Source organism: Thalassospira sp. A40-3 (genome assembly GCF_015871485.1).
GTDB classification, from domain to species: Bacteria; Pseudomonadota; Alphaproteobacteria; order Rhodospirillales; family Thalassospiraceae; genus Thalassospira; species Thalassospira tepidiphila.
In genome coordinates, this window is the sequence record NZ_CP065428.1 from 57,672 (window position 1) to 115,342 (window position 57,671).

A 57,671-nucleotide genomic window follows, 5' to 3' on the forward strand; every position below is an offset into this window, starting at 1 on the left:
TCCGAGGAAGTTTCGTTTACCGATCGCAAGGACGAGATTGGCGTGATTGCCAATGGTCTTTTGCGTTGGCGTGAAACGGCGGAAAAAATGGGTGAGGCCGAGGCCGCCCGGGTGGAAGCCGAAAAACGTGCCGAAAAGGAACGTTTGGAACAGCGTAACCGTCTGGCCCACGAGCTTGAACAATCCATTGGTCAGATCGTTGCATCTGTACGTCAGTCGTCGACCGGCATGCAGAAATCGACCGAACTGATGCGTGAGTCGGCCAATCATTCCCTGACCCAAAGCCAACGAGTGTCCGAGGCCGCCAATGATTCGGCACAGAGCGTTCAGACGGTTGCAGCCGCGACCGAAGAACTTTCCGCCTCGATCAGCGGCATCGGTGATCAGGTCCGTGAATCCACAGCGATTGCCGAAACTGCCGTCGGTGAAGCATCGCGTGCCAACGAAATGGTTGGCGGTCTGGCCGAAGCAGCCGAGCGCATCGGTGAAGTTGTCAGCCTGATTAACGATATCGCGGCCCAGACAAACCTTCTGGCGCTCAACGCGACAATCGAGGCTGCCCGTGCGGGTGAAGCCGGCAAGGGCTTTGCGGTTGTGGCGCAAGAGGTCAAAAACCTTGCCAACCAGACCGCCAAGGCAACCGACGAAATCGCCCAGCAGATCGGGGCGATTCAGGGCGAGACCAGGGTCACGGTCGAGGCAATTGAAAAGGTCACGCATACGATTTCATCAATCAGCGAAATCGCAGCAGGCATTTCATCGGCAGTGAGCGAACAGAACGCCGCCGTCAATGAAATCGCCAACAGCGCGACCAGTGCATCGTCCGGTTCGAGCGAGGTTGTCGCCAACATTAACGAGATTCACGAAGCTGCGGCTAGCAGTGGGGCAGCCGCCAGTGAACTTGATCAGAATGTTGGTGCGATGGCTAAGCAGATCGACAGTCTGCAAAAGACCGTGTCGAACTTCCTGTCGCAATTGCGCGCAGGCTGATCGGATCACGTTTGCGGCGGGATACCTGCCGTGGAACCAAATAGAAAAAGGGTGGGCATATGCCCACCCTTTTTTGTTTAGCCAAATATCCAGTGCCACAGGAACGGGATGGTCAATGCGGTGGCAAGGGTATTGAGCCCCATGGCGAGGCCGGAAAAGGCCCCGGCGGTTTCATTGACCTGAAACGCCCGCGCCGTTCCGATGCCGTGTGATGCCACCCCCATGGCAAAGCCGCGTGCGCGCCAGTCCTTGAGGCGGGCCATATTCATCACCATCGGACCAAGGGTTGCGCCAACAATGCCCGTCGCGATTACGCAAACCGCGGTCAGGGCCGGAACACCGCCGATATTTTCCGCAATCCCCATGGCGACCGGGGTGGTGACGGATTTCGGGGCCAAGGATGCCAGTGTTTCCGGACTTGCGCCCAGTGCCCAAGCCAGAATGACCGTGCTGGCACTGGCAACCAGTGATCCGAACAAAACCCCGAACGCGATGACCGGAAGCGCACGTTTCAGCGTTTCGGTCTGACGAAACAGCGGGACGGCAAGGGCCACGGTGGCCGGACCCAACAGGAAGTGGACGAACTGCGCGCCTTCGAAATAGGTGGCATAGGGTGTGCCGGTGACTTTGAGCAACAGGGCAATCAGGGCAATGGCGATGACCACCGGATTGCAGATCGGGTTGCGGTCGCTTTTTTGATACAGCCAGAAGCCAATGGCGTAGGCGACAAGGGTGATGGTCAGCCCGGTCAGTGGTTTGGCCGACAGGTAAACCCAAAGCTGGGTGATATCGGTCTCGTTCATTGCCCGTCCTCCAGACTTTCGCCCGGTTTGGCCTTGGGCAGCAGTTTCGACATTAAAAGGGCGGTCAGCACCATGGCCAGCAGGGTGGAAATGATCAGGGCGGCGGCAATCGGCAACCAGTCACCCTTAAGACGATCAATCTGGGTGACCACGCCGACACCAGCAGGAACGAACAGCAAGGAGAAATGGATCAGCAGATTGTCTGCCGCATCTGTGAGTACCTTGGGCGGGTTGCGTTTGATCAGAAGGCCAACAAACAGCAGCACCAGACCAATGACCGGTCCGGGAACCGGCAGATCAAACAGTTCCGAGACCACTTCACCAAAGAGCTGGCAAACAAGGATCAGGGCAAAAGCAGCAATCATCAAAAACCTCCCCACAGGCACATGCATGTTTTTCTGCGTAAGACATAATAGGCTTCGGGAAGTTCGACTTTTATTAATTACGCAAAACGCCCGTGCCGAGCTGGCACAGGCGTTTGAATTCATATTGATTCCGATAGAAAAAATCGAAAATAATTACCGTAAAAGTTCATCAATCAATTGATTAAAGAGAAATTCTTATGCTTGATTTTACTGAGCTGTCTCGTGATGGAATTGGGTTAGAGTTGCTAACACGAGAACTTGCACTTCGAATTGGCTTGCATCCCAACTGGACTGGCAAAGGACCAGATAGTGGTCGTGATTTGTTGGTGGTTGAAGTTTTAAAGGGAACTTTGTCGGATGTTGAATCTCGCTGGTTAGTAGATTGTAAATATTCTTCTAGACCTACCAATGCAGTTAGTGTCGATGATGTAAAAGATATTAGAGATCGATGCGAAAGAGTTGCCGCTGACGGTTTTCTACTTGTTTGCAATACATGTCCGTCATCTGAGCTTGTGAAAAAACTTGATGAACTAAGTTCTCAGGGAAAAGTGAAGACAGCTATTTGGGATGGTGTGGCTCTGGAAAGAATGCTTTTGACGCCAAATTGTTTTTCATTGGCGCAACAATTTTTTCCGATTTCGTTGAATGGCTCAAAGTGGCAAATTTTCTTTACTGAAAAAGAAGAGCGTTGGTTGGCTCACTTTCGTGGATATTTCTTTTATCTTGAAAGTAGATCAGGTCATGAAGCACCTGCTTTCTCTGATCTGGAGAGAGTTCTGCAAGAAATAGAGAGTGTAACACTCAATCCGGGTGAGCAGTTGCGTCCTCGCGCAATTTGGCATGATACGCCTAATGGAGCGTTCTATAACGTAGCAGTCGATTACCTTGTTCCGTCCGACAGCGCACCTAGTATGGGGCCGAAAGATCTGTCGAAGTTATTGGACAGCGGATGCGTGTGCGGTGGGCAGGTGCTTTGGTTCATTATCCCGAGGATTGTGATTGTTCAATCAGACTATTTTTCCCCAGATGATCATAGGTACTACGACGAGTTTAATCGGCCATTGTCAGCTGCCTTTTTCCATCTAGAAGAACTAAGTGAAGACGGGGTTATGAATAAGTGGTGGAACATTTGTCCTCCACTGATTCGGACTTTCAATGACCAAGTAATATGGCAGAAAAATAAGGTGAACTTTGGATATCAAGATTTCCACGGAGTTGAAGCTGTGATTACAAATTTTGGTCAATCTAGTGATTAAATTATATCTAATACTCGTTCAGGCGGTCGACCAAGAATAGCTTTGTTGCCATTGACCACAATCGGGCGTTCAAGCGCGCGCGGATGGGCGCAGAGGGCCTCGATCAACTCGTCCCCGCGCAGATCGGCAATGCCTTCTTCTTTGGCTTCTTTTTTGCGCAGGATGTCCTCGGGTTTCATGCCGAGCATATCGAGCAGGCCAGAGAGTTCCTGCGGGGTTGGCGGGGTGTCGAGATAGGCGATCACGTCGGGCGTGATGCCCTGTTCTTCGATCAGGGCCAGGGTCTGGCGCGATTTCGAGCAGCGCGGATTGTGATAGATGCGGACCATCATGGTTGGGTCTCCGTATCAAAATGGATTTGTTCATTGATAGCGGTCTTTGCGGACGCAATCAAATCCCGTCGATCATTGAGAGCAGGTCTTCGAGCTCTTCGATCTCGCTATTGATGATGCGGGTGGCGGTGTCATAGCCAAAGCCCTGACGGGCGAGTGCGGCCATATCCTTTTCGCGTTTTTCTTCGCGGATATCGGGCCGGCGCCATGGGCCAAGACGACGGCGACGGGCATAGGCGGCGGCAGCGGCAATGTTTGGGTCCGTGCCACGCACTTCCTCATAGGCGGCGTCATCGGCCTCGGCGCGAAGTTCGGTAAGGGCAGCATCGACCTGATCGCTGGCAATGCCGCGCGATGACAAATCAGCGGCAATGACGCGAAGTGCCTTGCCGCGCCTGAGCAGGGATCTTGCCCGGCCCTTGGCATAGGCATCGTCATTTATGAAGCCGGCCTTTTCACAAGCCGACAAAACCGAATTCATCCATTGCACGGCTTCTTCGGGGTCAGTGCCGTGTTCGGCGACCGAGAGGCGGATTTTACCGCGCATCAATGTTTCAAGCCGGGCGCGCGATGCGGCGAAACGTTCGAGATACCAGGTGGCATAATTCATCAGATAGTCGCGGGTGACCTTGCGCGGGCGTTTGGGTTCGTGCGAGCGGGTTTTCGACTTTTTGCCGGACTGGTTGGAAAAACGCGCATTGCCGGCGGGCTTTTTTTCGCGCGCAGAGTCGCTGGTTTCCGGGCTTTGGCGATGTTTGTCGTGCATGACTGACACTATGAATGAATTCACACCCTTGCAAGTATGCCCCCACTCTCCCTATTTTACGCGCAATTGTCTGCATTTTTCCGAAGGAAATTCCATGAACGAGTCAGAGCAACCTGCTCTTGCCCCGCGTTATATGGGGGCTGTGAACTGGCTTGGACTTTGGACCCTTTATGCCAAAGAAGTCCGTCGGTTCCTGAATGTGCATTTGCAAACCATCGGTGCGCCGGTTGTCACCAGCCTGCTGTTTCTTGCTGTTTTCCTGCTGGCCCTTGGCCGTGCGGTTGAAATGGTCAATGGCATCCCGTTTGCAACCTTCCTGGCCCCTGGTCTGATCATGATGACCATGGTGCAAAACGCCTTTGCCAACTCCTCAAGCTCGATCACGATTGCCAAGGTACAGGGCAATATCGTTGATGTTTTGATGCCGCCGCTGTCGGCTGGCGAAATGGTTGCCGGTTTTGCCTTTGGCGCGGTAACGCGTGGCATGATCGTTGGTCTGGTCACAGCGATCTTCATGTCGTTCTTTGTCGATGTCGCGATCCATAACATCTGGGCGATCCTGTATTTCGGGATTTCGGCATCCTTGATGCTGTCGCTTCTGGGGATTGCTGGTGGTGTCTGGGCCGAGAAGTTTGACCATATCGCGGTTGTCACCAACTTCGTCGTGACCCCGTTATCCTTCCTGTCGGGCACGTTTTACAGTGCGGAAAGCCTGCCGGAAGCCGGTCAGGTTCTGGTGCATTTCAACCCGTTCTTCTACATGATTGACGGGTTCCGTTATGGCTTTACCGGGATTTCCGATGGCACGATCATGACCGGTGTGGTGGTTCTTGCCCTGGTCAATGCGGCCCTTTGGCTGCTGTGCTATCGCATGATCAAAACCGGCTACAAGCTTAAGGCCTAAGCGCCGATCCGATTGCCAAACCATAAAGGACGGTATTCTGATGCGGATGCCGTCCTTTTTCATTTTGATGACCATTTTTAAAACACCCCCGTACGTGCTTTTGCGGCGTTGACAGGGTCGGTGAATCTCTTGATACTCCTCGGCTTCCCGGTATTCTGCCGGGACCTGTCCAAATGGTCAGGAATGTGAATTTTACCCGAATTGAGGAATAAGAAAGTGATTACTCCCGTCATGCCGACCTACGCGCGGGCCGATTTGGCCTTTGAGAAAGGTGAAGGACCTTATCTCTATGCGCAGGACGGCCGACGATTCCTTGATTTCGGGTCGGGGATCGCGGTCAACACGCTTGGTCATTCGCACCCGCATCTGGTGGCGAAACTGACCGAGCAGGTTGGCAAGCTTTGGCATACCTCGAACCTGTATCAGATGCCGGGGCAGGAAAAACTGGCCAAGCGGCTGATTGAGAACAGCTTTGCCGATACGGTGTTTTTCTGTAACTCCGGTGCCGAGGCGAATGAAGCTGGCATCAAGATGCTGCGTCGGTATCAGTATGTGTCGGGCCATCCTGAAAAGAACCGCATTCTGGTTGCGACCAATGCGTTTCATGGAAGGACCCTTGGCACCCTGACCGCGGGTTATAGCGAGAAATACCGCGAAGGTTTCGGGCCGATGCCTGATGGCTTTGACCGGGTGGCGTTTGGCAACCTGAACGAACTTCGCAACGCGATCACGCCCAATACAGGCGGTATTATCCTTGAGCCGATCCAGGGCGAAGGCGGCATTTGCCGTGCGCCGGAAGGGTATCTTGAGGGTGTGCGCAAGGCGGCCGATGAATTCGGCATGCTGGTGATGTTTGATGAAGTTCAGACCGGTATTGGCCGAACCGGCAAACTGTTTGCCTATCAATGGTCGGATATGGAGCCTGATATCATTTCCTCGGCCAAGGGACTTGGCGGTGGCTTCCCGATCGGCGCACTGCTCGCCAATGAAAAGGCAGCCGCTGCCTTTACGCCCGGCATGCATGGCACGACCTTTGGTGGTAACCAGCTTGCAACGGCGGCCGCCAATGCGGTGCTGGATGAGGTCCTGAAACCCGGTTTCATGGACCATGTTCTGGAAATGAGCCGCCTGATTGTTGATGGCCTTGAGGTGATTGCACGCAAGCATCCGGGCTTTATCGAAGAAGTGCGTGGCATGGGCCTGCTGTTGGGGATGAAAACCAAACCGGCCAATGTTGATGTTGTTGCCAAACTGCGCGAGTTCAATCTTTTGACCGTGCCGGCAGGCGACAATGTGGTGCGTATCATTCCGCCGCTTAACATCACCAAAACCCATGTTGACGAAGCGCTGGTTGCCATTGATGCAGCCGCTGCCGCCCTTGGTAAATAATGCGCAAATAAGGGCGCGGAAGGAAATTTGACTATGACTGATATTCGCCATTTTCTCGATCTCGACAAAATGTCGGCAAGCGAGCTTAAGGATATTCTGGCCCTTGGCGACTCCGAGAAGGCCGGGAAGGCTCCGTTCGGGGTAAAACCGCTTGCGGGCAAGACGTTGGCCTTGATTTTTGAAAAGCCGTCGACCCGTACGCGCGTGTCGTTCGAAGTTGGCATGCGCCAGCTTGGCGGTGATGTGGTGACGCTTGATGCCGACAGCAGCCAGCTTGGCCGCGGGGAAACCATTGCCGATACCGCACGCGTTTTGTCGCGTTTTGTCGATGCGATCATGATCCGGACGACCGATGAATCCAAACTGCATGAGTTGGCGCAATATGCCACCGTGCCGGTGATCAATGGGCTTACCGATCAAAGCCATCCGTGCCAGATCATGGCCGATCTGATGACGGTCAAGGAACACAAGGGCAAGCTTGAGGGCCTCAAGTTCGCCTGGGTTGGTGATGGCAATAACGTCTCGGCATCGTTCATTCATGCATCGCCGAAATTCGGCTTTGCACTCGATATGGCGTGCCCGGCGGGCTATCGCCCCAATCAGGGGCTGATTGAAACCGCCAATGCCGAAGGCGGCAAAGTGCGTCTGACCGATATGGACAGTGCACTTGCGGGGGCCGATGTTGTGGTCACCGATTGCTGGGTTTCGATGGGCGATGAAGATTACGACGCCCGGATGGAAGCCCTTTCGCCCTATCAGATTAATGAGGCCACCATGGCACAGGCCAAGGATGATGCGATCTTCCTGCATTGTCTGCCAGCCCATCGAAACGAAGAAGTCACCGACGCGGTGATTGACGGGCCACAGTCGGTTGTGTTTGACGAGGCGGAAAACCGCCTGCATGCGCAAAAGGGTGTTTTGCTTTATTGCCTGAATGGTTTGCCGTCGTAAGGCTTGCCATCCGGGTTATGGCCCCTAAATAAGCCATATCGAATTTGAAGGGCGGCATTGGCCGCCCTTTGCTATGCTGTCAGGTGTTTTCGTCCAGGGTCTTTACCTTGGCACCTCGACAATGCGGGGGTGCAGTTGTTATACGCCCCGCAACACGTAAAAACGCGGAAGCTGAAAATGCAGATTGCTGTCGATTTTTGCCAGCCCTTCACGCTGGATCATTCCAACATCCGTGGCCGCTTCACGCGCCTGGGCCCGACGGTGCAGACCATCATCGGGCAGCACACCTATCCTGCGCTTGCCAACCATCTGCTTTCCGAGATCATCGGTCTTGCCGTGCTGTTGTCCTCGTCGCTTAAATATGAAGGCCTGTTTACCCTTCAGACCAGCTCCGACGGGCCGATCAGCATGCTGGTGGTTGATGTCGATAGTGATGGCAATGTGCGCGCCTGCCTTCGGGTCGATGAAGAACGCCTCAACGCCATGATCGCAGCCGAAGAAGGCGGCGAGGATGCATTGCGTGGTCAGGTCCTGAAACTGATGGGCCGGGGCCATATTGCCTTCACGGTCGATCAGGGCGATGAGCACGAACGCTATCAGGGGATTGTATCGCTTGAGGGCGAGACGCTGGCGCAATGTGCAGAGGCCTATTTCCGCCAGTCCGAACAGCTTGAAACGTCGTTCAAGCTTGAAGTGCATCGCGGCGAGACCGCAGATGACTGGTGGGTCGGCGGGCTGTTCCTGCAAAAAATGCCGGTCAGCGCATCGGGTGATGCGAGCACTCCGGAAGAGGCCGAAAAGGTATCTGAAGACTGGAACAGATCAACCATCCTGATGGCGAGTGCGACCGAGAACGAGCTGGTTGATATTTCGCTTTCGGCCCATGACCTGATCTGGCGCCTGTTCCATGACGAGGAACCGCGCGTGTTTGAACAGACCCAGCTTCAGTTCAAATGCCGTTGTTCGCGCGAGAAGATCGAAGGCGCGCTTGTGACTTATCCGCTTGATGAGCTTTTGTCGATGCGCGAAGCCGACACCGGCGAGGTTGGCGTATCCTGCCAGTTCTGTAACACGCGTTATGGCTTTAACGAGGCGGAGCTTCGCCAGCTCAAGGCGGATGATCCCGAAGCGGCATCGCCGAAAATCTAGTAACGGCGTCAGGGGCTTCGGCGCTTAATTGTTCGTCACAGCCTTGCCTTAATCATCAAGCAACGTCACCATGGAATTTGTACGCCATGGTGGCGTTGTTTTTTTATCTGTGTGATTGATCAAAGGAGATCGAAGACATGACGGTTATGTCCATCAAGGGCCTGCGCGCCGTTGTTGCCGGGGCGGCACTTGCGCTGATGGCGGCTTGCACAAGCGGCCCGGTTGCGACCTATCCCGATGTGACATGGCGCCATCTTGATCCGATTGTCTTTGCCGCCGGTCCGATTGAAAAGGTTGCGGCCTGGTCAAACAACGAGGACGGATCGATCCAGTCGTCCCTGCCGTTCAATCTGGGCCGCATGGCGATGAACTGGCCCGATGACCGCATCCAGACTGCCGGCACCAATGACATGCTGCGTTATAGCGTGACCGAGGCCTCGGTGACTTCGAACGCGCTTAAAACCACCAAGGGCATCAAGGGTGTCTTTACCGACGATCAGTCCGACAAGATTGACCTTAAGGTCGCAGCCAAGCTTGAGCTGCTCGACCCCAATGGCATGCAGAAGGGCGAGGTAACGGCGATGGCGGAACGGTCACGCACGCTTTCGGAATCGATGTCGGTCTCCGAACGCGAACAGGCGGTCTATGACGCGACCACGGCCCTTTTGATGGATCTTGATCGCGAAATGGAACGCCAGATCAACAACAATCTGGGACGTTTCCTGTTGCGGTGATCGACGTCCCGTTTGGGATTTAAACAAAATCCAAAGGCCGCGGTGATGTTTCATCGCGGTCTTTTTTGTTGCGCGTCCCTGCGACACGCGGGACAAACATCAGGTTACGATTGCCAATTGCCAGATTGTGCCAAGCCTTATGTTTGAAATCCCGTTGCCCTTTGTCGTTGCCTTGTTGCTGGCGATTTTGCTGGTGCGCCTGACCCTGCGCGGTCCGGCCGGGCCGGTTGGGCGGAGCATGCGGATCTTCGTTGCCGCCAGTCTGGCGCTGGTGATCATGGTCGGGCTGCGCTGGCAATTTGATCTGCTGATTTTCCGTTTCTTGCGCCCGTTGTTTGCCGCGATGCTGCCACCCATCGCCTGGATGTGCTTTGCCGCACTCGGTTCAAAGGAACGGTCGCAAACCAGATGGCGGTGGCTGCATGTTATCCCGGTTCTGGCGATTTTCATCGCCAGTCTGACCTGGCGACAATGGCATATCCAGGTGGATTTCCTGATTGCCGTGCAATTTATCGGATATGGTATTGCGCTGATGATTTTGGCCAGCCGCGGCGAAGACCGTTTTGCCCAGGCACGGCTGGGCGATGTCGGATCGGTTCGGGGTATTGTTGCCGTGGTTGGCGGGGCGCTGATTTTCTCAGGGCTCGTCGACGGGTTGATCGCCCTTGATTTCAGCATCACGCAGGGCACAAACGTCGCAACAATCGTTGGCACTGCGCAGTTGGTTGTTCTGGTGGTGCTGGCGTTGCTGATGGTCCGGTTGGAGCGTCTTAGTCCGCAGACCACGCAGCTGACTGATAGCGTGACCGAACCAGCACTTGCGCAGCACAAAGACGACCCGCAAGACAACAACGATATCGCCGAGGATGATGCCATTCTTGCCGCAATCGACGATGTCATGCGCGCGCAGCATCTGTATCGCGATCCTGATCTGACACTCGATCGGTTGGCGCGTCGTGTGGTGATCCCGGCACGGCAGATTTCCGGGGCGATTAACCGCCGGTTCGGGCGCAATGTGTCACAGGTCGTCAATGAGTACCGCGTGGCAGAGGCACAGATGCTGCTGCGAACGACCGACAAGCCGGTGACCGAAATCATGTTTGACTGCGGGTTTCAGACCAAATCGAACTTTAACCGTGAATTTGGCCGGGTGACCGGGATGGGTCCACGGGCTTATCGCGACGCGGACCCAAATCCTGATCAACGGGCCCCCGATCAACCGACCCCCGATCAACCGTTCGGCCCGATCAGGAAGCTGTTTTCAGAGAACGCAGAAAGTCGAGAATAAGGGTGATGGTCTGTTGATGCAGGTCTGATCGATCCGTTGCGTCATCGCCATCGATACAGATAATGCCATCACCCGGGACGTCCTGTTCAAGCAGGATCGCGGCATTTGGTTTGCATTCCGGCAGGAAGCTGAAATGCGCCGCACCGGGCAAATCATGGTAACGGGTTAAATCGGCCGACAGGTGGTCGATCAGATAACCCGATTCAAGGTCCTTGGGGATTTTCGGGTTGGGCGCACCGGCGGCAATGACCAGAACCGGGATATCGATGGCCGCCAGACTTTCGGGGGTAAAGCCACGGGCAAGGCCAAGATCAAGCGAGATTGCGCCACGGATCCGTTTGTCTTTAAGGTCGGCGGCCAGCTTTTCGCGATCTTCAATTGTGCGGCCAACCTCAAGTTCCGCGAGGCCGTCGCAGGCGGCGAATTCGGGATGCGCTTGGCATTCGTCGTCCATCCGATCCATGTTCATTCGCGCCCCGGCGAGCTCAAGCACCGTCCATCCGCCCAGTGAATGACCAATCACCGTGATGTTGTTTGGATCAATGTGGGGCGTCCATGTGGGATTATCGGTCAGCGATGTGATCAGGTGACTGATATCGCGCGGACGGAGCCACAAAGCCGATCCGACTTCGGCGGTGACATCGCGGCTGGTGGTGCCGGGGTGATTGATCGCGGCCACCACATAGCCCGCCCGGGCGAGTTCCGCGGCAAGCCATCCCTGATTGCGCCAGTTGCCACCAAACCCATGCGACATCACGACCAGGGGATGGCGTCCGTCCTGAATTTCGGCATCAGGCTGAACCATCTGACCGAAAAAGACCGGGTTTTCGCCAACAGCTACCGCTGGGTTTATATCGCTGGTCGGATACCAGATTGCACCAACCAATGCGCGGTTCCCATCACTTGCCGCGATGGTGGTTTCGGTGAAACCCACGGCATTGGGCGCGCCATGAGATGGCGTTGACATGACAAAAGCCGCCAAGATGGCCAGCGTGGTGACGGTAAAACGCAACATGTTTGATCCTTCGAACCAAATGAAAGGGTGCGATGAGTTTTACCGGTCGGGGGGCTGTTGGCGTCCTTGATCGCGATCAAGGACCTTTCAGGCACAAAAAAAGCCCCGGTCGGTTGGCCGGGGCTTGGTCTTTGATCGCGGATCACGATGGGTCTTAGCGGAACATCATCACCGGCACATGGCAGGACCGGACCATTTCGGTGGTGGTGCTGCCGATGATCAGGTTGCGGATGCGCGAATGGCCATAAGCGCCCATGACCAGAAGATCGATATTTTCCGCTTCGATCTTGTCCTTGATCACGTCTTCGGGTTCGCCCGAAGCAAAGCCTGCATCGACCTCATATCCCGCCTTGCGAAGGATGGTTGCCGCGTCATCAAGCTTTTCCTGCAACGTGTCGTTTGGCTTGCCAACCGACAGTAACGTGCAGGGCAGACCGGTAAACAGTTTGCCCGATGCGATGTGGCGCACGGCCTTCATCGCACTTTCGCCGCCGTCAAAGGCAATCAGGAATTTGTTGATCGGCTTGAATGCACGCGATGCGACAAGCACCGGTTTTTTGGCCGAACGCACAACCCGTTCAAGGTTGGAGCCCAGATGCAACTTGGCAAAATCGGCGGCCTCGCCGCGTTTGCCGACCAGGATCAGATCGGCATCACCTTCGAATTCGGCAATGGTTTCGATCAGATCGCCATGGCGCAGCTTGGTGGTCACCGTGGCAACGCCCTTTTCCTCGAGCCCGGTTTTGGCTTCTTCAAGCAGCAAACGACCGCGCTTGAGTTCGAGCTTGTTTTTCTGCTCATCGAGATCGGCCAGTTCTTTTAGCAGGGCCGAACGGGCACCGAGTTTGAGGCTGCCACTGAGGTCGGCCGGTTCGGAATCGGTATTGCGCCGGCCCAGCACATGCATCAGTTCGACCGATGCGTCGGTGCGTTCTGCCACCCAGCGGGTCAGGTCGCATACACTTTGCGAATAGCCTGATCCATCGATCAGTGCGATCAGATGTGTCATGGATCGTCTTCCTTTCCCAGTTTCCCTAGTGGCCCATCAGGCGTTCAAGCGCGCCGGGCTTGTCGTGGATGGCCAGTTTATCGACGATTGTCTCGCTGGCTTCATTGAGACCGATCAACTCGACCTCGGCCCCTTCACGGCGGAATTTGAGCACGACCATATCAAGGGCTGCAACACTTGAAATGTCCCAGATATGCGCGTGGCTGACATCAATCGTGACCTTGTCGAGCGCTTCGCGGAAATCAAACGCCTTGGTGAAGTCTTCGACCGAGGCAAAGAAGATCTGGCCGCGCACTTCGTAGGTGCGGTGCGTGCTGTCGGCCGACAGCGTGCTGGTAACACGGAAAATCTGCGCGATCTTCCAGGCAAAGAAGATACCCGACAGCAACACACCGACCAGAACACCGATTGCCAGGTTGTGCGAACCCACCACCGTGATCACGGTGGCCAGCATCACGATCGACGAGCTGCGCGGATGATCCTTGAGGTCCTTGATCGAGGACCAGCTGAATGTCCCGATCGACACCATGATCATGATGGCGACAAGGGCCGCCATCGGAATGATCGCCACCAGATCGCCCAGAACTACAATCAGGATCAGAAGGAAAATCCCGGCAAGGAAGGTCGACAGGCGGCAACGACCGCCCGATTTGACGTTAATCACCGACTGGCCGATCATCGCACAACCGGCCATACCGCCGATAAAGCCGGTAAAGAAGTTGGCGATCCCCTGACCATAGCATTCGCGCGTGCGGTTGGACGTGGTGTCGGTCAGATCATCAACGATCTGGGCCGTCATCAGACTTTCCAGAAGACCGACCGCCGCGACCGCCGCCGAATAAGGCAGGATGATCAGGAAGGTATCAAGGTTCAGCGGCACATCAGGGAAATAGATCGCCGGGAAGGCATCAGGAAGCGCGCCCATATCGCCCACGGTGCGTAGATCGGCATCGATAAAGAACGACAGGCCGGTCAGAACGATGATGCAAATCAGTGGCGACGGGATCACCTTGGTAATGCGCGGGAACAGATAAATAATGGCAAGGCCGCCTGCAACCATCACATAGGTCATATAGCTGACATTGGTCAGTTCCGGCAGCTGGGCCATGAAGATCAGGATGGCGAGCGCATTGACAAAGCCGGTCATCACCGACTTGGAGACAAAGCGCATCAGAGACCCCAGACGAAGCGCACCGGCCAGCATCTGAATGACGCCAGCCAGAACGGTCGCGGCCAGCAGATAATCAAGGCCATGTTCACGGACAAGCGATCCCATCAGAACGGCGGTGGCGGCGGTGGCCGCCGAAATCATGCCCGGACGGCCGCCAAAGATGGCGGTGATCACGGCAATCGAGAAGGAGGCATAAAGCCCGACCTTCGGGTCAACACCGGCAATGATGGAAAAGGCAATGGCCTCCGGGATCAGGGCCAGCGCAACCACAAGGCCCGAAAGCACATCGGCGCGAATGTTGCCAAGCCATTCAGCCCGCAAACGCGGCAGAAAATCGCTATTCACAGAAAATCTCCGTCTCGGTCAAGCCCGACCGCGCAATCGCCAGATCTGACGATTGATTGTCCCGCGGGCTGGAATGTCATCAGGCGGTCTTCATGATCCGTCAGCCGGAAATTCAGCGACAGGTCTCCCCAAGACCATCCCGTTCGTTGCTGCGTCGCAGCAGGCTGTACCTATACCAATTTAAGATTTTGCACAACCGTGGGACGGGCGACGTGGCGATCTGATGCGCCTACCCGATGCAAGCTTGCCGGCACCCGTTTGCCAAAAGAAAAGCCTGACCCCGGCAAAGCGGGGATCAGGCAACGTTTGAAATTTATCTGAACAGGCTCTGGCAATCAGGCGTTATCAAGAAGCGCCTTGGCGATTGCCTCGCCACAGGTGACGGTATTCGCCTTGCCGCCAAGATCGGCGGTGCGCAGGTTTTCATCGAGCAGGACGGCCTCAATCGCGCGCATGATCGCATCATGGGCATCGGTGTGACCGAGGTGATCAAGCATCATTGCCCCTGACCAGATCTGGCCGATCGGGTTGGCGATGCCCTTGCCGGCAATATCGGGGGCGGAACCATGGACCGGTTCGAACAGGGAGGGGAATTTGCGTTCCGGGTTGATGTTGCCCGATGGCGCGATGCCGATGGTGCCAGTACAGGCCGGGCCAAGATCGGACAGGATATCGCCAAACAGGTTCGACGCCACGACCACATCAAAGCGGTCCGGGTTCATGACGAACTGGGCGGTCAGAATATCGATATGGTATTTGTCCCAGGTGACGTCGGGATAGTTTTTCGCCATTTCGATCACGCGTTCATCCCAGTAGGGCATGGTGATTGAAATACCGTTCGATTTGGTGGCCGAGGTTACATGTTTGCGCGGGCGTTTCTGCGCCAGTTCGAACGCATATTTCAGGATACGATCAATGCCGGTGCGCGACATGACGGTTTCCTGAATGACGATTTCACGGTCCGTGCCGGGATACATCTTGCCCCCGACCGAGGAATATTCACCTTCGGTATTTTCGCGCACGACATAGAAATCAATGTCACCCGGTTTGCGCCCTGCGAGCGGCGATGGCACGCCGGGCATCAGTTTGGCCGGGCGCAAATTGACATACTGGTCAAAGTCGCGCCGGAACATGATCAGCGAGCCCCACAGTGAAATGTGGTCCGGCACCGTTTCAGGCCAGCCGACCGCACCAAAGAAAATGGCATCATGTGGTTCGATCTGTGCGCGCCAGTCATCGGGCATCATTTGGCCGTGCTTTTGATAGTAGTCGCACGAGCCGAATTCGAATTCATTAAACACCAGATCAAGGTCAAAGATTTCGCCGGCGGCCTTAAGCACGCGGATACCTTCGGGCATGACTTCGGTTCCGATGCCGTCGCCGGCGATGACTGCGATTTTGTGGGTGGGGCGTGTCACGGTGCTGTTCTCCGCTGATGTGAGTTTTTTGGTGGGCTTTTCAGATTGGGGATTATTGCGTTGATAGGACGTTTCGTCGAGCCCCGGAAGCGATCCGGATTACAGTCCTGATTGCAGCCCGAATGACAAGAAAGGCCCCCACCATTGGCAGGGGCCTTTCCGTGTAAGGGTATCTGGCGACGATCGGGCCGCCAGAGTTTTGGCCTTAGCGGTTCAGATCTTAACGATTCTGGCGGTTATCGATCAGGTCATCGACAACACCCGGATCGGCAAGGGTCGAGGTATCGCCAAGCTGATCATATTCGTTGGCGGCAATCTTGCGCAGGATACGGCGCATGATTTTGCCCGAACGGGTTTTCGGCAGACCCGGCGACCACTGGATGAAGTCCGGGCTTGCGATCGGGCCGATTTCCTTGCGGACCCATTTGACCAGTTCGGCGCGCAGCTCGTCGGTCGGTTCTTCGCCGGCATTCAGCGTGACATAGGCATAGATACCCTGACCCTTGATGTCGTGCGGAACGCCGACCACGGCGGCCTCGGCCACCTTGGAATGGGCGACCAGTGCGCTTTCGACTTCGGCGGTGCCCATGCGGTGACCCGATACGTTGATCACGTCATCAACACGGCCGGTGATCCAGTAATAGCCATCATCATCGCGACGTGCGCCATCACCGGTGGTGTAGACGTTTTTAAACGTGCTGAAATAGGTCTGGATGAAGCGTTCATGGTCACCATAGACCGTCCGCATCTGACCCGGCCAGCTGTCCTTGATGACAAGGTTGCCATCGGTTGCACCGGTCAGTTCCTTGCCTTCGTTATCAAGCAAGGCCGGCTGAACACCAAAGAACGGCAAGGTCGCCGAACCCGGTTTGAGGTCGGTCGCACCCGGCAGCGGCGTAATCAGGATGCCGCCGGTTTCGGTCTGCCACCAGGTATCGACAATCGGGCAGTTCTTTTTGCCGACATGCTCGTAATACCATTCCCAGGCTTCCGGGTTGATCGGCTCACCCACCGAGCCAAGGATGCGAAGCGAGGACAGATCGGCCTTGTTCACATAGCTCTCGCCTTCGCGCATCAGGGCACGGATGGCGGTCGGTGCGGTGTAGAAGATGTTGACCTTGTGCTTCTCGCAGACCTGCCAGAAACGCGATGCGTCCGGATAGCTCGGCACACCTTCAAACATCAGGGTCGTGGCACCGTTGGCCAGCGGACCATAAACGATGTAGCTGTGACCGGTGACCCAGCCCACGTCAGCAGTACACCAGTAGATGTCGCCTTCGTGGTAATCAAAGACATACTGATGGGTCATGGAAGCGTAAACGAGGTAACCGCCCGAGGTGTGCAGAACACCCTTCGGCTTGCCGGTCGAGCCCGAGGTATAAAGAACAAACAGCGGGTCTTCGGCATTGACTTCGGTTGGCGGGCAGTCGGTAGAGGCTGCTGCGCAGACTTCGTGATACCAGACGTCACGCGCATCGTTCCAGGCAACGTCCTTGCCGGTGTGCTTGACGACGACCATTTTCTCGACCGATTTGACGCCCGGGTGCGACAGGGCCTCATCCGCGTTGCGCTTGAGCGGGACCGAACGACCCCCACGCAGACCTTCGTCCGAGGTGATGACGACCTTGGCACCGCAATCTTCAACGCGACCGGCCAGTGCTTCGGGCGAGAAACCGCCAAAGACGATCGAATGGATCGCGCCGATACGTGCGCAGGCCAGCATGGCAACAGCGGCCTCGGGGATCATCGGCAGATAGATGACAACGCGATCGCCCTTGGCAACGCCCATCGATTTCAGCGCATTGGCGAAACGACAGGTGCGCTCATAAAGGTCGCGATAGGTGATGTGTTCGGAGACGTTGGGATCATCGCCCTCGAAGATAATGGCGGTCTGATCGCCGCGCTTTTCAAGGTGACGGTCAAGGCAGTTGGCCGCAACGTTCAGCGTGCCGTCTTCATACCATTTGATGTAGAGATCTTTGGCATCGTAGCTGACGTTTTTGACGGTTTTATAGGGTTTGATCCAGTCAATGCGTTTGCCGTGTTCGCCCCAGAAGCCTTCCGGGTCTTCGACCGACTGCTTGTACATGGCGTCGTATTTTGCCTTGTCGATCAAAGCGCCCTTCGCGATGTCGTCAGGTACGGGATAAACGTTCGCAGACATATGTGGCCTCTTGTTCGTTTCCTGTGGTCTCTAGGTCGGCACCGGGGTGCTTTCGATGACTTTTCCAACGGGCTCGAAAAAGGCATCCGTCCGATGCAGTAATTTCGGTGCGGTTCAGAACCTGCTTTGCCATGCTGCCCGGTCCGGTGTGTGATCGGTCCCGTTCAAAGGGGGCGGGCACGGCAAAGTTACTCCTGTCGCTTGCGCCCTATGCTAGTGCGCAGAGAGTATTGAGGGAATACAACTTAAGACGGGGGCGGGCCTGGCCGGGTGCGCCTTGGTTGGTGTAGGTTTGCCACACTGGCAGGCATGGTCGTCGTCTTTGACCTCCCTTGGGTGCCGATCCTTGGTTCTGTTCCCTTATCCAATTGAAATATATCCGAAATTCTTAGGCTCGCCAGTGAAGCCGATTACATTTTTTCTGTGCGTGGATGTGGGGCCAGCTTGGTTCGGTTCTGGATTTGACAGAACAAAACAGATACAAAGAAGCCAGCACGTAATCAAATGGTGGGATAATGGATCCGATTTCTTTGGCAGCAGGGGCGCTTGGCGCATCTGTTCTGGCACTTGTCTTTAGCATCATGATGGTCAAGCGCATCAAGGATGCCGCAGAGGCCGAGACGGAGTCGCGCACAGCCCTTCTGGCGTCCCAGCTTGAACATGCGGACAATACCCGGCGCGATCTTGCGACCGAGGTTGCCCAGATGCGTGAAAGGCTTTCCGAGGCATCGGAAAAGCGCGCCATTGCTGAAACCACGGCCAACCGGGTGCCGGTGCTTGAAGCCGAAATGAAGGAGCTTCGCACCGCCCTTGATCACTGGCGCGAAAAGGGGTCCGAGCTTGAAACCGCGCTTGAGAAAGAGCGCGAGGCGGCCAAGGAAAAGCTCGAGATGCTCGAAGATGCCAAGACCAAGCTGCTTGATAGCTTCAAGGCGCTGTCGTCCGATGCGCTTAAGGTCAATAACGACGAGTTCATGAAGCTGGCGCGTGAAAACTTTTCCCGCCTGCAGGAAGGGGCCAAGGGTGATCTTGAAAAACGCCAGCAGGCCATTGACGGGATCGTAAAACCCATCCGGGAACGGCTTGAGGCCTTTGATACCAAGGTTAACGAACTTGAAAAAAACCGCAAGGAAGCTTATGGCGAACTGCGTGAACAGGTCGGGACCCTGGTGCAATCGCAACACAAATTGTCCAAGGAAACCCAGACGCTGAGTTCGGCCCTTCGGTCGAGTTCCTCGGTGTCGGGCAAGTGGGGCGAATTGCAGCTTAAGCGCATTGTCGAACTGGCCGGGATGCTCAAGCATTGCGACTTTGACGAACAGGTGCATTTCAATACCGACGAAGGCGTTCAGAAACCCGACATGGTCATTCACCTGCCGGGCGGCAAGAATATCGTGGTCGATGCCAAGGCCCCGACATCGGCCTATCTTGAGGCGATTGACGAGAAATATGACGACGATCGCCGCGAAGCCTTGATGGCGACCTATGTCACCAATGTGCGCAAGGTGATCACGGATCTTTCGAAAAAATCATACTGGAAGTCGGTCGACAGTCCGGAATTTGTCGTTCTGTTCCTGCCCGGTGAAAGCTTCTTCTCGGCCGCCCTTGAACGCGACCCGCGTTTGATTGAGGACAGCTTCCGCGACGGGGTCATTCTGGCAACACCGACGACCTTGCTGGGCTTGCTTAAGGCCGTGTCATATGGCTGGCGACAGGAAGCGCTGGCCGAAAGCGCGCGTGATATCAGTGAAATCGGCTTGCAGCTTTATGATCGTCTGGGCGCGCTTGCCAAGCATTTCTCATCGATGGGAAAATCGCTTGAAAGTACGGTGAAGCATTACAACAAGACGCTGGGGTCACTCGAAGGATCGGTTCTTGTGTCGGCGCGCAAGCTTAAGGAAAAGCATATCGTCTCAGATGACCGCATGATCGAGGAACCGTCCCCGTCGGAAACCCATGTGCGCGAAATCACCAAGACGGAATTGCTGGCCGGGCCAGAGGATGCGACGCCAGACGCGGATGTGAAGCCAGACGCTAGGGATTGAACCAAACCGCTCTTGGCCGAGATCCCTTGTGCGCAACATGGCAGCCATCGCGGCTAAATCGGGCTGTTTGCTTGACTTGGGCGTGGGGAAACCTTATCTCGAAGCGCGAAATTCGCTATAATTATATATTGCATCAAGTTCGAAACCGGATCAGAGACCCATGGCCCTGCGTGAAATTCTTATCGTTCCAGACCCGCGCCTGAAAAAGGAATGCGAACCGGTCGAGGAAGTGAATGATGAGATCAAGACCCTTCTTAATGACATGCTTGAAACCATGTATGCGGCACCGGGCATTGGCCTTGCTGCGCCGCAGATCGGGGTGATGAAGCGCGTGGTGGTCATGGATGTGTCCGATGACAAGGACAAGCCGGAACCGCTCAAACTGATCAATCCGGAGATCATCTGGGAGTCTGAGGAAACCTCGATCTATCAGGAAGGGTGCCTGTCGATCCCGGAACAATACGCCGATGTCGAACGCCCGGCCGAAGTTGGCATGCGCTATATGGATGAAAACGGCGAAACGCACGAGATCGAGGCGGACGGGTTGCTTGCGACCTGCATCCAGCACGAGATCGATCATCTGGATGGCGTTCTGTTCACCGATTATCTCAGCGCGCTCAAGCGCAACATGATCCTGAAAAAAGTCCAGAAGCTGCAGAAAACCAAAAAGTCTGCCTGAGACGTCTGATCAGAAACGCATGCGAAGGGCCGGTTTTCCGGCCCTTTTGTTTTGCGTAGGTTCAGAGTTTGCGGGGTTTGATGTCTTTTGGGTCAAGCCCGACGATCCAGCCCTCCCGGTTCAGAACACTTGGCGTGCGGGGCAGATGTTCCGGGCGGCGGCCTTCGGCAATTTCGATCAAGCCCATTACGCCGATCAGCGCGTCAAAGGCATCGTCCTTGCCGTGGTCCGGCCCAAAGCCATCCTTGATGTCGTCCCAGACCGCAGGACTGATTTCAATGCCCTTGGTGCGGGCGGCATCGCGCAGTTTTTGCAAGAATTCCTTACGGCTTTCCTGATTTGATTTAGTCAACTCACTTGTATAGTCAAGCCAGCCATAAATTTCACCGGGATAGGTTTCAATCAGGGTGACGTCGGGGGATTTGCTGCAGGCTTCAAGATCGCCCGAAAACGGCCAGATGTTAAATCCATCGGCATATCCCGGCATGATCAGGTGTTTGAGGCCATGCAGCATGCCCTTGCCGACCTGATTGGCACCAAGCGTCCAAAAGGGCGGGCAGGCGGCATTGCGTTGGGTGGTTGGAAATTCGCAGGCGCGATGCAGGGCATCGAAATCGGTCAGGCCCAGTGCCTTGATCAGGTGGTCCCGTTTTACGCTGCCCTTGATGCCGGAGCTTTTCGGATAGAATGGCCGGGTGTGCCGGATTTGATCCGGCGATTGGCAGACATCAAAGAATTCCTGCCATTCATCACTTTCAAGCAATCCCAGCAAGGACTTGAAGTCTTTGACATTCGCGCCATCATACCACGTATCCAGAAATCCGATTGGCATATCAAGGCCAAGCCAGAGCACATCGTCCTTGCCATGGCTGGCAAGCGACTGGCGGAACTGATGGAGCATTCCGACCGGCTCAATGGCGTGGATTTGCCAACCAACTTCCGTGCGGGTGGCTTTGGCGACCCAGCGGCCCTTGGCCGACAGGCTCCAGTCCGCATGCCAGATGTGGCTGACCGGGTATTTCGGCGATTGAGGTAAGGCTTGGCTTGTCATTTCGGCAGGATAACGCCAAATTGCCGCCAGAAGAGTCAAAAGATGAATGGGATTGATATGACCAAGCTGCGCATTGCCTTTATGGGAACCCCGGACTTTGCCCTTGTGGCGCTAAAGGATCTGGTGGCGGCGGGGCATGATGTGGTTTGCGTCTATTCACAGCCGCCGCGTCCGGCGGGCCGCGGGCACAAGGAAACGCCAAGCCCGGTGCATGCCTGGTCGGCCGCGCAGGGGATCGAGGTCCGCCATCCGGTGTCGCTGAAATCGCCCGAAGAACAGCAGGCCTTTGCCGATCTTGATCTGGATGTTGCGGTGGTCGCGGCCTATGGCCTGATCCTGCCGAAAGCCATTCTCGATGCGCCGAAATTTGGCTGCTTGAACATTCACGCATCGCTTCTGCCGCGCTGGCGTGGCGCGGCGCCGATCCAGCGCGCCATTTTGGCCGGGGATGCTGCAACCGGTGTCACCATCATGCAGATGGATGTCGGGCTTGATACCGGTGATATGTTGTTGATTGGGGAGCTTCCGATTACGGCGGAGACCTATGCCAATGCCCTGCATGATGATCTGGCGGAACTTGGCGGCAAGATGATTGTCGAGGCGCTTGAAAAGCTGCCCAAGGGGGAGCTTGTTGCGACCAAGCAGCCCGAAGAGGGTGTGACCTATGCGGCAAAGCTTGAACGGGCCGAGGCCAAGCTTGATTTTACCGATGATGCCGCTGCACTCGAACGCAAAATTCGTGCCTTTACCCCTTGGCCGGGGGCCTATTTCGAGCTTGGTAAGGAACGCATCAAGGTGCAGGCGGCCGAGGTGGTTGATCAATCCGGCCCGGTCGGTGAGATCCTTGATGACAAGCTGACGATTGGCTGTGGCACCGGCGCGCTGCGTCCGACCCGCATTCAGCGACCGGGCAAATCGGTGATGGATACTGATGCGGTGCTGCGCGGCTATGATAAGCTTGCCAAGGGCGTAAAGCTCGGCTGATGGCAAATATCACGGCACATACGGGTGGTGATGTGACGATCCGGCCAGCTTTCAACCGTGATGGCGATGGCATTGCCGATCTGATCGCGCTGGTTTTTGCCGATTATACCGGCTGCGTGTTTGATCGCGCCGCCGAATTCCCCGAACTTGATGCGATTGCCGATGACTTCAAGGCCGATGACGGTCGGATCTGGGTTGCGGTCGATGACCACGACCGGGTTCTGGGCTGTTTCGGGGTTAAATATGACGTGGCCAGCCGCGAAGGCGAGCTTCACAAGGTCTATCTGCATCCGGCTGTGCGCGGGCGTGGCGTGGCGCAAAAACTGATGGCCAAGGCATTGGCCTGGCTTGGCCAGACGCATCCGGAATGCGAAGCGGTGATGCTGTGGACCGATACGCGGTTTGAGGCCGGGCATCGGTTTTATGAAAAATGCGGCTTTGCGCGCACAGGCGAAAGCCGCATTCTCGATGATCTTTCCAATTCGTCGGAATGGCAGTTCCGATTTGACTTCGCGGCCTATCAGAAGGCGCTTGGCTTCTAGGCCGGGTGCCTATCGGTTATTTGCCAACATCGCGGGCGGTTTTGCTGGTGTCGGTGGTGCCGTCACTGTTGCGACGCACCGCACGGGCATCGCGGAAGCCAAGCTCCCACGGCGGGACCGGGGTGAATTTTTCGGCCAGGAAGTCAACAAAGGCGCGGACCTTGGGCGACAGGTGGCGTTTATGCGGATACACCGCCGAAATCCACGCCTGGTCATGGACATATTCGGTCAGAACCGGGGTCAGACGGCCGGTGCGGATATCTTCGTGCACCAGATATTCGGCCAGGCGCGCCATGCCCAGCCCGGCCAGAACCGCTTCGTGGAGCACGTCACCGTCATTGGCCGAGAACGAGCCCTGTGCGCGGAACGCGACGTGACCATCGGGTGTTTCAAAGTGCCAGTCGTTAAAGCTTTCGCGTGACGAAAGATGCAGACAGTTATGGTTTTCAAGGTCTTGCGGTTTGCGCGGGATACCGTTCTTTTCGAGATATTCCGGCGATGCGACGATCATGCGCCGGTTGACCGCATATTTACGCGCAATCAGCGACGAGTCTTCGAGTGCCGAGAGGCGAATGGCAAGGTCATAGCCATCGTTGACCAGATCGGTGAATTTGTCATCAAGGGTCAGCTCGATCCGCACATCGGGATAGCGCGCAAGGAACTCCGGGATCAGCGGCACCACCTGCATCTTGGTGAAGGCGACCGATGCGTTGATGCGCAATGTCCCGCGCGGGGCGGCATAAAGCTGGGTGACGACTTCTTCGGCTTCCTCGATCTCATTCAGGATCGTGCGGGCGCGCTCATAAAAGGCGCGGCCTTCCTCGGTCAGACTGAGCTGACGGGTGGTGCGCATCAAAAGACGGGCCCCCAGACGATCTTCAAGGCGTGAGATGTATTTCGAAACAGCTGACGGTGACAGACGCATTGTCCGGGCAGCGGCCGAGAAACTGCCTTCCTCGACTGCATGGACAAAGATTTCCATTTCCGCGGCGCGATCCATATTCAGCTTTCCTATTTATGACGGACATTCACAAGTAATGTGCATATTGAGGTAATTCTCTTTCCCCGTAAAGGAAATTAGATTGAGTTCATCGAGAGCGACACGGCGTCGCAACGAACGAAATTTTAGGAGGTCACCATGGCCACTTACGAAGAAATCACCACCCGTTACATCTCCACCACCGAAATCGAGGCAGGTGTACGTAAAGGTCAGCAGCTCCGCGCTGAATTCGTAGGCTCCTTCTTCCGTAACCTGTTCAAAGGTTCCGAGAAATCAGCCGACGTAAACCATCCGGCCGGCACCGTTGGCGGTGCTGCCTAACTGACGAACTAACTGCATGCGGTCGAGCGCCGATTGATTTCCTCCCCAAGAGGTGCTCCCGCAGGCAGGGACTATGACGACGGTTTCTATCTAGCGTCTTCCTCCCTATTTGACGCTGTTTTCCCGACTGGCCCGGTCACTTTTGTGATCCGGGCCATTTTTTTGCCTAATCGGCCTCTTTGGGGGCGATGTTGGGCGGCATGTAAAAGCCCGGCCGTTCCGAGAACCACGACCCCAGGCTGACGATGGCGGCGGCAATCAGGGTCACCACCAGCATGGTGGCAATCGATATGTCGGCGGCAAACATCCAGCCATAAATCGCCGGGCCGATGGCCGAGGCCAGCACCATGACAGCGGTCAGCGTACTGCGCACCGCGCCAATTTCATCAAGCGGCACCAGTTCGGGGATGATGGCGGTGCGCAGTGTTGTGGCAAATCCGACCGTAATGCCGACCAGCCCCATATAAATCAGGATCACCCACGGCGTGGTTGTGAGCGCCAAAATGGCAATGCCAACCATCATCGGGATCAGATGCCAGGGAAACAGGCGGCGCGCCGAATGTTTGTCAATCAGCGGACCACTGCCAAATGCGCCCAGCACCGATGTAATGGCAAACACCGTAAACCCGGCGGCAAACCAGCCAAGCTCGATCCCCTTGCTGTTGGAAATCGCCCCCTGATGGAAAAAGAGGGCGGTCATGATCAAGGGGGGTGTCGCCAGCATCGGCATGCAGAACCAGACATAAAGCGATTTGAACAGACGCGGGTGATCACTTTGGCTGGTGTCTGTCGGGGACTCGGCGTGATCCGCGCTGTTCGGATCCGCAATGGTTGCCGACTCGGTTGATTTTGCCTGTGATCTTGTGGGCGCCTTGCGGAATTTCGCATCGCTTCGAATAAGCCAGATCGCAACCGGCAGCAGGACCAGCAAAATAAACACCGCCGACCCGGCATAGGTATATCGCCAGCCAAAGGCAGCAATCAGGGCCAGCAAGGTGGCGGGCATGATTGCCTCTGCCAGGGGAAAGCCGAAACTGGCAATCGCCAGCGCCCGTCCGCGACTGCGCGAAAAATAGCGCGCGATGCCGGTCATGCTGACATGGCTCATCAATCCCTGACCAGCCAGACGCAACACAAACAGGGCCGCAATCAGCATCCAGACATTGCCGGCGAGCGCAATCATCACACAGCCAAGTGCAAGAAGCGCCATGGTGGCGAGGCTGTAGGACAGGATATCGACCTTGTCGATCCAGCGCCCGACGACCGGCAGGCATAGTGCGCTGGCAATGGTGATGCCGGCATAGATATTGGCAAATTCGGTTTCATTGAGTCCCAAGCTTGCCGAGATGAAGGGCACAAACAGTGCGACCAGAAACGTTTGCCCGAACGAGGAGCCAAAACTGTGCAACGCGCCAAAGGCAAGTTGGCGGGGCGCTTGGCGAAGCAAGATCAAAAACTGCATGCGGATTCCGGCGAGGTATGAGTGGGGCGCAAAATTAAATAGTATGAGGAATGTATCTGGCGTGTGAACAGCTGTCTACCTGCCCGCATGGGTGGGATGGGATCAGGGGGTTCGGGAATGCGGCAAAGAAAAAGCCCGCAAGCATGACGCTTGCGGGCTTTGACTTTCGTCGGGACGGAGATGGTTTAGCTTGCGGCGACTGCCGGTGTCGGGGTGTTCTTTTTGCCCTGCCACCAGTTAAAGCCAAGAACCGCAAGAAGGACGATCGTGCCAGCGATTTCTGCCCGGATGTCGGGATAGAACACGCCGATGGTTGCCGGAACGATGATGATGCGTGAAAGCACATCCATCGGGGCAAACAGATAGCCTTCAAGGGCGGCGGCAAAGGCCACCAGACACAGAATCGCGGTAAAGCCGGTCCAAAGGACGATCTGGATCGAACCGCCTTCGATGATTTCCGGATTGAAGACCATGAAGGCCGGGATCAGATAGAGACCCTTGGCGAATTTCCACGCCTGAATACTGGTTTCCATCGGACTGGCGTTGGCAATTGCAGCCCCCGCGAAGCCCGCCAGTGCAATCGGCGGCGTGACGTTACTGTCCTGCGAGTACCAGAACACCACCAGATGCGCGATCAGAAGCGGAATGCCGAACTCGTTCGACAGTGCCGGACCCACCAGCACGATCAGGACGATATAGGATGCCGTGACCGGCAGACCCATACCGAGGATCAGGCTTGCGATCAGTACCAGAACAAGCGCCAGAACGATGTTGCCACCCGAAAACGCGATCATCATCGACGAGAATTTCAGGCCAAGACCGGTGACGCCGACCACGCCGACAATGATACCGGCAACCGCACAGGCCATCGAAACGGCAACGGCGTTTTTGGCACCAAGTTCAAGGGCGGCAATGGTGATCGCGATGCCCTTGCGAATGGCGGCGACCAGTTTTTCGTGGCTTGGTTTTTCACCCTGCTGCGGGGCGACAAAGAAGAACCACAGTGCATAACGCAGGGCAGCAACCGCCATCACAGACAGAATGGCCCAGAAGCCCACCCGCATCGGCGAGATATTAAGCACCAGCAGGTAAATCAGAATGCCCAGTGGCAGGATGAACTGCCAGCCTTCCTTGAGAACTTCTTTCCAGTCCGGAAGCTCTTCGACCGGCATGCCGCGCATGCCCTGTTTGAGGGCAACGATATGCACGAACAGATAAACCGTGCCGAGATAGAGGATCGCCGGGAAGATGGAGACCAGAACGATGTCGAGATACGGCACCTGGGTATATTCGGAAATCAGGAACGCTCCCGCCCCCATCAGCGGCGGGGTGATCTGACCACCGGTGGATGCCGCGGCCTCAACACCGCCCGCCTGTGCCGGTCGGTAACCGAGCTTTTTCATCAGCGGAATGGTAAAGGCGCCCGTGGTGACAACGTTGGCAATTGCCGAGCCACTGATCGATCCCATCCCGGCCGATGCCAGAACGGCGGCCTTGGCCGGGCCACCCGGTTTTCTGCCGGTGGCGGCATAAGCCATATCGATAAAGAATTTGCCAGCACCCGTGACTTCAAGAAACGCGCCAAACAGAACGAACATGAAGATATAGGTCGCAGCAACCCCCATCGGCAGGCCATAAATGCCTTCCTGACCGAGGTAAAGTTGCCCGACAAGGCGATCAACGTCGTTGCCGCGATGGGCAAGAATGCCCGGAAGCCATTCACCGACCCACGGCAGCGCACCGCGCGGACCCGACAGGGCGTAAATGATGGCAACAATGCCAATCACGGTCATGCCAAGGCCGACAGCACGGCGGCTGGCCTCCAGCACGGTGACGGTGGCAATCACGCCAATGATCAGGTCGGTTTCGCTCCAGAAACCGGCGCGGTTGATGATTTCATCAAGAAAGAACGTAAGATAGAAGCCCGTGGTAAAGGCACCGGCCAGGAAGGCCAGATCAATCACCCAGCCAAGGAAGCCGCGCTTTTTGTTGCTGCCGAAAATCGGGAACATCAAAAAGGCCAGGAACATCACGAACGCAAGGTGAATACTGCGTTGATAGAACAGGCCAAGCGGCTCGATCCCTGCGCCATACATCTGGAACAAAGAGAGTGCGACTGCGACAATCGAGATTGCCCACAGAACCAGTTTTGGCTGTGGCAATCTATCCGTCATGGATGGCAGCGTTGCCTGTTCGGACATGAAATTTATTCCCCGGTATCAAGGCGGATGGTGACACGGGTGTGTTCAGCCATCTTTGAAAGGTTGATTTCGTCACGGTCAGTGACGATGCGGTGGTTCACCGCAAGTGAGCCGACGCGCAACACATAGGCATTGCCGCGTACAGGTTCGTCGATATCTTCGATCCAGTATCCGCCGCCTTCTGCGCTGGTCAGGATCCCGCGACCGGGATAATGACCAAGTCCCGCCGCGAAGTCGGGCTGATAGGCGCGATGGAGAACCATCTTGCCAAGATCGTCTACATAACAGTCAATCACGCCATCACCGGTGACAGAATGGTTCCAATACAGGCACCAGCCGGTTTGACGCGGGATTTCGGTTCTGGCCAGAAGCGCCCCGTCCGCACCGATCACCTCAAGATGATCAATAACGGTGCCGGGTTTGACGTGATCCTGATAGGCTGGGCCAGCACATGCCGCGATCAGGAGAAGAAGGGCGGCCATTGCTGGCCGCCCGAACTTTTGCAGAAGCATCTTACTTGATCAGCTTCGGCGGAATCGGCATGCCGGTTTCTTCGTAGTAACGAAGGGCGCCCGGATGCATCGGGATCGGGGTCGAGTTCAGAGCGAAATCAACCGTGGTGTCGTTTGCCGCCGGGTGGATGGCAATCAGTTCGTCGACCTTTTCAAACAGGGTCTTGGTGATCTGGTACGCCAGTTCCTCGTCCATTTCTTCGTTCACGAACAGAACGTTCGGGGTCGAAATGGTGTTAACCGGTGCAGTTACGCCTTCGTAAACGCCTTTACGCAAGGCATACGGTGCGAAGGTCGGTTCTGCATCGAGGGCCGCCAGGATTTCATCGTCGGTCAGCGCGATCAGTTTGATTTCACGCGTGGTCGCGAGGTTCAGGATCGAGCTGGTGGGCGGACCAACGCTCCAGAAACCGGCATCGATGTCACCATCACGAAGAGCATCTGCGGTTTCGTTGAAGTTCAGGCGCTGTTCTTCGATGTCATCATAGGTGATGCCGTTAGCAGCAAGCAGGGTCTGTGCCGAAACTTCGGTACCCGAACCCGGTGCGCCAACAGAAACGCGCTTGCCTTTAAGGTCGGCAAGGCCGTTGATGCCGCTGTCGGCCATGGTGACGAGCTGAACAGCGTTCGGATAGATCGACGCCAGAGCGCGAACGTTATCAAGGGTGCGGCCTTCGAATTTACCGGTGCCGGTGTAACCAGCATAAACGGTATCAGCCAGACCGATTGCGATGTCACTGTCGCCACGGGCAATCAGGCCCATGTTTTCAACAGATGCGCCGGTGACTTCGGCAACGGCACTGGTGCCGTCGATGTATTTGGTGATCAGTTCCGCAAGGCCACCGCCATACGGATAATAGGTGCCACCGGTACCACCGGTTGCGATTGACAGTTGCTGTGCCGACGCGGGTGCGACGGTCAGCATCATGGCTGCGGCTGCTGCGGTGAGCAGGGTACGGAGCTTCATGATAGTCCTCCCTAGGGTTAAACACTTAAGCGACGAATAGATCCAAGAGATCGTAAAACAATATGGGTCTTCACGTTCGTTGGCGGCCTGTAAACCGGGCCTGTTGTTTTTGGGTTTTCGAAGATGCCAGATGTTGATCGCAACATGGTTGGCCGATCAAGCCAGACGGGCACCCTTCAAAGACCAATTCCAAGAGATGATTTTAAGTCAGCCGTTTGAACCGTCCGAACCGGACCGGCTGTCAGATTTCCTCCCTCGGATTTTTGTCAGTTTATCATTTTGGTGTTTTAAAATGCAATGAGTATGCCAAACAGGAAATAAAATTAACAATTACAAATCAATGACTTAGATTGCCTCGATTTGTCAATTCGGCATAATCTTGCCGATTTACCAAAATGGATCGGCGGATTCTTGCCGATTTATTGCGCATGCGAACAAAATATCGCAATGCAACAATAGCTTAGGCCGGTTTGTCGCGCCGGATGTTGAGCTTTTTCATTTTCTCGTTAAGCGTCCGGCGCGGGATGTCGAGTTCTTCCATCACCGATTTGACATTGCCGTCATGGCGATCAAGCGCATCGCGAATGATGCGTTCCTCAAACTCGCGGACCTGATCGGCAAGGGCGAGATCGCCGGTGGGGACTGATGTTGTTTCAAAACCACCCTTGAACAGCCGTTTGAAGCGTTCCTCAGGGCTTCCGACCAAAAGAACATACCGTTCGGCCATGTTTTTAAGTTCGCGGACATTGCCCGGCCATTCATGGGCCCTGAGTTGCGCGATCAATGCCGGGGACAGGCGTTCATACGGGCGTTCGAACCGCTCAGCGGCCCGTTCGGCAAAGATATCAAACAGAAGCGCGACATCATCCTGGCGTTCGCGCAACGGGGCGATGGACAGCTCGAACGTGTTGATGCGAAACAGCAAATCTTCGCGGAAATTGCGTTCGGCAACCGCGGCGACCAGATCTTCGTTGGTGGCACAGATCAAACGGAAATCGACCTTCACCGGTGCGTTGGAGCCCAGACGCACCACTTCGCGCTGTTCGATCACGCGCAGCAATTTGGCCTGAAGGGCAAGCGGCATGCTTGATATTTCATCGAGAAACAGCGTGCCGCCAATCGCATGTTCGATCCAGCCGATCCGTTGGCTTGCCGCCCCGGTAAAGGCCCCCTTTTCATGGCCAAACAGTTCGCTTTCGGCCGTGCTTTCGGGGATGGCGGCACAGTTTACCGCGATAAATTTTTCATCACGCCGGTCGCTTAGATCATGGATGGCGCGCGCGACCAGTTCCTTGCCGGTGCCGGTTTCGCCTGAAATCAGAACCGGGACTTCGGTTGGCGCAATATTGGCGATTTCATCCTTGAGGTTACGCATCGGCATCGAATTGCCGATCAGGCGGGATTCAAGGCTGCCGCGGCTTGCGATCTGACGCCGAAGGTTGCGGTTTTCAAGAACAAGGCGGCGCTTTTCAATGGCGCGTTCAAGGCTTTCGACAATGTCTTTGGGCTCGAACGGCTTTTCGACGAAATCATAGGCGCCGCTTTTCATCGCCTCGACCGCCATTGGCACATCGCCGTGGCCTGTCATCAGGATGATCGGGATGTCCGGGTCGGCGGCCAGAACGGATCGGGTAAAGGTAATGCCATCAAGCTTGGGCATTTTGACATCGGTCAGGATGACGCCGGCAAAATCGGGGCTGATGTCATGCAGGGCCTGACGGGCATCTTCATAGACCGTGACGTCAAAGTCGGAAAGTTCAAGCCACTGGGCAAGCGAGATACGCATCGCCTCGTCATCATCGACAATGATGATGTGCGGTGTGATCTGAATTTCTGCGTCACTGTGTGGCACTTGCTTGGTGGTCGTCACGGTGTTTTACCCTTGAGTAACGGCAGACGGACTTCGAAACAGGCCCCGGCCGTTTCGGTGTTATAGGCTTTTATGCTGCCCCCGAAGTCCCGCACAATGCCATAAGTTACCGAAAGTCCCAATCCCACGCCTTGTCCCGGGTCCTTGGTGGTAAAGAACGGGTCAAACAAAAGCGACAGGGTTTCTTCATTCATGCCAGGCCCGGTATCGGTAATCTGCATGATGACGTCGGTCTTGGTGCTCGCAAGGTCAATGCGGATGCGTTTGACCGAACTGTCGGCCATGGCATCCAGTGCGTTGCGGATGATGTTCACGCAAATCTGTTCGATGCGCACAAGATCGGCCTGGATCACCAGTGGCGTATCGGGTTCATTGCGCTCAAGCGTGCATTCTTCCTGCTGCAATTGCGGGCTTAGCAATTGCAGGGTGTTATCAAGTGCGACCTTAAGGTCGACCGGCTCCAGCACGCCGGTGGATTTGCGCGAAAACGTTTTGAGCTGGCCTGTGATCGCGCCCATGCGTTCGGTGAGTGCGGAGATCTGGTTGATGTTCTGATCAAGCTTTTCGGTTTTGCCGCGTTCCAGCATCAGTTTGGCACTGGCGCAGAATGTCCGGATGGCTGTGATCGGCTGATTGATTTCATGGGCGATGGCAGCCGACATTTGTCCAAGGGCGGCAAGCTTTCCGGCCTGGACCAGTTCGTTCTGGGTGCCGCGCAGTTCTTCTTCGGTTTTGCGCCGGACGGCGATTTCTTCCTCAAGGCGGATGTTCAGTGCCTGAATGCGGGCAAATTCGCGCGCTTCGCGCTGGGAGGCGAGCTTGAGTTCGCGTTCGCGCAAAAACAGGATGATCAGAATGATCAGTCCGGCACCACTGACGGCAATGAACAGGGCGGCGGCCTGACGGTTGGAAACATAATCCATCGATGTCAGGTAATAGAGCCGCCATTTGCTGTCTTGCATGTGTTTGTCATCAAACAGGAAACGTTCGGAATTGATGGTGACAATACCCGTGCCCTTGGCCAGTTGCTGGCCGATATCAAGGGATGCCAGTTCCTTGCCGGGATATTGTTGATGGCGGACAATCCGGCCGCGCACCTCGGGCGAGAGTTCCGAAAGCGTGCGGTATTTCCAGTCGCCGCGACTGGTCATGGTAATCACACCGTCTTCATCGGCGACAAAGACGGTCTCGCCACCTTCCTGCCAGTTGCTTTCGACCTCATCGAGTTCGATCTTCACCACCGCAACGCCGATGATTTCATCGTCACCGCGGATCGGATTGGAAATAAACAGGCCCGCCCGCCCGGTGGTCACCCCGATGCCAAAGAAAAACCCCTCGCCGCCGGTAATCGACTGACTGAAATAGGGGCGAAATCCGTAATCCTCGCCAACAAAGCTGTCGGGTGTGTTCCAGTTGCTTGCCGCGACCGTCATGCCGGTTTTGTCCATGACATAAAGGGCGGCCGCACCGGATCGTTGTTTGACCCGTTCAAGATACATATCCGCAGTGCGGGGATTTCCGGTGCCGGTGATGGCGGCGATCACTTCGTGATGGCGGGCAACGACATAGGGCAGATAGCGATATTGATCGACGGCCGCGCGCAGCGAACTGTCATACAGTGCCAGGCGTGCCTGTGCGGTGCGATGCAATTCATTGATTGTCAGATTGCCGGTCGAACTGACAACAAGCCAGACAACAAGTGTCGAAATCAAAACCCCGGCAGCGGTCAGGCTGGCACGGCTGAACTTGCTTAACCAATAGAAAATCGCGACCTCCCGTCGGGTCAGGGATCAATTTGGTTTGTCCCGCGTTCGGGACAGGTGGGCATTTTACCCTGATGCGATGATTGTTATTTGCCGCAGTGGCGCAAAGTCAACAAATACAGCGATGTGACAGATCGCACTGCGACTGTATTCGACAAGCCTTAATTATGCCGCAAGTGGTTATTTTTTCGCCACATTGGAATGTAAATTGTATAGTCACCACACGAATGAGTGAAATGTATCTGTCCAGTAGATGAGGTCCAGGTGAGTAAGATCGCACTTGTTGATGACGACCGTAATATCCTGACGTCGGTTTCGATGGCGTTGGAAGAAGAAGGATATGAGGTCCTGACATATTCTGATGGCTCGGAGGCACTTCATGCCATCACGAAGGAAGAGCCTGATCTTGCGGTGCTTGATATCAAGATGCCCCGTATGGACGGACTGGAACTTCTGACCCATTTGCGCAAGAAAACCGAAATGCCGGTGATCTTCCTGACGTCCAAGGATGACGAGGTTGATGAACTGACCGGCCTGCGCATGGGTGCCGATGATTACATCAAGAAACCGTTTTCCCAGCGTCTGCTGATTGAACGTATCCGCACCCTTCTGCGTCGCGCGGAAATCATGCGTGCGGGCGGTGTGCGTCCGAACGGGTCGGATGATGTTCTGCAACGCGGTGATCTGGTGCTTGATCCGTCGCGCCACATGTGCAGCTGGAAAGGTCAGCATGTTAATCTGACCGTGACCGAGTTCCTGTTGATTCAGGCACTGGCCAAACATCCGGGGCATGTGAAAAACCGTGACCAGCTGATTGATGCGGCCTACGGCGAACATATCTATGTCGATGACCGCACGATCGACAGCCACATCAAACGCCTGCGCAAGAAATTCCGCGAGACCGACAAGGAATTCAAGGAAATCGAAACCCTGTATGGCGTCGGTTACCGGTACCGCGACACGGCCACTGTGGCAGGTTGATCAGGATTTTTGACGCGCCGGAGCTTTGTGCTTCGGCGCGCACTCTTTTGCAGGCCCGCTTCCCGGGCCGGTTATTGCAGGTTTGAATGAGCGATCTTGGGACTGGTGATCACGACCAGCACACAGGTCCGTCCGAACCCCGGACGACACGGATAGAGGAACGCCACGGGCTGTTTTCGCCTTTGACCTGGCGGATTCTGGCCGTGAATGCGCTGGCACTTTTTGTGCTGGTGGCGGGTATTTTGTATCTGGGCCGCTACAAGCAGGAACTTATTCATTCCGAACTGGAAGCCATGGCGGTGCAGGCGGAAATGTATGCCGCTGCGCTGTCAACGTCGGCGGTGAGTTCCAGTGATGACGCAACCAACCGGGTGAAAATCGAAGTGGCGCGCGAAATGGTGCGTCGTCTTGTCGGGATTACCGGCGCACGCACCCGGCTTTTTGCGACCAATGGCAGCCTTTTGGCTGATAGTCGCAGCATCCAGTCACTTGGTGCGGGCACCATTCAGGCCGAACAACTTCCGCCACCCGGCGAAGAAGATGCCTTTGCCGATATCATGCGCAAACTGACCGATGGCATCCTGACATTATTTGAGGGCGAACAACCCTTGCCACTTTATGTCGATCCGCCGGTTGCCAGTGCGGCCGATTACCCGGAAGTGCGCGCAGCCCTTGCGGGCTATTCGCGCGGGGTTGTCCGCGTTGATAGCGAAGGACGCCGGGTCTTGTCGGTATCGGTGCCGGTTGCCCGGTTCAAGCAGGTTCTGGCATCGGTGATGATGACCAAAAGCGGCGAATCGATTGAAAACGCCCTGCATGCGGTGCGGCTTGATATCCTGAAGATCTTTGTCTTTGCCTTTGGCATTACGGTGTTGTTGTCGATCTATCTTGCCGGGGTGATCACACGGCCGCTCAACCGGTTGGCACGTGCGGCCGAGCGGGTGCGGCGCAGCAAAAACCGCCAGTTCGCCATTCCCGATCTGTCGGATCGTCGCGATGAAATCGGCGATTTGTCGACCACACTGCGCGATATGACCGAAACGCTCTGGGATCGCATGGATGCGATTGAACGTTTTGCTGCCGATGTCGCGCATGAGATCAAAAACCCGCTGACATCATTGCGGTCCGCGGTGGAAACCGCCACGCGCCTTAAGGATCCGGAGCGCCAGCGCCGCCTGATGGAAATCATCGCCGAAGATGTCCAGCGTCTTGATCGCCTGATCAGTGATATTTCCGATTATTCGCGGATGGATGCCGAATTGTCGCGCGCCGAGAGCGAGGAAGTCGATCTTGATGTGCTGCTTTATACGCTGGGCGAACTTTATAACGCCGATGCCGAGGGCCCGCGGATTAAGGTATCCGTGCCCGAAAACCTGAATGTCCCGGCGCTTGAAAGTCGTCTGACACAGGTGTTCAGGAACCTGATTTCGAATGCGATTACCTTTACGCCCGAAGGCGGTGAAGTGCGCGTACGGGCATGGCGCGATAAAAACTGGGCCGTGATCACGGTCGAGGATGATGGCCCGGGCATCCCGCCCGGCAAGGAAGAGGCGATCTTTAACCGGTTCTATACCGAACGCCCAGCGACCGAGAAATTCGGGCAGCATTCGGGCTTGGGGCTTTCGATTTCCAAGCGAATCATTGCCGCCCATAATGGCGAGCTGAGTGCACAGAATCGCGTGGTCCGTGACGAGATCAAGGGCGCTGTCTTTACCATTCGCCTGCCGCTCGACTAAGATTTTTCAGCGTAAAAAGTGCGAAATGCCTATGCGGGAGGTTAAGTGGATCACGCCCCGGGCTTTTGGGGTTTGACAAGCCAACCTCTGCCAAGCATCGTTTTGCATTATGTCCCAGCTTCACGCAAATTGTGTCCGGATCGGCGCCCATGCGGTGCTGTTGCGCGGGCCTTCCGGATCTGGAAAATCCGGGCTTTCGCTGCGTCTGATCGACGCGGGCGGCTTTCTTGTTTCCGATGATCGAACCGACCTTGTGGCGCGCGATGGCCGCCTGATCGCCAGCGCACCCGATCAGATTGCCGGGTTGTGCGAAGTCCGCGGCATCGGTGTTGTGCGTGGTTTGCCGCAAAAAACCGAAGGCGATGTGCGGGTTCTGATTGATCTGGTCACCGATCCAGCCACGGTTGAACGCATGCCTGAACCCGATTTCGAAGAGATTTGTGGCATTGCGATCCCGCGTTGGACATTATGTGCATCCGATCTGGCCATCGAGGCAAAGATTGGAGTAGCTTTGGCGCTCGCGACGGGTGGAATGACACTTGAACCGTAATCCACAGGACCCAGACTTGCAGAAAACTTCGGCGAATTCTTCGGACAGCCAGAACAAGGCCCTGGGGGCGTTTGATGGCAAAAGCGGACTGGTTCTTGTGACCGGGGTATCCGGTGCCGGACGCACGACGACCCTTAAGATACTTGAAGATTTCGGCTTTGATGCGGTCGATAACCTGCCGCTGCGCATGCTATCTGCCCTGGTGCCAGGCGATTGTCGCCCGGAACAGCCGATTGCCATCGGCCTTGATATCCGGACCCGTGATTTCGGCGTTGATCAGTTTGTCGAGATTGTCGGTCGCCTGCGCAAACAGACCGGCATGGATCCGTTGATGATCTATGTCGATGCCGACACAACGGTCCTGCAGCGCCGATTTACCGAAACCAGACGTCCGCATCCACTCAGCCATGATCGGCCTCTGGTTGACGCGATCGAGCACGAAAAACGCCTGATGGCGCCGATTGCAGCGACCGCGGATATGCGCATTGATACATCGCGCCTGAAATCGGCCGAGCTTCGCAAGATCCTGCAAGACCAGTTCGACATTGGCGAAAATGAAGGCCTTGCGATCTTTGTGCGCAGCTTTTCGTTCCGTCAGGGTGTTCCGGCAGAAGCCGATCTTGTTTTTGACGTTCGCTTTCTGCGCAACCCGCATTATGATCCCGAGCTTCGCCTGATGACCGGGATGAATGCGGCTGTTGGGCAATACATAGAAGAAGACCCGGATTTCGCCGGGTTTATCGACCGCCTGAAGGCAATGCTGGAGCCGATTTTGCCGCGCTATGCGCAGGAAGGTAAAAGCTATCTGACCATTGCGGTCGGGTGCACAGGTGGTCAACATCGTTCGGTTTATATCGCGCGGTTACTCAATGACTGGATTGCCGATCTGGGATATGACACACATCTCAGCCATCGGGACAAACCGGACGAGCCGACCTCGGGGGAGTGAAAAATGGAGAAAACTGCATGATCGGGATGGTGCTGGTCACCCACGGCGATCTCGCGAAAGAGTTCGTATCTGCCTTGCAGCATGTTGTTGGCGAACAGGAAAATGTCGAAGCGGTCTGTATCGGACCGGATGACGACATGGAACAACGCCGCGCAGATATTCTTGCCAGTGTCGAAAAGGTCGACAGCGGCAAAGGTGTTGTCCTTCTGACCGACATGTTTGGCGGGACCCCGTCCAATCTGGCGATTTCCATTATGGAACAGGCAAATGTCGAAGTCATCGCAGGGGTTAATTTACCTTTGCTGATTAAACTCGCATCTGTTCGCATCGACGGCACCTTGGCCGAGACGGTCAATGCGGCCCAGGATGCGGGGCGTAAATACATCAACGTTGCGTCGCGTTTGCTGAGCGGCGAGGAATAAGTCAGCCACAAAAAGAACAGGGCCGGATGCGCGGGGACAGTGCATCAGGCTTGCGGGGACATACATGGCGCAGAAGGAAAAACGCACTTTAACAATCAGCAACCAGCGAGGATTGCACGCGCGGGCGGCTGCAAAATTTGTTAAACTGGCAGGTGAATTTCAATCGAGCATCATGGTGCGCAACCGCGGCACCGAAGTGTCGGGTGTGTCGATCATGGGTTTGATGATGCTGGCCGCATCCATCGGCACCGAGATCGAGGTCGAGGCCACCGGCCCGGACGCCAAACAGGCGATTGATGCGCTTAACGAACTGGTCGATGCCAAGTTCGACGAAGAATAGGATCCCGCGGATCACGATTTGAGGCCGCGGGCGTCTGAGTTTCGGGAAACAACAAGAACGAGTTGGTAGCAGACAAGGCTTGCAAGTTCCTCCGACAGACCAAACTGTTTCAGATGAAAATAACTCGGGCGTTCGCCGGGTCATAACCGGATTGGGCGCATCGGGCGGGATTGTGATCGGTCGCGCCTTTGTTCTGGATCGCCAGATCGTCCATGTCAGCCGCAAGCCGATTTCCCAAGATGCCGTGCAGGCCGAATGCAAACGTCTTCATGATGGCGTTGCCGAAAGCATTGATCAGCTCAAACGCCTGAAATCCCAATCATCAAGTGCCGAAAGTGCCGCGTCCGAGGAACTTGGCTTCCTGATGGATGCCTATATCCACATGCTGACCCAATCGCGTCTGGTGCGCGGGGCCGAAGAACTGATCGTCTCGCGCAAGCTTAATGCCGTGCATGCGGTCAGCGAAGTGATCGATGCGATTGCCGAACAGTTTTCGGGCATGGAAGACAGCTATCTTGCAGCACGCGCCACGGATATTCGCGAGGTGGGCCTGCGTCTGATGCGCTGCCTGATCGGCGAGACCGACCGGGCAATGGACAATGCGCCACAGGGGTCCATCCTGATTGCCGAGGATGTCAGTCCGGCCGATATGGCCCGCTTTGAACCGGGCCAGCTGACTGCTTTTGTCACCGCCCTTGGCGGGGCAGAGGGGCATACCGCCATCATGGCGAGATCCCTTGGTATCCCGGCCGTTTTGGGGGCTGCTGATATCGTTCGCGGCGTTGCCGGCGGCGATCAGATCATTATCGATGGCGGGCGCGGTGAAGTGATCTTGTCGCCAAGCGATGCCGACATCGCACATTATACCCAACGTCGTGCTGACTGGCTGGCGGCGCGCGAAAAGCTGGCATCCCTTCGCGATGTGCCCTCATCAACGCGTGACGGCATCGATATTGACCTGCATGCCAATATCGAATTGCCAATCGAACTTGCCGCGGCTCTGGAAAACGGGGCGACTGGTATCGGGCTTTTGCGCAGCGAGTTCATGTTCATGAACAAGGACTATCTGCCCGACGAGGACGAGCAATACGAAGAACTTGCCGATATCGTCAAACGCATGGATGGCAAACCGGTCACCATCCGCACCCTTGATATCGGTGGTGAAAAACTGGCCGTCGCCCTTCAAGATGAAATCGTGTCTGGCCCGAACCCGGCCCTTGGATTGCGAGGCATACGGTTATCATTGCGCAAGCCGGAATTGCTTGAAGCACAGTTTGCCGCCATCCTGCGCGCCTCCCTGCATGGATCGGTTCGGGTGTTGCTTCCGATGGTGGTCAACGTGCATGAAATGACCCGTGCGCGTCAGATCTATGAGGCGGTGGCAAAGCGCCTGCGCAAGGACGGGCATCCGATCCCCGAAACCCTGCCGCCGCTTGGCGCGATGATCGAAATTCCTGCCGCGGCGCTGGCGGCGGATACCTTGGCGCGCGACAGTGATTTCTTTGCCATCGGCACCAACGACCTGACGCAATATACCCTGGCGATTGACCGCACCGATGATCAGGTGGCGGGGATGTTTGATCCGTTGCATCCGGCTGTGCTGCGCCTGATCCGTGATGTGATCAAGGTGGCCCGCGAACGCGATATACCGGTCAGTGTCTGTGGTGAAATGGCTGGTGATCCGCGCTATGTGCCGCTGTTTATTGGATTTGGCCTGCGGAACCTTTCGATGTCGCCGGTCAATCTGTTGCTGGTCAAACAGCGCTTGCGCCGCCTTGATAGTCGCAATTCCGAACATCAGGCCAACCGCGTCATGGAACAATGGGATTCTGCCCGGATTGCCATGATGCTTGATGACTTCAACGATCTCGCCTGAAAAATCCCGTACCCCATAGCTTGTTGTGATCGGCATCTGTCCCAACATAGGGGACAGTTTTGCCCACAAATATCCCCGGTTTCCCGCCGCGAAAAAGGCCGGGGTTTCAGGGCGTGGTTATCTTTTATCCGGTCCGGTTTTGCCCGGAATGCAAATTCCGTCAAAAAAGGACTTGAAAACGATATAAAGATATCTTTATATGTGGCCTATAGCGATCAGGGAAATGATCGCAACAGAATTCTTCGGCGTATCGGCAGGATGGAAATCCCGTGCGGATGCGCCATTCCTGTTTGATTGGAGACGATATGTCGAACTTTACCGATTACAAGGTCGCTGATATCTCGCTGGCCGGTTGGGGCCGCAAGGAAATCGCGATTGCCGAAACCGAAATGCCGGGCCTGATGGCGCTGCGCGATGAATATGGCGCGGCCAAGCCGCTTGCTGGCGCGCGCATCGTCGGCTGCCTGCACATGACCATTCAGACCGCAGTTCTGATTGAAACCCTGACGGCACTCGGCGCAGAAGTTCGCTGGTCTTCGTGCAACATCTTCTCCACCCAGGATCAGGCTGCTGCGGCGATCGCGGCTGCTGAAATCCCGGTATTTGCATGGAAAGGTGAGACCGAGGAAGAATTCTGGTGGTGCATCGAGCAGACCATTTCCGGTCCGAACGGCTGGAAGCCGAACCTGATCCTTGATGATGGCGGCGACGTTACCCAGCTGATCCACGACAAGTATCCGGAACTTCTCGAAGACATCAAAGGTCTGTCGGAAGAAACCACCACCGGTGTGCACCGCCTCTATGAAATGGCGAAAAAAGGCACCCTTAAGGTCCCGGCGATCAACGTCAATGACTCGGTCACCAAGTCGAAATTCGACAACCTGTATGGCTGCCGCGAGAGCCTTGTTGATGGCATCAAGCGCGCAACCGACGTCATGGTTGCCGGCAAGATCGCCGTTGTTGCCGGTTTCGGTGACGTGGGCAAAGGTTCGGCTGCGTCCATGCGCAGCCAGGGTGCACGCGTTCTGGTAACCGAAATCGATCCGATCTGCGCATTGCAGGCCGCGATGGAAGGTTACGAAGTCACCACCATGGAAGACGCAGCACCGGTTGGCGACATTTTCGTCACCACCACCGGTAACATCGATATCATCACGCTTGACCACATGCGTGCGATGAAAGACCGCGCAATCGTTTGCAACATCGGTCACTTTGATTCCGAAATCCAGATCGGTTCGCTGCGTAACTACAAGTGGGACAACGTCAAGCCGCAGGTCGACGAAGTCGAATTCCCGGATGGCAAACGTCTGATCGTTCTGGCCGAAGGCCGTCTGGTCAACCTTGGTTGCGCCACCGGTCACCCGAGCTTCGTGATGTCGGCATCCTTCACCAACCAGGTGCTGGCCCAGATCGAGCTGTGGAAAAACCACGCGAACTACGAAAACAAGGTTTACGTCCTGCCGAAACACCTTGATGAGAAAGTTGCAGCCCTGCACCTTGATCGTCTTGGCGTGAAACTGACCAAGCTGTCGTCCGAACAGGCCGAATATATCGGCGTGCCGCAGGCTGGTCCGTTCAAGCCGGATCACTACCGCTATTAATTGGCGCTACTAATTGGCATCTGCCGATTTGCATCAAAGCCGGTCTGTTCATTCAGACCGGCTTTTTTGGTGTCCAGACACAAAGCAAGTTGTTAGAAGCATTTTAATCTTATCAGACGGATGGCGGCCATGCCCCAGCTTGAAATCGAATATTCTGCCCAACTGCCCATCAAGGATGAATTGTCCAAGCTGGCGGTTGATCTGCATTACGTCATCGCCCGCGAGGCCGATGCGGAACTGAGTTCTTTCAAGACCCGGATTACACCGCTGGAAAATGTTGTGATCGGCGATGGCGACCCGAAAAACGCCATGGTGCATCTTGATATCCGGCTTCTGTCAGGCCGGATCAATGCGGTAAAATTCGCCACGGGTGAGGCCGCCCTTGCCGCACTTATCGATCGGCTGGAATGGCTGGTTGGCGATTATCAGGTGCAATTCACCGTCGAGGTCCATGACCTTGATCGGGAAAACTATTTCAAGCATGTCACCGACGGCCCCCGCGTGGCCTGATTGTGCCGCCACGTTTGCCGGGTGATTACATCAGAAGTGCTTCATGGATCGGATGATCCGGGCCATAGCGATCATTAAGCAGTTTGATCAGCTCACGCGAAAAGCCCTTGCCAGCATCAAGCAGGGAGCGCAATTCCGTATCATTGCGATCATGCGGACCAACGCCATCAAGGCGCGCACGCACTTCCGGATCGGAAAGTTCGCGCAGGAAACGGTCATACAATTCCAGTGCCGGAAGACTTTTTTCACCAAATACGGTTTGCAGGCGCGTGATCGGTGGCAGCTGTAAAAGTTCGGACAATTTTTCGCGTTTGCCGGCATAATCCCGGCCTGCGGTTTCGGCTGCTGCGATAATGCCGCCGAAATAAAGCATCTTGCGCGAGAAAACCAGTTTCAGCCGCCGTGGTGCCCAGGCCTTGCTGGCGTCGCCTTCGCGGGTCTTGATTTCAAAATCAACACTGATGGTGCGGTAATAGCGGATCACGTCATTGACCAGAAACCGTGCGATGGAATCACGGGTAACCGAACTGGTGACGTAATTGGCGATCAGATCGTCAAAGAATTTGCGTTTGCCCGCCTCGTTATAAAGCCACTCACATTCCAGCAGGAACAACAGCCGACGGGTGGTGATCGAGTTGGTATCACCATCAAGCCCGATGCGATTGACCAGTTCCTCGGCGGTGATATAGGACGAAAACGGGCCGTTTACCGCCGGTTTCTTGGTGACCATCTTGCCAAGGATGTCGGCGACCTGTTGGTGCGGCGCCTGACTGCGTTCGGCTTCGCGGCCAATGATGAAGTAATCCAGATCGGATTGATCGGACGCCTCATGCCGCCCATAGGACCCGGTCACCACCACGCAAAATGTATCGCCCGACAGGCTTTTACCCAATGCTTCGCGCATCTCGGCCAGACGGGTGGCCGAGTAGTGCTGATTGGTTGCGATGGTTTGCGGTAACAAGATCGGGACAGCCTCTTGGTGCGACTCGTTGATATCCGAGTATCTGCCTAATGGTTAAAGATTAAAACCACGTTTAACTGATATGGCACCGTCCAATTAAGCTGATTGACAGTTTTATGGGCGCGGCAGATATTTTTCGCGCTTGTTCAATATCTTGAACCTTCTGCGTCCCCTTTGACCACGAAAGTTTTCCCATCATGGACATTTCCGATCTGCCGTTCGGCACAACCGACTGGTCTGCGATTGAACCGACCGAACATAGCGGTGAAACCGGCATGGCGACCTGGCGTACCCGCCACTTTGGCCCGATCCGTGTGCGGATGGTACAATATACCCCCGGGTATCTGGCAGATCACTGGTGTTCCAAGGGACACATTCTGTTGTGTCTTGAAGGCGAACTGGTGACCGAGCTTGACGATGGCCGGACCTATGTCCTGAAACCGGGTATGAGCTATCAGGTGGCAGACAACGCAGAGGCCCATCGTTCTTCAACCGAAACCGGCGCGACCCTTTTCGTCGTTGATTAAATAGTCGCTGCCTTAATCAAACAGGCTGGCGGCGGCGGCCTGCTGGGCCGGATCGGTCAGGCTGCCGACACGGCGCAGGAAGGAATGCTTTTCCTCGTAATAGCGTTTTGACAGATCGGCAAAGCAGCGGACTTCGACATCGGTATTGATGTGAAATTCACGCCGCGGCACCTTGGCCTCGTGCAGGTCAAAGCTGCTGGCCGATGCGCTGAGTTGATGATCGACAACGTCGGCAACGCCATCAAGCTCGATCCGGTTTTTGAGACTATGCAGGAATTTCTTGAACGGCGGATGGCTATTCAAGAACGCCTTTTCGGTCAGCAGGAAGTCATCGGCGGCAAAATCCGGCGCATTCTTGACGACAAATTCGCGACACAGATGGTCGGTGGCAAAGCACATCGGACCAAAGATGAAATTGCGATAGATGTCTTCTTTCAGCTGCCAGAATTTATCGAGACGTTTGAGCGAATCTGCATCGAGTTTCACCGCAGCTTCAAGCAACAGGCGCGGGTGGCAATGCACATGGTTGGGATGGACATAGGTCTTGGTGCGGCTGATGCCCTCCAACGTGTCGATATTGACCGGGCCGGAAAACAGAGCGGCATGCGGGTGATCGGATTTCTTCGATAAAAGCGCGATCACTTCATCCGGGTCGACACCATGTTTGACCAGCAGATGATTGACCGACAGGTCCAGATCGACCTCGCCGGTGATGATCTGATTGGTCAGTTGATGGTGGTTGCGGTTAAAGCGGCGCGCGAATTCCGGTTCCAGCGTATGGGAAAACGGGCCATGGCCGATATCATGCAAAAGGGCGGCCGCGCCCAAAAGGTCGCAATCGGCATCCGACAGCCCCATCAAACGGCAATAACGTTGCGACAACAATGCGACGCCAATCGTGTGGTCATAGCGAGAATGACGGATATTGGCCGGGCGTCCGTTGGGGTGGAACAGATAATCAATGGCACCGAGAAACGAGATTTCGCGCAACCGTTCAAAGGCGGGCGATGCGATCAGTTTCTTGTGCAAGGGCCGATCAAAGGCCGAGGCGATCTGGGCGCGTTTGAAATGGTAGTTATATTGCGGCACATCGCGAAACAGCAGTTCCCATTCGGCGATGTCATCGGCATTGAAATTGGTATCAAACAGATCACCGATTTCCGGTGCTGGTTTTGCCGCCGCCTTGAGCACGGCAGAGTCCTTTTGTGGCGCGGCCTGCTTGGGCTCTGCGCGCTGGGCAAAAAGGTCTAGCTGCGGTTTTGGGCTCATTTTAGGAATGGTTGATGCGCTCAGTTGAGAATGTGTGTCCCGCAGACATAAACGGAATCACCGGCCATGTCATTGCGGTTTTTCCGCAGGATTTCGCCATGAAATACGCCACCAGACAAGCCTGTTGCCGTAATGATGTGAAACGGTGGTAAAAGCACGGCGTTTTCACCATAATAATAGCTCATAAACACAAACGGTTAACAACACGTGACACGGCGAGCATCCGAACAGGCATCCACACAGCTTTGCGCAGGCAAAAAGACAGTGGCGATCATGCGCAGACTGTCTGATTTGGCGCGCCCGGCCTTTTGGCGCAGCACGGGTGCGATGGTTGCCACGTTTGGTCTGTCGATAACCGTGCAGGCCCAGGAAAAATTTCGCCTCAATACCACAACAAACACAGCGGAGGGTGCGACTCCCGCTGTGGCTCAGGCCGATGGCATTGGCGCGACGATTTTCGGGAGCCTGGCGGGCCTGAGTGACCGCGACTGGCTGGTGGTTGGCTTGGCCGCCGTCGGTGGTGCGGCGATTGCCGGTTGGGTTGGTTGGCGGTTGTCGCTGCGCATGCGTCGTCACCTTGAAGAAGTCGAAGATCACGAACACGAACTGGCGGGTGAGACAGAGCTTTTCACCCAGCTTTTGTTTGCCGGACCCGACCCGGTTTACTATTGGAGCCGCCATGGCTTTGCCGAGGGGGCCAGCCCATCGCTCAAACGGGCCTTCCAGCTTGGTCAGGATGGACGCTTTCCCGATCTGCTGGATTTGTTGCGCGATGAAGATGCCGCAGCACTCAAGGAACGGGTGCGGAACCTCAAGACCGGGCATGACCGGTTTGAGCTGTGGATCACCACGGTCGATGAGCGAAAATTCCACGTGACCGGCATGGCCGCGCGTAAGGACCGGTCATCGGACGTACTGGCGCATGGGTTGTGGTTCCGCGATGAAACCCGCCATTCGCGCGAACGTGAAAACCAGTTTGGCGATTTTCAGCTGCTTAAACACGAGGTATCGGGCCTGCGGCAGTTGCTTGATAGCTTGCCCTTCCCGGTCTGGCGCCGCGATAGCGAACTGCGCCTGATTGATTGCAACATCGCCTATGCCGATGCGGTCGAATATCAAACGATTGAGGATGCCCTGGCCGCACAGGCCGAAATTGGTGCGGGGGTGATTCCCGATCACGGGCGATCACTGGCGGCATCGGTTCAGCGCAATAATGAAAGCCTGACCCGCGATTTCCACGTTGTTATTCGTGGTGATCGCAAATTGCTGCGCATTACCGAAATGCCGGGCGGGGCGGCGAACGAGCCCGACGGCCTGATCGGTTTTGCGATTGATTGCACCCCGGTCGAAGAATTGCAGTCCGATCTGTCGCGCCACATCCGCGCCCATGCCGAGGTGCTTGAAAACCTGGGTACTGCGATTGCGGTTTATGGCGGGGATAAGGGGCTTATTTTCTTTAACACCGCGTTCACCAAGCTTTGGGATCTTGATGACGAATGGCTTTGGACCGAGCCGACCCATGATGATGTTTTGCGGCGTCTGCGCGATGAACGCAAACTGCCCGAAGTCACCGATTTCGCCCAGTTCCGCAATACCGAAAACCAGCGCTTTACCGATCTTCTCAAACCTGAAGAAGACCTGATGCATCTGCCAAATGGCATGACGTTGCGTCGTTTCATCTCGCCCCATCCGTTTGGCGGGCTGATGTTTGTCTATGAGGACGTCACTGACAAGCTGGTTCTGGAAAGTTCGTACAACACCCTGATCGCGGTTCAGCGTGAAACGCTTGAAAGCCTGCATGAGGCGGTTGGCGTGATCAGTGGCGATGGGCGTCTGCGGCTTTATAACCATGGCTTTGCCGATCTTTGGGGCCTTGAAAGCACCTTCCTTGATGTCGCGCCGCATCTGGGTGATGTGGTCGAGAAATCCAAGGAGTATTGGCGCGAACGCGACGATTGGGAAAAATTCAAGAACCGCATGGTCGCGCGCATCACCAACCATGAACCGATGAATGGCCGGTTGGAACGCGCCGATAATTCGATTGTTGATTTTGCCATCGTGCCGCTGCCCGACGGGGCGGTGATGATGTCCTATATCGATGTCACCGACACCATCCGGGTTGAACGTGCGCTGCGTGAACGCAACGAGGCCCTGCGCACCGCCGACCAGATGAAGTCCGACTTCATTTCGACCGTATCGCGCGAACTGACCAAGCCGCTGGATCACATTAATGGCGAATCTGATCGATTGATCCCGCACCTGACCGGCAATGTGGCGCGCTCGGTTGAAACCATCCGGACTGAAGCACAAAGCATGCTGGCGCTGGTTGATGACATGCGCGATCTGGCAACCCTTGGATCGGGGCAGGTCGCCCTTGAACTTGATACCGTCGATCCACGGCGTTTGCTGCGCTCCCTCGAAGCCCTGACACGGGCGCGCTTGGCGGAGCTTAATGTGTCGCTGCGTCTTTATTGTTCCCGTCAGATCGGCTGGATGGTGGCCGATGAACGCCGCCTGAAACAGGCCTTGTTCATTCTGGTAACCAATGTGCTGCGCACAGCACCCGAAGGTAGCGAGGTTTCCGTGGTGGCAAAGCGTAGTGGCGAGGATATCGAAATTTCGATCTCGCTGTCGGACGAAGCCCCGCAACCGATGCTGTTTGAAGGCCTGCGCGAAGGCGAATCCCCATCGGCCCGCCGTGCGCTTGGCATGGCGATGGTCCGTGCCGTGGTCGAAATCCATGGTGGACGTGTGAAGATCAGCCGCGATGGCCGCAAGATCGCCTGTATCCTGCCCGCGGGTGAGGAAAGCGATCTGGGGTAATAGTAAAACTTCGCTGAGAGTATGAACTTATGCGTGTTTACAAATACTATCCTGCCAACTGGGCTTGGGAAGCGATAATTCACAAAAGACTCAAGCTTACTACGCTATCAGACATAAACGATCCGTTTGAATTTCGGGCAATCGGAACGTCAGATCGCACTTTGCGCAGAAACCTTGAGGATTGGAGGAATGATCTACCTAAGCAATTAGGATTTGTATCATTCTGCAGAAATAGGAAAAACCCAGTTATTTGGAGTCACTACGCCGAAAAATACACGGGAATTTGCTTGGGTTTTGAAGTTCCAGACGAGTTTTTGTTAGAAATTAACTATGTCAACGAACGTCAGGTCATGACGCGTGAACAATTATTGTCTGCTCACACCCAATGGAAAGATAAAGGAGAATCTCCACTGCTTACGACAAAGTTCTCTCATTGGGAGTATGAGGCGGAAAAGAGGGTGTTCTATAGGCTTAAAGATGAGGAAGTTATTAAGGAAAATGGACTGCACTTTGCTCCTTTTGAAGGCATGTTCTCATTGCAGGAAATAATTCTAGGCCCAAAATACCTTCCGCCTATTTGTGAGCTAAAAAAGACTGAACTGAGAAAAGCTCAGTCAAGCTTGAAAAAGTGCCCTGTTAAAACAGGGCGCTTAGCGTTCAATACTTTTGAGATAGTCCTTCAATCCGATAAAAACCGGCAGAAGTCACTAATCTGAACAGGGGTTGTCGGGCTAAGTTGTGACCGTAAATGGCACGTCCTTGCCGGCGACAAAGGCATCAATGTTATCAAGCGCGCGGAATCCCATGGCATTGCGGGTTTCAACTGTCGCCGATCCCAGATGCGGCAGAAGGAAGGTATTGGCAAGATCGCGATAGGCTGGTTCGATATTCGGCTCCCCGGCAAAAACATCGAGGCCCGCCGCGGTCAGTTTGCCCGATTTCAGGGCGGCAATCAGGTCCTGATCATTGACGACATCGCCGCGCGCGGTGTTCACGATTATCGCCCCGTCGGGCAGCTTGGCAATGAAATCTGCATTGACCATGCCGCGCGTTTCGGGCGTTGACGGGCAATGCAGCGACAGGAAATCACAATGGGGCAGAAGGCCCTCGATACTGTCGTGATAGGTCGCGCCCATTTCCTGATCGGCGGGCAACTGGCGGCGGTTGTAATAATGGATGTCCATGTCAAACCCGCGGGCGCGCTTGGCGACTGCCTGACCAATGCGGCCCATGCCAACGATGCCGAGTTTCTTGCCGGTGACTTGTGTGCCCATCAAATGGGTCGGCCGCCAGCTTGACCAGGTGGCATTGCGGACTTCGGCCTCCCCTTCGCTCGCACGGCGGGCAGCCCCAAGGATCAAAAGCCAGGCAATATCGGCGGTGGCATCGGTCAGAACGCCTGGTGTGTTGCCGATGATCACGCCCTTTTTCCTGGCTGCGGCCAGATCGATATGATCGGTCCCGACCGAAAAGGTGGCGATGATTTTGACACTGTCGGAAAGATGATCGAAAAACTCGGCATCAATCGGATCGCCCACCGAAACAAGGGCGGCATCCGCGCCATGACACAGCGCCAGGATTTCGGCCCGGGTCAGGGGATCGTCATCTTCCTGAGTGCGGATGTCGTAACTATCAGCAGCACGCTTGGCGACGGCATCGGGTAATCGGCGGGTGACGGCAAGAACAGGTTTCATGATGGGTTTCTCCCTGAAGCGATTTTGTTTTTAAGTTTTCAATTGTTTTAGAATAACTGCCCGACGGCCAGACGGATACCGATTGATGTGATCACCAGCGACAACAGGAAGTCGGCGAGAACAATGGTGCTGGCGGTCGGGATCGGGACCGACAGGGTCAACTTGGCGATATAGACGCCATACACCAGTGTTGCGATCACCGCGATAAAGACAAAGCCACCGGCGCCTAGCGACGGGAACAACACCCCCAGCATCAAGGCCGCCAGATACAGCCCCATCTGAAGCACGCTTGCCCAGTTATAGACCGTGATAAACGCGATATAACGTTCCGCACGGCCCAGCATCGGGATGACGTGGAACATGATCAGTGGGAAGGCGACCCATTTGATGACATAGGCAATGACTTCGACCAGCATGTAACGCATCGCCGGGAAGTCGTCCGGGGCATCGAAAATGTCGTTCCAGCGCAACATCGCAAAGGCCGGAAACACAATTACTGCCGCCAGAAACGAACGCCAGAATCCCTCGATCGAAAAATTAAAAAATCCAAGACCCTGGGTATCGCCACGGGCAAGACGCCATGTGCCGTAAAGGGCGCGCAGGGTTTCGCTGGAACTGCTCATTTGGGGCTTGTTTCCGGATTTTGGGGCAAATCTGATCCTGATTGTCTAGCAGCCTGCCAGACCGAGGGAAACAGCTTATCGCTGATTGCCCGTCCTTCACAAGGTGGGGTTGCCAAACGTCTTTTTCTTGCACGGGTCATCGGGCCCTTGAGACGGCAAAACGAGGTGGCGGGATCAGGATGACGGACAATACGGACGAAGAATATGCGTTGCGCTTGTCCTATCTTGAAAAAACCGATCCCAACTCGCTGGCGGTCGCGCGGCTGTATCTCGGAATGGCCAGCAATCATCGTCCCGATCAGCGTGAAGAAGCATTGGCGCTGTTTGATGCCGCCGATGCAATTTTCGCGCTGCATTTGCCGACGGCACGTGATGCAGCGGTGGCGGGGTTGGCACTTAGCCTCAATAACCGGGCCGCGCTTGAGATTGAGGCCGGTGAATGGGACTGGGCGGTGGATGCCGCCTGTCAGGCCGTCGAACTGCGCCAGGACCGCTTGCGCAATTGTGTCGGGCGCAAGGATGACAAGGAACGGTTGGATCTTGGCTATTCATTGGCCGCGCTTGTTCTGGCCCTGCAAGGGGCGGGCAAGCTTGATCTGGCGCGCGATGCGGCATGCGATGCGGTCAAAGTGCTGGGTGCCTTTGCCGGGATGCGCAATCAGGATGCGTTTGTCCTTCTGACCAAGCTGATCTGTATCTATGCCGATCTGTGCAACCGGACGGGTCAGTTGCCCGATGCCAATGTTTTGTTACCACTGGCCAAGGCGTTTTACACTGCACGCGGCAAATCCTGAGCAAAGAAAAACGGCCACAAGGACGTTTCCCTGTGGCCGTTCCAATGCATGGATTTGGTGATCAGCGGGTGCTTGCCACCGACCAGGTCAACGTCACTTCACCATTTGCCGGAACGTCGATGTCCCAGCTGATCTGGCCGGGCTGGTCGCGTTCGTGCTTGTGGCTTTCGGCCGTGACTTTCCAATCCGTTGGCAGGTCTTCACGGACGGTGACGGTTTCGACGCGGTCACTGGTATTGCGGATGGTCCATTTCAGATCTGCCTTGATCGCGTCTGGCAGGTTCGGGCGTGCCTTGCGGTCAAACGAGGTGACATTACGCGTGCCGTTCAGGTCGCTGGCCTTGCCCAGACGCAGGGTCGCATCACGGCCAACCGGGGTCAGCGAAATCATGTCTTCGGAAAGATAGCCGGTATCGCCTGCCGGAGTTTGGGCATAGATGCGCACAATGCCATCCGGCCACGGGCTTTTGGCGTCTTTGCCGCCTTCGTTGGTGATGTCGATTTCAAGATCCGGGCGGACGAAATCGTTGGTGTCATTTTGCGCCATATTATAGACGCTGCTTGATGCCTGGAAGATCGCGTGGCGTTTGACCGGCAGGACCTGTGGGTCGAGCAACGGCAAGATCACCGTATCGCCATCCTGCATCGACAGGCCGTCAAACGGGCCATAAACATGCAGGTTTTCAAAGCTTGCCCGGTCCGGTGCGCCAGCAGAAGGCGCAGCGCCATCGGCCATGACCGACATCATCATTTCGGTGCGTGCGGCCTTGGCCATCGGGGGCTGCTGCACCCGGTTGGGGTCACCGGCGACCAGACGCAAGGACGCATTGTCATAATCGCTGCCCGATCCGTTCATGACCTTGGCGATTGCTGTCAGTTTCAGGCTGTTTTCTGCACGGTCATAATAGGCGGTATAGGACGTGTTCCAACCGATCCCGCCCAGAAGATAAGCCATGGAAACGTGGTCAAGCGCGGTACCGGTCGCGATATCCGCATCAAGGGTCGGGCTGGTGGTAAAGCCATCGGGCAGTTCGGAAACAATCACCTGATCAAGCGGCACCTGTTCCAAACCGGCATCGGTTTCAATCAGGGCAACATGGCTTACCGCGACAAGGGTGCCTTCAATCAGGTCATCGTCACGGCGAATGGTGACGGTCTTGCCGATCTGATCACGCACAAGGTCGTCGATGGCGTTTGATCCGTTGCCGCGATTGCGCAAGGACGTCCAGACAAGATCGGCATCCTTGGCAGTGCCGAGCAGGAAGGAGTCATTCATGATGGTCTGGGGCAGGCCATCAATGCGAAGTGTACTTTGGCCTGCGGGAATGGCCGCATCGCGTTTTTCGGTAATCAGCGAAAGGTTGCCGGGATAAACCGTCAGCTGCAGGCTGGTGCGGTTGTCGGCTGATAGTCCGACGGACGGGCTTTGCGCGCGGGCAGGCTCAGCATCCGGTCCGAAAAATACCGCTGATCCCAACAAGGCGGCGAGTGCAAAACGATTGCGCAATGCTGCTGTCATTCCCGATCCCTTTTGTCATGATGAAGTGGGGCTATGCAATTTGCTCTGATTGCCACCTTTGCGTGAAAAGATGGCAGGATCAAGGACATGCAGGGATAATTTCAGGCAAGACGCATAAACGCGTTGTGCCAACGCACGCAAGTGTTGGCCGGCGCAATTCGATGCGCAGCAAAACGTCAGGATCTGACGAAGGGGCTTATGCTTAGCTCAGAACGTGGTGGAAAGAATATCCGCCGACCTCGGGCAGGTGATGCTGATAGGCGGCCTGACGGGCGGTATCAATAATGATCGGCGCGCGCAGATTGACCGACATGCTGACCGGGCCGTCATCGGGCTTGTGCAGGGTCACAATCAGCAACACCGCGCCATCTTCCTTTTTGATGCCGTGAATGCCAAAGCCCTGTTCAAGGTGTTCGGGCCGGATCGTATCGCTTTCAAGGTTATAGGGCGCAACGATAAAGGCCAGTTCCGGTTCGGTCAGGCATTGCATCAAAAGAAACGCATTGCCGCTTTCCCCCGGGAAGCTTGCCAGCGCAAAGACGTTATGATCAGGAAAGCCCTTAAGCCCGGCCGGGAAGTAAATGGCCTTGTCCCAGGCGAATTCGCGTTCGCCAAACAGGGTGGTCAGTTTTACGGCGGACGGGACGGGCCCCTTGGCCGTCGGGTTCGCGCCTTTTTCGGTCGCCATCGCGTCCTCCTGCTGATCCGTTTTCATGCTGCACCAGAAATATCAAAGCACTTTGGATTGGTTTGCCGGATATTCAAGGGCTTGGCAGACCGGAAGACATTCTATTAGCAGTTTATTTAGCAGCCGTTAAAGCGGACCCCGACAGGTTCACTAAACCCTTTGACCTGAATTGTTTGCGTTTGTGCATAACGGGCAAGAAGGATCGGTCCGGCAACCGGGGCCTCTTTACGCAGGCGGTTGGCGAATTGTTCGCTCATGACCGTATCGCTGCCAAGTTCGCGGGTGGCCTTTTCAAGGCGGGCCGCCAGATTAACCGTGGCGCCGATGACGGCGGGGGTGACCGCTTCGCGTTGGCCGATATCTCCGACAACGGCCGGGCCGAAATTAAGGCCAACCCCGATTTCAAGCGGTTCGCCGCCATTTGCCGGGGACCGGGCCTGCCATTCGGCGACCTGGGCGATGATTGCCTGTGCGGCACAAAATGCATTGGCCGCCGGGTTTTCAAGATCGTCGAAGGCCGCGAAACTCGCCATCACCGCATCACCGATATATTTTTCAACAATGCCGCCATAGGCACCGATTTGCGACGTTGCGATGTGATGGAACTGGTTGAGGAACCGCATGACTTCCTGCGGGTCGCGCTTTTCGGCAAAGCGTGAAAAGCCAATAACATCGGCAAACAGAATAACGCATTCGCGGCGTTCACCCACACGGATCGGTTCATCACGATCGGCCAACTGATCGGCAAGGGCGATCGGGAAGTATCGTGCCAGATTGCCATGCGCGCGTTCGGACGCCGCCGACTGGTTAATCAAAACCCGCAAACGCGAAACCATCACCGCACAGGCCAATGTAAAGACGATGACAATGATCACCTGTTCGGCAAGGGCCGAGATATCGACAAATTCCGGCAGGTTATAGGTATCAATGATTTCTTGTTGGCTCGGGTTCCATTCATCGCCGAAATGCTGGGAAACAATCACCCCGGGCCGCGTCATCAGCCACCAGATCGCCCCGCACCATGACGCAAACAGCCAGAAGCCGAACCACAGGATCAGGCGCGGCGAAAAGGTCATGATGATGATTGCCATCATGATCATCGAAAAGACCACGCCACGGTCACGTACGACAAAGCCATAAAGCCATGCCGGATGATCCAGCAACGGATTAAGCGGATCGGGCACAACCGAGACATAAACAATCAGAACCGCGTCAATCACCGCCAGCAGATAGATCATCCAGTATGATTTGCCGCCCCGAAAGGCGACGAAAAGCTGAACGAACACACCGGGAATGAACCAGCCGAGGACCTCAAGCAATGTGTAAAGCTTGCCGGTGGGCGAATCAGGTTTGCTAAACAAAAGCAGGATGAACGCCAGAAGGCAGATGCGTAAGAAGGCAACAAGGATCAGCCCGCGCTTTTCTTCGCGGGCGACAAGGCGTTCAAAAATTGACTCGGAAGGCTCAGTTTTTGACGGCATCAGCAAGAAGTTGTTTCAGCCCTTCGCTGTCCTTGACGACCAGTCGACCATCACGGCGCGTGATCATCCCCTGTTTTTCAAGTTCGCGCAGCTTCTTGTTCACCGCTTCACGGGTCACACCCAGCATCAGGCCCAGTTCCTGCTGCGACAGCGGCAGGGCAATGCGAATGCCTTCCGGGTCCGGGCCGCCATGACGTTCGGCCAGCCACAAGATGCGCTTGATCAGACGTGCGGTCAGATCAAGGAAGTTGGCATCTTCAAGCAGGTCACTGACCCAGCGCAGACGACGACACAAAAGGGCGGTGATGTGACGGCGCAGCGGGGCTTCGCGGTCAAAGATTTCAAAGAAGTCATCGCGCGAAATGAAAAGTGTCCGGGTCGGGCCAACTGCGCGGGCGGTCGCCGTGCGCGGTTCGCCATCCAGCAATGCGATTTCGCCAAATACCGCACCGGGGGCCAAAACGTTAAGCACGATTTCCTTGCCGGTTTCCGAAACCGATGAAATGCGAACCTTGCCGGCCTCGACCGCATAAAGCCCGTCTGCCGGTGCACCCTTTTCAAACAGCAACTGGCCATCGTCGAACCGGCGCACAGTCGCCTGGTTTGACAGTTGCTCCAACAGTTCGGGGTCCAGATCCTCAAACAGGAAGCTGCCTGCCAGAATGCGCGAAGCAATCTTCGCAAGTTGCGGTGATTTTGGGCCGGTTACACTGTTCACGGGGTTCACTTTGAAAATGGTTTCGTTTCAGCGGGCGAATCGCAGAATTCGAATGCCAAAGTAGCACAAATATCCTGCTTTACAGCAAGCTGTTTTGCAACTGGCATCTGGCCATTGCATCTGTTGCCAAGTCACTGGAATGCTTGTGATGCGACAAGGTTTTTTGATGTCACTGGTTTGAAATTCAGACAGCCCTCCCCCAAGCTTATAGATGTTAAAGCATCGCTTTTTGGCAGGAATTTGACGGGAAGATCGGGACTGGCCGCAGAGAATGGCAACGATCCGAACGGGGCCAAAGGCCTTATTTTACGCGGCTTACAGGTAAAATATAGAACATTTGACAAAATCTCCTATGTTTTTTAAATTATCCTAATTCCGAACAGGGACCGCCCAAGAACAAGAGTGTCAAAAGCAACCACGGTCCGCGGATGTCGTTTTATATCGGGAGGAAGAAATGAAGATGATTTCCAAAGGTGCCTTGTTTGGCGCCGCTTCAATGGTCGCCGCGTCATTTGGTTTTAACGCGCAGGCAGCCGATGTGACCCTGAACTTTGCCCATGTTGACCCGGCAGAGTGGACCACCTCGAAAAAAGGTGCAGCGTCACAGGTCTTTAAAAACATTGTCGAAGCAGAATCGGCTGGCCGTATTGAGGTCGCTCTGTTCCCGGCCGGTGCGCTGGGCGGTGAAACCGATCTGCTGCAGAATACCCAGGACGGTACGCTTGCCATGTCGATGGTATCGGGTCCGTTCTCCAAGGTCTGCCCTGAGGCAGCCGTTCTTGATATCCCTTATGTTTTCCCGAATGCCAACGTTGCCTGGAACGTTCTGGATGGTGATTTCGGCAAGGAACTTGCCGCGCACTGCCTGGAAAAAACCGGTCTGCGTACGCTGGCCTATGGTGAAACCGGTTTCCGTAACTTCACCAACTCCCAGCGTGCAATTTCCGAGCCGAAAGACATGGAAGGCTTGAAAATTCGCGTCATGACCGTTCCGCTGTTCGTGGAAATGGTCAAGGCACTTGGTGGCGAACCGACCCCGATTCCGTGGCCGGAAGTCCCGACCGCACTGACCACTGGTACGGTGGACGGTCAGGAAAACCCGATCAGCGTGATCTATGCCAACAAGTTCTATGAAATGCAGAAATATCTGACGCTTGACCGTCACGTATATGGCACCGACTTCATCGTGATCAACGAAGCAATCTATCAGAACCTTTCCGAGGCTGATCAGGCACTTCTGCGTCGCGCCGCCGGTGTTGCATCGAACGTTGGCCGTGCGGTTCAGCAGTTCAACTCTGCCGAAGGCGTTGCCAAACTGGCAGAGGAAGGCATGGAAGTAACCACGCCGACCGCCGAACAGCTCAAGATGTTCCGTGATGCCGCTCAGCCGGCAGTCATCGAATGGCTTTCGGGCGAGATCGATGCTGCATGGATCGAAAAACTGCAAACTGCCGTTTCCGAAGCAGAAGCTTCAATGTAATCGGTGTTTGGCGGGTCGGGTGCTCCTCCTTGCACCTGACCTGCCCTTTTTTCCCGCCACCGTGCTTATAAAAGCATAATAATTTTCAGAGCGATCCGGGGGAACCCATGCAACGCACCGAGAATGCTTACAAGCGTTTGCTCGCCGGACTTTCGGGATTAAGTATCCTAATTGTTTTTGGTGTCGTTTTTGCCGGCAGTGTCAGCCGATATCTGTTTTCTTCCCCGCTGCAATGGAGCGAAGAAATCGCGAAATATGCGATGATCTATGGCTGCATGTTCGGTGTGGCCTATGCCTATCTGCAGGGTACCCAGATCACTTTCAGCATTGTTGTTGATACCATTCCCGCACGCATCCGCCGCAAGCTCGCAATCATTGTTGATGCCGCGACGCTGGTTCTGGGCGGTATCCTTGCCTATGCAGGCTATGTATTTGCTGCCAAGCGCGGCGGTATTGTTGCCTCTGGCATTGGCATTCAGATGTATTGGGCGCAAATCGCCATCACTGTTGGTGGTGTTTGTCTGGTGATTGCCGCCATTTTGCGCCTTGCATCTTGTCTGAATAAGAATTCCACCGGGGGTGAAGCATGATTACCGGCGTCACCCTTCTGGCACTGCTTGCGATCGGTGCACCGGTTGCCTTTGCGATCGCGCTTGGCATTGTCGCCTATATCAGTACCGGCA

General features: G+C 55.7%; 54 protein-coding genes (2 of these 54 cut by a window edge). 29 read left to right on the forward strand and 25 right to left on the reverse strand.

Annotated elements, in window-relative coordinates; translation table 11 throughout:
* On the forward strand, positions 1-990 hold the 3' portion of the coding sequence (locus IT893_RS00225; protein ID WP_197146457.1) for a methyl-accepting chemotaxis protein. 714 nt of this gene lie to the left of the window's left edge; 990 of the gene's 1,704 nt are visible here — the last part of the coding sequence; its start codon lies beyond the left edge, outside the window; its stop codon occupies positions 988-990.
* A 77-nt stretch (positions 991-1,067) separates the two neighbouring features.
* Here IT893_RS00225 and IT893_RS00230 read toward each other — a convergent pair whose 3' ends face one another.
* Entirely contained in the window at positions 1,068-1,793 is a 726-nt protein-coding gene (locus tag IT893_RS00230; RefSeq protein ID WP_063085879.1) for an LrgB family protein, read from the reverse strand.
* On the reverse strand, positions 1,790-2,158 hold the full coding sequence (locus IT893_RS00235) for a CidA/LrgA family protein (RefSeq protein ID WP_063085876.1): 369 nt from the start codon (positions 2,156-2,158) through the stop codon (positions 1,790-1,792). The genes IT893_RS00230 and IT893_RS00235 overlap by 4 nt, the downstream gene beginning before the upstream one ends.
* A 197-nt stretch (positions 2,159-2,355) precedes the next feature.
* Here IT893_RS00235 and IT893_RS00240 point away from each other — a divergent pair, with 197 nt between their 5' ends.
* Positions 2,356-3,414 carry a hypothetical protein gene (locus tag IT893_RS00240; protein ID WP_197146458.1) on the forward strand — a complete coding sequence of 353 codons (1,059 nt, stop codon included), beginning with the start codon at positions 2,356-2,358 and terminating at the stop codon, positions 3,412-3,414.
* Here the strand turns inward: IT893_RS00240 and arsC are convergent.
* Both arsC and IT893_RS00250 read right to left on the reverse strand, forming a co-directional pair.
* Positions 3,411-3,746: an arsenate reductase (glutaredoxin) gene (gene arsC / locus IT893_RS00245; protein ID WP_197146459.1), complete on the reverse strand. Its 336-nt coding sequence runs from the start codon at positions 3,744-3,746 to the stop codon at positions 3,411-3,413. The genes IT893_RS00240 and arsC overlap by 4 nt on opposite strands.
* Before the next feature lie 58 nt (positions 3,747-3,804).
* Entirely contained in the window at positions 3,805-4,512 is a 708-nt protein-coding gene (locus IT893_RS00250; protein ID WP_197146460.1) for a regulatory protein RecX, read from the reverse strand.
* Positions 4,513-4,606: 94 nt separating this feature from the next.
* On the opposite strand from IT893_RS00250, the gene IT893_RS00255 reads away from it, so the two are divergent.
* From IT893_RS00255 to IT893_RS20105, 6 genes are all read left to right on the forward strand, one after another.
* Positions 4,607-5,416, forward strand: a complete 810-nt coding sequence (locus IT893_RS00255) for an ABC transporter permease (protein ID WP_197146461.1) — start codon at positions 4,607-4,609, stop codon at positions 5,414-5,416.
* A gap of 231 nt (positions 5,417-5,647) precedes the next feature.
* Positions 5,648-6,805 carry an aspartate aminotransferase family protein gene (locus tag IT893_RS00260; RefSeq protein WP_197147618.1) on the forward strand — a complete coding sequence of 386 codons (1,158 nt, stop codon included), beginning with the start codon at positions 5,648-5,650 and terminating at the stop codon, positions 6,803-6,805.
* 33 nt (positions 6,806-6,838) lie between these two features.
* Positions 6,839-7,756, forward strand: a complete 918-nt coding sequence (gene argF, locus IT893_RS00265; protein WP_064780373.1) for an ornithine carbamoyltransferase — start codon at positions 6,839-6,841, stop codon at positions 7,754-7,756.
* A gap of 177 nt (positions 7,757-7,933) precedes the next feature.
* The gene (locus IT893_RS00270; RefSeq protein ID WP_197146462.1) at positions 7,934-8,905 is read left to right on the forward strand and encodes an Hsp33 family molecular chaperone HslO; all 972 of its coding nucleotides are present in this window, start codon (positions 7,934-7,936) and stop codon (positions 8,903-8,905) included.
* 137 nt (positions 8,906-9,042) lie between these two features.
* The gene (locus IT893_RS00275) at positions 9,043-9,639 is read left to right on the forward strand and encodes a hypothetical protein (RefSeq protein WP_197146463.1); all 597 of its coding nucleotides are present in this window, start codon (positions 9,043-9,045) and stop codon (positions 9,637-9,639) included.
* Between the two features lie 139 nt (positions 9,640-9,778).
* The gene (locus IT893_RS20105; protein WP_252724023.1) at positions 9,779-10,927 is read left to right on the forward strand and encodes an AraC family transcriptional regulator; all 1,149 of its coding nucleotides are present in this window, start codon (positions 9,779-9,781) and stop codon (positions 10,925-10,927) included.
* On the opposite strand, the gene IT893_RS00285 is transcribed toward IT893_RS20105, so the two are convergent.
* From IT893_RS00285 to acs, 5 genes are all read right to left on the reverse strand, one after another.
* A complete protein-coding gene (locus IT893_RS00285) occupies positions 10,887-11,942 on the reverse strand; it encodes an alpha/beta fold hydrolase (protein WP_197146464.1) in 1,056 nt (351 codons plus the stop codon). The genes IT893_RS20105 and IT893_RS00285 overlap by 41 nt on opposite strands.
* 154 nt (positions 11,943-12,096) lie before the next feature.
* Positions 12,097-12,951: a universal stress protein gene (locus tag IT893_RS00290; protein WP_064780377.1), complete on the reverse strand. Its 855-nt coding sequence runs from the start codon at positions 12,949-12,951 to the stop codon at positions 12,097-12,099.
* Between the two features lie 25 nt (positions 12,952-12,976).
* Positions 12,977-14,467 (reverse strand): SulP family inorganic anion transporter, encoded by a 1,491-nt coding sequence (locus tag IT893_RS00295; protein WP_197146465.1) that lies wholly within the window; start codon positions 14,465-14,467, stop codon positions 12,977-12,979.
* Between the two features lie 335 nt (positions 14,468-14,802).
* Complete coding sequence (locus IT893_RS00300; RefSeq protein ID WP_197146466.1) at positions 14,803-15,885, reverse strand: tartrate dehydrogenase; 1,083 nt, start codon at positions 15,883-15,885, stop codon at positions 14,803-14,805.
* Positions 15,886-16,105: 220 nt separating this feature from the next.
* Positions 16,106-18,049, reverse strand: coding sequence for an acetate--CoA ligase (gene acs, locus IT893_RS00305; protein WP_197146467.1), 1,944 nt, complete (start codon positions 18,047-18,049; stop codon positions 16,106-16,108).
* A gap of 515 nt (positions 18,050-18,564) precedes the next feature.
* Between acs and rmuC the strand changes: the two genes are divergently transcribed.
* Positions 18,565-20,094 (forward strand): DNA recombination protein RmuC, encoded by a 1,530-nt coding sequence (gene rmuC, locus IT893_RS00310; RefSeq protein WP_197146468.1) that lies wholly within the window; start codon positions 18,565-18,567, stop codon positions 20,092-20,094.
* 160 nt (positions 20,095-20,254) lie between these two features.
* Complete coding sequence (gene def, locus IT893_RS00315; RefSeq protein WP_008889040.1) at positions 20,255-20,773, forward strand: peptide deformylase; 519 nt, start codon at positions 20,255-20,257, stop codon at positions 20,771-20,773.
* Between the two features lie 61 nt (positions 20,774-20,834).
* Here def and IT893_RS00320 read toward each other — a convergent pair whose 3' ends face one another.
* Positions 20,835-21,824, reverse strand: a complete 990-nt coding sequence (locus IT893_RS00320) for a methyltransferase type 12 (protein WP_197146469.1) — start codon at positions 21,822-21,824, stop codon at positions 20,835-20,837.
* Positions 21,825-21,881: 57 nt separating this feature from the next.
* On the opposite strand from IT893_RS00320, the gene fmt reads away from it, so the two are divergent.
* Positions 21,882-22,808: a methionyl-tRNA formyltransferase gene (gene fmt / locus IT893_RS00325; protein WP_197147620.1), complete on the forward strand. Its 927-nt coding sequence runs from the start codon at positions 21,882-21,884 to the stop codon at positions 22,806-22,808.
* Positions 22,808-23,350, forward strand: coding sequence for a GNAT family N-acetyltransferase (locus IT893_RS00330; RefSeq protein WP_197146470.1), 543 nt, complete (start codon positions 22,808-22,810; stop codon positions 23,348-23,350). Before fmt ends, IT893_RS00330 begins: the two co-directional genes overlap by 1 nt.
* Positions 23,351-23,366: 16 nt before the next feature.
* Here IT893_RS00330 and IT893_RS00335 read toward each other — a convergent pair whose 3' ends face one another.
* Positions 23,367-24,350, reverse strand: a complete 984-nt coding sequence (locus tag IT893_RS00335; RefSeq protein ID WP_008889044.1) for a LysR family transcriptional regulator — start codon at positions 24,348-24,350, stop codon at positions 23,367-23,369.
* Between the two features lie 138 nt (positions 24,351-24,488).
* On the opposite strand from IT893_RS00335, the gene IT893_RS00340 reads away from it, so the two are divergent.
* Complete coding sequence (locus tag IT893_RS00340; RefSeq protein WP_008889045.1) at positions 24,489-24,671, forward strand: hypothetical protein; 183 nt, start codon at positions 24,489-24,491, stop codon at positions 24,669-24,671.
* Positions 24,672-24,837: 166 nt separating this feature from the next.
* Here the strand turns inward: IT893_RS00340 and IT893_RS00345 are convergent, their stop codons facing one another.
* The 6 genes from IT893_RS00345 to IT893_RS00370 all read right to left on the reverse strand — a co-directional run bounded on the left by IT893_RS00345 (position 24,838) and on the right by IT893_RS00370 (position 33,395).
* Positions 24,838-26,133: an MFS transporter gene (locus IT893_RS00345; protein ID WP_197146471.1), complete on the reverse strand. Its 1,296-nt coding sequence runs from the start codon at positions 26,131-26,133 to the stop codon at positions 24,838-24,840.
* A 185-nt stretch (positions 26,134-26,318) separates the two neighbouring features.
* Entirely contained in the window at positions 26,319-28,334 is a 2,016-nt protein-coding gene (locus tag IT893_RS00350) for a TRAP transporter permease (protein ID WP_197146472.1), read from the reverse strand.
* Between the two features lie 5 nt (positions 28,335-28,339).
* On the reverse strand, positions 28,340-28,816 hold the full coding sequence (locus IT893_RS00355; protein ID WP_252724024.1) for a DUF1850 domain-containing protein: 477 nt from the start codon (positions 28,814-28,816) through the stop codon (positions 28,340-28,342).
* Between the two features lie 31 nt (positions 28,817-28,847).
* Positions 28,848-29,813: a TAXI family TRAP transporter solute-binding subunit gene (locus IT893_RS00360; protein ID WP_008889049.1), complete on the reverse strand. Its 966-nt coding sequence runs from the start codon at positions 29,811-29,813 to the stop codon at positions 28,848-28,850.
* 460 nt (positions 29,814-30,273) lie between these two features.
* A complete protein-coding gene (locus tag IT893_RS00365) occupies positions 30,274-31,683 on the reverse strand; it encodes a sigma-54 dependent transcriptional regulator (protein WP_197146474.1) in 1,410 nt (469 codons plus the stop codon).
* Complete coding sequence (locus IT893_RS00370) at positions 31,680-33,395, reverse strand: ATP-binding protein (protein ID WP_197146475.1); 1,716 nt, start codon at positions 33,393-33,395, stop codon at positions 31,680-31,682. Before IT893_RS00370 ends, IT893_RS00365 begins: the two co-directional genes overlap by 4 nt.
* Positions 33,396-33,710: 315 nt before the next feature.
* On the opposite strand from IT893_RS00370, the gene IT893_RS00375 reads away from it, so the two are divergent.
* From IT893_RS00375 to IT893_RS00415, 9 genes are all read left to right on the forward strand, one after another.
* Positions 33,711-34,427 (forward strand): response regulator transcription factor, encoded by a 717-nt coding sequence (locus IT893_RS00375; protein ID WP_008889052.1) that lies wholly within the window; start codon positions 33,711-33,713, stop codon positions 34,425-34,427.
* A gap of 86 nt (positions 34,428-34,513) precedes the next feature.
* Positions 34,514-36,163: a stimulus-sensing domain-containing protein gene (locus IT893_RS00380; protein WP_252724025.1), complete on the forward strand. Its 1,650-nt coding sequence runs from the start codon at positions 34,514-34,516 to the stop codon at positions 36,161-36,163.
* Between the two features lie 109 nt (positions 36,164-36,272).
* Positions 36,273-36,713 carry an HPr kinase/phosphorylase gene (locus tag IT893_RS00385; protein ID WP_008889054.1) on the forward strand — a complete coding sequence of 147 codons (441 nt, stop codon included), beginning with the start codon at positions 36,273-36,275 and terminating at the stop codon, positions 36,711-36,713.
* A gap of 16 nt (positions 36,714-36,729) precedes the next feature.
* Positions 36,730-37,662, forward strand: a complete 933-nt coding sequence (gene rapZ, locus IT893_RS00390) for an RNase adapter RapZ (protein WP_008889055.1) — start codon at positions 36,730-36,732, stop codon at positions 37,660-37,662.
* A gap of 17 nt (positions 37,663-37,679) precedes the next feature.
* Entirely contained in the window at positions 37,680-38,084 is a 405-nt protein-coding gene (locus IT893_RS00395) for a PTS sugar transporter subunit IIA (RefSeq protein ID WP_008889056.1), read from the forward strand.
* A gap of 64 nt (positions 38,085-38,148) precedes the next feature.
* Positions 38,149-38,424, forward strand: coding sequence for an HPr family phosphocarrier protein (locus IT893_RS00400; protein ID WP_008889057.1), 276 nt, complete (start codon positions 38,149-38,151; stop codon positions 38,422-38,424).
* 79 nt (positions 38,425-38,503) lie between these two features.
* A complete protein-coding gene (gene ptsP, locus IT893_RS00405) occupies positions 38,504-40,300 on the forward strand; it encodes a phosphoenolpyruvate--protein phosphotransferase (RefSeq protein ID WP_252724026.1) in 1,797 nt (598 codons plus the stop codon).
* A 305-nt stretch (positions 40,301-40,605) separates the two neighbouring features.
* Entirely contained in the window at positions 40,606-41,901 is a 1,296-nt protein-coding gene (ahcY, locus tag IT893_RS00410; RefSeq protein ID WP_008889059.1) for an adenosylhomocysteinase, read from the forward strand.
* Positions 41,902-42,030: 129 nt separating this feature from the next.
* Positions 42,031-42,411, forward strand: a complete 381-nt coding sequence (locus IT893_RS00415) for a 5-carboxymethyl-2-hydroxymuconate Delta-isomerase (protein WP_197146476.1) — start codon at positions 42,031-42,033, stop codon at positions 42,409-42,411.
* 25 nt (positions 42,412-42,436) lie between these two features.
* Here the strand turns inward: IT893_RS00415 and IT893_RS00420 are convergent, their stop codons facing one another.
* A complete protein-coding gene (locus tag IT893_RS00420) occupies positions 42,437-43,372 on the reverse strand; it encodes a DUF294 nucleotidyltransferase-like domain-containing protein (protein ID WP_063085802.1) in 936 nt (311 codons plus the stop codon).
* A gap of 197 nt (positions 43,373-43,569) precedes the next feature.
* Between IT893_RS00420 and IT893_RS00425 the strand changes: the two genes are divergently transcribed.
* Positions 43,570-43,899 carry a DHCW motif cupin fold protein gene (locus tag IT893_RS00425; protein WP_197146477.1) on the forward strand — a complete coding sequence of 110 codons (330 nt, stop codon included), beginning with the start codon at positions 43,570-43,572 and terminating at the stop codon, positions 43,897-43,899.
* A 12-nt stretch (positions 43,900-43,911) separates the two neighbouring features.
* Here the strand turns inward: IT893_RS00425 and IT893_RS00430 are convergent, their stop codons facing one another.
* Positions 43,912-45,168: an HD domain-containing protein gene (locus IT893_RS00430; protein WP_252724027.1), complete on the reverse strand. Its 1,257-nt coding sequence runs from the start codon at positions 45,166-45,168 to the stop codon at positions 43,912-43,914.
* A gap of 273 nt (positions 45,169-45,441) precedes the next feature.
* Here IT893_RS00430 and IT893_RS00435 point away from each other — a divergent pair, with 273 nt between their 5' ends.
* Positions 45,442-47,991, forward strand: coding sequence for a PAS domain-containing sensor histidine kinase (locus IT893_RS00435; protein ID WP_197146478.1), 2,550 nt, complete (start codon positions 45,442-45,444; stop codon positions 47,989-47,991).
* A 29-nt stretch (positions 47,992-48,020) separates the two neighbouring features.
* Complete coding sequence (locus IT893_RS00440) at positions 48,021-48,707, forward strand: DUF2971 domain-containing protein (RefSeq protein WP_197146479.1); 687 nt, start codon at positions 48,021-48,023, stop codon at positions 48,705-48,707.
* A gap of 15 nt (positions 48,708-48,722) precedes the next feature.
* Here the strand turns inward: IT893_RS00440 and IT893_RS00445 are convergent, their stop codons facing one another.
* Together IT893_RS00445 and IT893_RS00450 are read right to left on the reverse strand one after the other, a co-directional pair.
* Positions 48,723-49,685 (reverse strand): D-glycerate dehydrogenase, encoded by a 963-nt coding sequence (locus tag IT893_RS00445; protein WP_197146480.1) that lies wholly within the window; start codon positions 49,683-49,685, stop codon positions 48,723-48,725.
* A gap of 47 nt (positions 49,686-49,732) precedes the next feature.
* The gene (locus tag IT893_RS00450) at positions 49,733-50,308 is read right to left on the reverse strand and encodes a hypothetical protein (protein WP_197146481.1); all 576 of its coding nucleotides are present in this window, start codon (positions 50,306-50,308) and stop codon (positions 49,733-49,735) included.
* 179 nt (positions 50,309-50,487) lie between these two features.
* Between IT893_RS00450 and IT893_RS00455 the strand changes: the two genes are divergently transcribed.
* On the forward strand, positions 50,488-51,102 hold the full coding sequence (locus tag IT893_RS00455; RefSeq protein ID WP_197146482.1) for a hypothetical protein: 615 nt from the start codon (positions 50,488-50,490) through the stop codon (positions 51,100-51,102).
* Positions 51,103-51,163: 61 nt separating this feature from the next.
* Here the strand turns inward: IT893_RS00455 and IT893_RS00460 are convergent, their stop codons facing one another.
* From IT893_RS00460 to IT893_RS00475, 4 genes are all read right to left on the reverse strand, one after another.
* A complete protein-coding gene (locus tag IT893_RS00460; RefSeq protein ID WP_197146483.1) occupies positions 51,164-52,621 on the reverse strand; it encodes a DUF4139 domain-containing protein in 1,458 nt (485 codons plus the stop codon).
* A 202-nt stretch (positions 52,622-52,823) separates the two neighbouring features.
* Positions 52,824-53,309, reverse strand: a complete 486-nt coding sequence (fliW, locus tag IT893_RS00465; RefSeq protein ID WP_008889070.1) for a flagellar assembly protein FliW — start codon at positions 53,307-53,309, stop codon at positions 52,824-52,826.
* 116 nt (positions 53,310-53,425) lie between these two features.
* A complete protein-coding gene (locus IT893_RS00470; RefSeq protein WP_197146484.1) occupies positions 53,426-54,790 on the reverse strand; it encodes an adenylate/guanylate cyclase domain-containing protein in 1,365 nt (454 codons plus the stop codon).
* A complete protein-coding gene (locus IT893_RS00475) occupies positions 54,774-55,508 on the reverse strand; it encodes a Crp/Fnr family transcriptional regulator (RefSeq protein WP_008889072.1) in 735 nt (244 codons plus the stop codon). Before IT893_RS00475 ends, IT893_RS00470 begins: the two co-directional genes overlap by 17 nt.
* A 454-nt stretch (positions 55,509-55,962) precedes the next feature.
* Between IT893_RS00475 and IT893_RS00480 the strand changes: the two genes are divergently transcribed.
* The 3 genes from IT893_RS00480 to IT893_RS00490 form a co-directional block, all read left to right on the forward strand.
* Positions 55,963-56,988 carry a DctP family TRAP transporter solute-binding subunit gene (locus tag IT893_RS00480; protein WP_063085780.1) on the forward strand — a complete coding sequence of 342 codons (1,026 nt, stop codon included), beginning with the start codon at positions 55,963-55,965 and terminating at the stop codon, positions 56,986-56,988.
* Positions 56,989-57,095: 107 nt separating this feature from the next.
* Complete coding sequence (locus IT893_RS00485; RefSeq protein WP_008889074.1) at positions 57,096-57,578, forward strand: TRAP transporter small permease; 483 nt, start codon at positions 57,096-57,098, stop codon at positions 57,576-57,578.
* Positions 57,575-57,671: the beginning of a TRAP transporter large permease gene (locus IT893_RS00490; protein ID WP_064788160.1), read on the forward strand. 1,172 nt of this gene lie beyond the right edge of the window; 97 of the gene's 1,269 nt are visible here — the first part of the coding sequence; the start codon lies at positions 57,575-57,577; its stop codon lies off the right edge, out of view. The genes IT893_RS00485 and IT893_RS00490 overlap by 4 nt, the downstream gene beginning before the upstream one ends.

Coding starts and splice junctions, on each gene's coding strand:
- IT893_RS00335 (WP_008889044.1), bottom strand. CDS start 24,350: ATGGATCGCGCCGCGGAAATGGAAATCTTTGTCCATGCAGTCGAGGAA.
- IT893_RS00340 (WP_008889045.1), top strand. CDS start 24,489: ATGGCCACTTACGAAGAAATCACCACCCGTTACATCTCCACCACCGAA.
- IT893_RS00260 (WP_197147618.1), top strand. CDS start 5,648: ATGCCGACCTACGCGCGGGCCGATTTGGCCTTTGAGAAAGGTGAAGGA.
- fmt (WP_197147620.1), top strand. CDS start 21,882: ATGACCAAGCTGCGCATTGCCTTTATGGGAACCCCGGACTTTGCCCTT.
- IT893_RS00320 (WP_197146469.1), bottom strand. CDS start 21,824: ATGACAAGCCAAGCCTTACCTCAATCGCCGAAATACCCGGTCAGCCAC.
- IT893_RS00285 (WP_197146464.1), bottom strand. CDS start 11,942: ATGTTGCGTTTTACCGTCACCACGCTGGCCATCTTGGCGGCTTTTGTC.
- IT893_RS00350 (WP_197146472.1), bottom strand. CDS start 28,334: ATGTCCGAACAGGCAACGCTGCCATCCATGACGGATAGATTGCCACAG.
- IT893_RS00435 (WP_197146478.1), top strand. CDS start 45,442: ATGCGCAGACTGTCTGATTTGGCGCGCCCGGCCTTTTGGCGCAGCACG.
- IT893_RS00240 (WP_197146458.1), top strand. CDS start 2,356: ATGCTTGATTTTACTGAGCTGTCTCGTGATGGAATTGGGTTAGAGTTG.
- acs (WP_197146467.1), bottom strand. CDS start 18,049: ATGTCTGCGAACGTTTATCCCGTACCTGACGACATCGCGAAGGGCGCT.
- rmuC (WP_197146468.1), top strand. CDS start 18,565: ATGGATCCGATTTCTTTGGCAGCAGGGGCGCTTGGCGCATCTGTTCTG.
- IT893_RS00480 (WP_063085780.1), top strand. CDS start 55,963: ATGAAGATGATTTCCAAAGGTGCCTTGTTTGGCGCCGCTTCAATGGTC.
- IT893_RS00330 (WP_197146470.1), top strand. CDS start 22,808: ATGGCAAATATCACGGCACATACGGGTGGTGATGTGACGATCCGGCCA.
- IT893_RS00345 (WP_197146471.1), bottom strand. CDS start 26,133: ATGCAGTTTTTGATCTTGCTTCGCCAAGCGCCCCGCCAACTTGCCTTT.
- IT893_RS00395 (WP_008889056.1), top strand. CDS start 37,680: ATGATCGGGATGGTGCTGGTCACCCACGGCGATCTCGCGAAAGAGTTC.
- IT893_RS00400 (WP_008889057.1), top strand. CDS start 38,149: ATGGCGCAGAAGGAAAAACGCACTTTAACAATCAGCAACCAGCGAGGA.
- fliW (WP_008889070.1), bottom strand. CDS start 53,309: ATGGCGACCGAAAAAGGCGCGAACCCGACGGCCAAGGGGCCCGTCCCG.
- IT893_RS00445 (WP_197146480.1), bottom strand. CDS start 49,685: ATGAAACCTGTTCTTGCCGTCACCCGCCGATTACCCGATGCCGTCGCC.
- def (WP_008889040.1), top strand. CDS start 20,255: ATGGCCCTGCGTGAAATTCTTATCGTTCCAGACCCGCGCCTGAAAAAG.
- IT893_RS00450 (WP_197146481.1), bottom strand. CDS start 50,308: ATGAGCAGTTCCAGCGAAACCCTGCGCGCCCTTTACGGCACATGGCGT.
- IT893_RS00385 (WP_008889054.1), top strand. CDS start 36,273: ATGTCCCAGCTTCACGCAAATTGTGTCCGGATCGGCGCCCATGCGGTG.
- IT893_RS00290 (WP_064780377.1), bottom strand. CDS start 12,951: ATGACACATCTGATCGCACTGATCGATGGATCAGGCTATTCGCAAAGT.
- IT893_RS00270 (WP_197146462.1), top strand. CDS start 7,934: ATGCAGATTGCTGTCGATTTTTGCCAGCCCTTCACGCTGGATCATTCC.
- IT893_RS00255 (WP_197146461.1), top strand. CDS start 4,607: ATGAACGAGTCAGAGCAACCTGCTCTTGCCCCGCGTTATATGGGGGCT.
- IT893_RS00440 (WP_197146479.1), top strand. CDS start 48,021: ATGCGTGTTTACAAATACTATCCTGCCAACTGGGCTTGGGAAGCGATA.
- ahcY (WP_008889059.1), top strand. CDS start 40,606: ATGTCGAACTTTACCGATTACAAGGTCGCTGATATCTCGCTGGCCGGT.
- IT893_RS00460 (WP_197146483.1), bottom strand. CDS start 52,621: ATGACAGCAGCATTGCGCAATCGTTTTGCACTCGCCGCCTTGTTGGGA.
- argF (WP_064780373.1), top strand. CDS start 6,839: ATGACTGATATTCGCCATTTTCTCGATCTCGACAAAATGTCGGCAAGC.
- IT893_RS00250 (WP_197146460.1), bottom strand. CDS start 4,512: ATGCACGACAAACATCGCCAAAGCCCGGAAACCAGCGACTCTGCGCGC.
- IT893_RS00470 (WP_197146484.1), bottom strand. CDS start 54,790: ATGCCGTCAAAAACTGAGCCTTCCGAGTCAATTTTTGAACGCCTTGTC.
- IT893_RS20105 (WP_252724023.1), top strand. CDS start 9,779: ATGTTTGAAATCCCGTTGCCCTTTGTCGTTGCCTTGTTGCTGGCGATT.
- IT893_RS00415 (WP_197146476.1), top strand. CDS start 42,031: ATGCCCCAGCTTGAAATCGAATATTCTGCCCAACTGCCCATCAAGGAT.
- IT893_RS00430 (WP_252724027.1), bottom strand. CDS start 45,168: ATGAGCCCAAAACCGCAGCTAGACCTTTTTGCCCAGCGCGCAGAGCCC.
- IT893_RS00485 (WP_008889074.1), top strand. CDS start 57,096: ATGCAACGCACCGAGAATGCTTACAAGCGTTTGCTCGCCGGACTTTCG.
- IT893_RS00360 (WP_008889049.1), bottom strand. CDS start 29,813: ATGAAGCTCCGTACCCTGCTCACCGCAGCAGCCGCAGCCATGATGCTG.
- IT893_RS00355 (WP_252724024.1), bottom strand. CDS start 28,816: ATGGCCGCCCTTCTTCTCCTGATCGCGGCATGTGCTGGCCCAGCCTAT.
- IT893_RS00275 (WP_197146463.1), top strand. CDS start 9,043: ATGACGGTTATGTCCATCAAGGGCCTGCGCGCCGTTGTTGCCGGGGCG.
- arsC (WP_197146459.1), bottom strand. CDS start 3,746: ATGATGGTCCGCATCTATCACAATCCGCGCTGCTCGAAATCGCGCCAG.
- IT893_RS00380 (WP_252724025.1), top strand. CDS start 34,514: ATGAGCGATCTTGGGACTGGTGATCACGACCAGCACACAGGTCCGTCC.
- IT893_RS00455 (WP_197146482.1), top strand. CDS start 50,488: ATGACGGACAATACGGACGAAGAATATGCGTTGCGCTTGTCCTATCTT.
- IT893_RS00425 (WP_197146477.1), top strand. CDS start 43,570: ATGGACATTTCCGATCTGCCGTTCGGCACAACCGACTGGTCTGCGATT.
- IT893_RS00235 (WP_063085876.1), bottom strand. CDS start 2,158: ATGATTGCTGCTTTTGCCCTGATCCTTGTTTGCCAGCTCTTTGGTGAA.
- IT893_RS00230 (WP_063085879.1), bottom strand. CDS start 1,793: ATGAACGAGACCGATATCACCCAGCTTTGGGTTTACCTGTCGGCCAAA.